This is a genomic window from Crateriforma conspicua (assembly GCF_007752935.1).
GTDB lineage: Bacteria > Planctomycetota > Planctomycetia > Pirellulales > Pirellulaceae > Crateriforma > Crateriforma conspicua.
Genome location: NZ_CP036319.1, coordinates 3,459,026 through 3,516,696, shown reverse-complemented (window position 1 = coordinate 3,516,696; position 57,671 = coordinate 3,459,026). Strand labels below are relative to the sequence as shown.

Annotated in this window: 42 protein-coding genes and 1 tRNA gene (2 of these 43 running past the window's edge); 20 read left to right on the top strand and 23 right to left on the bottom strand. The window is 57.5% G+C overall.

Annotation, left to right across the window (positions count from 1 at the left end; genetic code table 11):
• Positions 1–1,997, bottom strand: the 5' portion of a protein-coding gene (locus Mal65_RS13135; protein WP_145298275.1) for a right-handed parallel beta-helix repeat-containing protein. Its footprint begins 256 nt before the window's first position; only the first 1,997 of its 2,253 coding nucleotides appear in the window; it begins with the start codon at positions 1,995–1,997; its stop codon lies off the left edge, out of view.
• Positions 1,998–2,178: 181 nt separating this feature from the next.
• Between Mal65_RS13135 and queG the strand changes: the two genes are divergently transcribed.
• From queG to Mal65_RS13105, 6 genes are all read left to right on the top strand, one after another.
• Positions 2,179–3,366 (top strand): tRNA epoxyqueuosine(34) reductase QueG, encoded by a 1,188-nt coding sequence (queG, locus tag Mal65_RS13130; RefSeq protein ID WP_145298272.1) that lies wholly within the window; start codon positions 2,179–2,181, stop codon positions 3,364–3,366.
• 172 nt (positions 3,367–3,538) lie between these two features.
• Positions 3,539–4,306 carry a TIM barrel protein gene (locus Mal65_RS13125; protein WP_145298269.1) on the top strand — a complete coding sequence of 256 codons (768 nt, stop codon included), beginning with the start codon at positions 3,539–3,541 and terminating at the stop codon, positions 4,304–4,306.
• Positions 4,307–4,510: 204 nt separating this feature from the next.
• Positions 4,511–5,005 carry a hypothetical protein gene (locus tag Mal65_RS13120; RefSeq protein ID WP_165701245.1) on the top strand — a complete coding sequence of 165 codons (495 nt, stop codon included), beginning with the start codon at positions 4,511–4,513 and terminating at the stop codon, positions 5,003–5,005.
• 132 nt (positions 5,006–5,137) lie between these two features.
• Positions 5,138–7,012, top strand: coding sequence for an arylsulfatase (locus Mal65_RS13115; protein ID WP_196784811.1), 1,875 nt, complete (start codon positions 5,138–5,140; stop codon positions 7,010–7,012).
• A gap of 176 nt (positions 7,013–7,188) precedes the next feature.
• Positions 7,189–8,682 carry a sulfatase family protein gene (locus Mal65_RS13110; protein ID WP_231131359.1) on the top strand — a complete coding sequence of 498 codons (1,494 nt, stop codon included), beginning with the start codon at positions 7,189–7,191 and terminating at the stop codon, positions 8,680–8,682.
• Between the two features lie 254 nt (positions 8,683–8,936).
• The gene (locus Mal65_RS13105; protein WP_145298264.1) at positions 8,937–9,929 is read left to right on the top strand and encodes a methyl-accepting chemotaxis protein; all 993 of its coding nucleotides are present in this window, start codon (positions 8,937–8,939) and stop codon (positions 9,927–9,929) included.
• Between the two features lie 31 nt (positions 9,930–9,960).
• Here the strand turns inward: Mal65_RS13105 and pdeM are convergent, their stop codons facing one another.
• From pdeM to Mal65_RS13080, 5 genes are all read right to left on the bottom strand, one after another.
• The gene (gene pdeM, locus Mal65_RS13100) at positions 9,961–10,617 is read right to left on the bottom strand and encodes a ligase-associated DNA damage response endonuclease PdeM (protein WP_145298261.1); all 657 of its coding nucleotides are present in this window, start codon (positions 10,615–10,617) and stop codon (positions 9,961–9,963) included.
• Positions 10,618–10,724: 107 nt separating this feature from the next.
• Entirely contained in the window at positions 10,725–13,163 is a 2,439-nt protein-coding gene (locus Mal65_RS13095) for a ligase-associated DNA damage response DEXH box helicase (protein WP_145304885.1), read from the bottom strand.
• Positions 13,164–13,269: 106 nt separating this feature from the next.
• Entirely contained in the window at positions 13,270–14,871 is a 1,602-nt protein-coding gene (locus Mal65_RS13090; RefSeq protein ID WP_145298259.1) for an ATP-dependent DNA ligase, read from the bottom strand.
• Positions 14,868–15,941 (bottom strand): ligase-associated DNA damage response exonuclease, encoded by a 1,074-nt coding sequence (locus Mal65_RS13085; RefSeq protein ID WP_145298256.1) that lies wholly within the window; start codon positions 15,939–15,941, stop codon positions 14,868–14,870. Before Mal65_RS13085 ends, Mal65_RS13090 begins: the two co-directional genes overlap by 4 nt.
• 43 nt (positions 15,942–15,984) lie before the next feature.
• A complete protein-coding gene (locus Mal65_RS13080; protein ID WP_145298254.1) occupies positions 15,985–16,647 on the bottom strand; it encodes a PNPOx family protein in 663 nt (220 codons plus the stop codon).
• A gap of 211 nt (positions 16,648–16,858) precedes the next feature.
• Between Mal65_RS13080 and Mal65_RS13075 the strand changes: the two genes are divergently transcribed.
• The gene (locus tag Mal65_RS13075) at positions 16,859–18,025 is read left to right on the top strand and encodes a Gfo/Idh/MocA family protein (protein ID WP_145298251.1); all 1,167 of its coding nucleotides are present in this window, start codon (positions 16,859–16,861) and stop codon (positions 18,023–18,025) included.
• Between the two features lie 9 nt (positions 18,026–18,034).
• Here the strand turns inward: Mal65_RS13075 and Mal65_RS13070 are convergent, their stop codons facing one another.
• A complete protein-coding gene (locus Mal65_RS13070; protein ID WP_196784809.1) occupies positions 18,035–18,826 on the bottom strand; it encodes a class I SAM-dependent methyltransferase in 792 nt (263 codons plus the stop codon).
• Positions 18,823–19,047, bottom strand: a complete 225-nt coding sequence (locus tag Mal65_RS13065; protein ID WP_145298248.1) for a hypothetical protein — start codon at positions 19,045–19,047, stop codon at positions 18,823–18,825. Before Mal65_RS13065 ends, Mal65_RS13070 begins: the two co-directional genes overlap by 4 nt.
• A 446-nt stretch (positions 19,048–19,493) precedes the next feature.
• Here Mal65_RS13065 and Mal65_RS13060 point away from each other — a divergent pair, with 446 nt between their 5' ends.
• The 3 genes from Mal65_RS13060 to Mal65_RS13050 all read left to right on the top strand — a co-directional run bounded on the left by Mal65_RS13060 (position 19,494) and on the right by Mal65_RS13050 (position 21,639).
• On the top strand, positions 19,494–19,682 hold the full coding sequence (locus tag Mal65_RS13060; protein ID WP_145298245.1) for a hypothetical protein: 189 nt from the start codon (positions 19,494–19,496) through the stop codon (positions 19,680–19,682).
• Entirely contained in the window at positions 19,679–21,412 is a 1,734-nt protein-coding gene (locus Mal65_RS13055; protein ID WP_145298242.1) for a proteasome accessory factor PafA2 family protein, read from the top strand. Before Mal65_RS13060 ends, Mal65_RS13055 begins: the two co-directional genes overlap by 4 nt.
• 141 nt (positions 21,413–21,553) lie before the next feature.
• A tRNA-Leu gene (locus tag Mal65_RS13050) sits at positions 21,554–21,639 on the top strand.
• Positions 21,640–21,753: 114 nt separating this feature from the next.
• Here Mal65_RS13050 and Mal65_RS13045 read toward each other — a convergent pair.
• From Mal65_RS13045 to Mal65_RS13025, 6 genes are all read right to left on the bottom strand, one after another.
• Positions 21,754–22,155 (bottom strand): transposase, encoded by a 402-nt coding sequence (locus tag Mal65_RS13045; protein WP_196784808.1) that lies wholly within the window; start codon positions 22,153–22,155, stop codon positions 21,754–21,756.
• A 168-nt stretch (positions 22,156–22,323) separates the two neighbouring features.
• Positions 22,324–24,354, bottom strand: coding sequence for an alpha/beta hydrolase (locus tag Mal65_RS13040; RefSeq protein WP_196784807.1), 2,031 nt, complete (start codon positions 24,352–24,354; stop codon positions 22,324–22,326).
• A 136-nt stretch (positions 24,355–24,490) separates the two neighbouring features.
• A complete protein-coding gene (locus Mal65_RS26490) occupies positions 24,491–24,712 on the bottom strand; it encodes a hypothetical protein (protein WP_165700969.1) in 222 nt (73 codons plus the stop codon).
• The gene (locus Mal65_RS13035) at positions 24,709–25,011 is read right to left on the bottom strand and encodes a transposase (protein WP_196784806.1); all 303 of its coding nucleotides are present in this window, start codon (positions 25,009–25,011) and stop codon (positions 24,709–24,711) included. The genes Mal65_RS26490 and Mal65_RS13035 overlap by 4 nt, the downstream gene beginning before the upstream one ends.
• 172 nt (positions 25,012–25,183) lie before the next feature.
• The gene (locus tag Mal65_RS13030; protein ID WP_390621849.1) at positions 25,184–25,579 is read right to left on the bottom strand and encodes a TM2 domain-containing protein; all 396 of its coding nucleotides are present in this window, start codon (positions 25,577–25,579) and stop codon (positions 25,184–25,186) included.
• Positions 25,580–25,808: 229 nt separating this feature from the next.
• Entirely contained in the window at positions 25,809–27,368 is a 1,560-nt protein-coding gene (locus tag Mal65_RS13025) for a glycoside hydrolase family protein (protein WP_145298236.1), read from the bottom strand.
• 629 nt (positions 27,369–27,997) lie between these two features.
• Between Mal65_RS13025 and Mal65_RS13020 the strand changes: the two genes are divergently transcribed.
• A complete protein-coding gene (locus Mal65_RS13020; RefSeq protein WP_145298233.1) occupies positions 27,998–33,793 on the top strand; it encodes a CheR family methyltransferase in 5,796 nt (1,931 codons plus the stop codon).
• Positions 33,794–33,872: 79 nt separating this feature from the next.
• Here the strand turns inward: Mal65_RS13020 and scpB are convergent, their stop codons facing one another.
• Entirely contained in the window at positions 33,873–34,973 is a 1,101-nt protein-coding gene (gene scpB / locus Mal65_RS13015) for an SMC-Scp complex subunit ScpB (protein WP_145298230.1), read from the bottom strand.
• Positions 34,974–35,318: 345 nt separating this feature from the next.
• Here scpB and queD point away from each other — a divergent pair, with 345 nt between their 5' ends.
• Positions 35,319–35,750, top strand: a complete 432-nt coding sequence (gene queD / locus Mal65_RS13010) for a 6-carboxytetrahydropterin synthase QueD (RefSeq protein ID WP_145298227.1) — start codon at positions 35,319–35,321, stop codon at positions 35,748–35,750.
• A 40-nt stretch (positions 35,751–35,790) separates the two neighbouring features.
• On the opposite strand, the gene Mal65_RS13005 is transcribed toward queD, so the two are convergent.
• Positions 35,791–36,273: a MarR family winged helix-turn-helix transcriptional regulator gene (locus Mal65_RS13005; RefSeq protein ID WP_145298224.1), complete on the bottom strand. Its 483-nt coding sequence runs from the start codon at positions 36,271–36,273 to the stop codon at positions 35,791–35,793.
• A gap of 260 nt (positions 36,274–36,533) precedes the next feature.
• On the opposite strand from Mal65_RS13005, the gene Mal65_RS13000 reads away from it, so the two are divergent.
• Positions 36,534–37,934 (top strand): efflux RND transporter periplasmic adaptor subunit, encoded by a 1,401-nt coding sequence (locus Mal65_RS13000; RefSeq protein WP_196784805.1) that lies wholly within the window; start codon positions 36,534–36,536, stop codon positions 37,932–37,934.
• On the top strand, positions 37,931–41,113 hold the full coding sequence (locus Mal65_RS12995; protein WP_145298221.1) for an efflux RND transporter permease subunit: 3,183 nt from the start codon (positions 37,931–37,933) through the stop codon (positions 41,111–41,113). Before Mal65_RS13000 ends, Mal65_RS12995 begins: the two co-directional genes overlap by 4 nt.
• A gap of 21 nt (positions 41,114–41,134) precedes the next feature.
• On the opposite strand, the gene Mal65_RS12990 is transcribed toward Mal65_RS12995, so the two are convergent.
• The 7 genes from Mal65_RS12990 to Mal65_RS12960 form a co-directional block, all read right to left on the bottom strand.
• Positions 41,135–42,466 (bottom strand): BatD family protein, encoded by a 1,332-nt coding sequence (locus tag Mal65_RS12990; protein ID WP_165701244.1) that lies wholly within the window; start codon positions 42,464–42,466, stop codon positions 41,135–41,137.
• Positions 42,463–42,969: a tetratricopeptide repeat protein gene (locus Mal65_RS12985; RefSeq protein ID WP_196784804.1), complete on the bottom strand. Its 507-nt coding sequence runs from the start codon at positions 42,967–42,969 to the stop codon at positions 42,463–42,465. Before Mal65_RS12985 ends, Mal65_RS12990 begins: the two co-directional genes overlap by 4 nt.
• 87 nt (positions 42,970–43,056) lie before the next feature.
• Positions 43,057–43,983, bottom strand: a complete 927-nt coding sequence (locus Mal65_RS12980; protein ID WP_145298213.1) for a VWA domain-containing protein — start codon at positions 43,981–43,983, stop codon at positions 43,057–43,059.
• On the bottom strand, positions 43,980–45,017 hold the full coding sequence (locus Mal65_RS12975) for a VWA domain-containing protein (protein WP_145298210.1): 1,038 nt from the start codon (positions 45,015–45,017) through the stop codon (positions 43,980–43,982). The genes Mal65_RS12980 and Mal65_RS12975 overlap by 4 nt, the downstream gene beginning before the upstream one ends.
• A 1-nt stretch (position 45,018) precedes the next feature.
• Entirely contained in the window at positions 45,019–45,525 is a 507-nt protein-coding gene (locus Mal65_RS12970) for a DUF4381 domain-containing protein (protein ID WP_145298207.1), read from the bottom strand.
• A complete protein-coding gene (locus tag Mal65_RS12965; protein WP_196784803.1) occupies positions 45,525–46,454 on the bottom strand; it encodes a DUF58 domain-containing protein in 930 nt (309 codons plus the stop codon). Before Mal65_RS12965 ends, Mal65_RS12970 begins: the two co-directional genes overlap by 1 nt.
• Before the next feature lie 29 nt (positions 46,455–46,483).
• On the bottom strand, positions 46,484–47,443 hold the full coding sequence (locus tag Mal65_RS12960) for an AAA family ATPase (RefSeq protein WP_145304881.1): 960 nt from the start codon (positions 47,441–47,443) through the stop codon (positions 46,484–46,486).
• A 428-nt stretch (positions 47,444–47,871) separates the two neighbouring features.
• Between Mal65_RS12960 and Mal65_RS12955 the strand changes: the two genes are divergently transcribed.
• From Mal65_RS12955 to Mal65_RS12930, 6 genes are all read left to right on the top strand, one after another.
• Positions 47,872–48,480: an RNA polymerase sigma factor gene (locus tag Mal65_RS12955; protein WP_145298201.1), complete on the top strand. Its 609-nt coding sequence runs from the start codon at positions 47,872–47,874 to the stop codon at positions 48,478–48,480.
• Positions 48,461–50,497: a serine/threonine-protein kinase gene (locus tag Mal65_RS12950; RefSeq protein WP_145298198.1), complete on the top strand. Its 2,037-nt coding sequence runs from the start codon at positions 48,461–48,463 to the stop codon at positions 50,495–50,497. Before Mal65_RS12955 ends, Mal65_RS12950 begins: the two co-directional genes overlap by 20 nt.
• Positions 50,498–50,601: 104 nt before the next feature.
• Positions 50,602–52,968, top strand: coding sequence for a right-handed parallel beta-helix repeat-containing protein (locus tag Mal65_RS12945; RefSeq protein ID WP_145298195.1), 2,367 nt, complete (start codon positions 50,602–50,604; stop codon positions 52,966–52,968).
• Between the two features lie 72 nt (positions 52,969–53,040).
• Positions 53,041–54,420 carry a sulfatase gene (locus tag Mal65_RS12940; protein ID WP_165701243.1) on the top strand — a complete coding sequence of 460 codons (1,380 nt, stop codon included), beginning with the start codon at positions 53,041–53,043 and terminating at the stop codon, positions 54,418–54,420.
• Between the two features lie 213 nt (positions 54,421–54,633).
• A complete protein-coding gene (locus Mal65_RS12935; protein ID WP_145298189.1) occupies positions 54,634–56,088 on the top strand; it encodes a right-handed parallel beta-helix repeat-containing protein in 1,455 nt (484 codons plus the stop codon).
• Positions 56,089–56,739: 651 nt separating this feature from the next.
• Positions 56,740–57,671, top strand: the start of a protein-coding gene (locus tag Mal65_RS12930; RefSeq protein ID WP_145298185.1) for a polyketide synthase. The gene runs 3,991 nt beyond the window's last position; only the first 932 of its 4,923 coding nucleotides appear in the window; the start codon lies at positions 56,740–56,742; the stop codon falls past the right edge of the window.

Sequence of the window (57,671 nt, the reverse complement as noted above, 5' to 3'; positions counted from 1 at the left end):
TTCATCACGTTGCTATCGAATTGGCAAACACGTCGGTCGCAATCGACAAACACATTGCGTGCGAACCGGTTGTGCAGCGGTTCCTTGGGTGAATCCGCCATGATCTTGGCAAGGCTGGGATAGCGCTGGGCCCAGATTGGTGACTGATAGCCCAAAGCCAATGCTTTGTCCTCCAGCATCCAACTCGGGTGTTCCGGATTGTTCCACTGCGACCACGTCATCCCACGTGAATCCAGATGGATACCGATCGGGCAATCGATCACCAAGTTGTTGACGACTTTGTTGTCACGGCCGCCGCCAATCATCACCGCGCGACCGGCACGGACCATGATGTTGCCTTCCAACGTGTCGCCGCTGTCACAATCATCCAAATAGATCGCCATGGTGTTGACGTGATCGGTGTTCCCAACGCCAAGGTCGTGAATGTAGTTGTGCCGCAACACATTTCCCTGACTGGTCCAATCACGTCCGGTGTAGAACGCGCCCGCGTCGCCCGTTTCCAACACGACATGATGAATCTCGTTGCGTTCAATGCGATGTTCGTTGCCGCCGTATCGAATCGCGTTGTGCGGCGCGTCATGAATCAGGTTGTTCGTGATGGTTTGCCCGCATCCGCCCGCTGAAATCCCGGCCGCATACGTCCGCTGAAACAATCCGTAGTGGTGAACATGATTATTGTCCGCCACGTTGCCAGCCATGGTCAGTTGCTTGCGATCGCCACCACTTAGCGAAATACCAAACGTCCCCAGCTGATACAAGTCACACGAACGCACTTGGTTTTCCGATCCGGTCACGCGGACACCACCGGCACCCATGTTTCGAATCGTACATCCGGCGATCCGAACATCGCGTCCGTCACGAACATCGATGGCATCGCCGTGTCCGAATTCGATCGTGAAGCCTTCGAAACGCAGGTGCTTCGCTTGTTCGATCTTCAGGATCGGTTCGGTCAGTGTGGCCAGCGTGATGGACGAATCTGCGAAACCAGTCGGTGGATCCAAGAACAAACGTTGTTGCTGACGATCCAGATACCATTCGCCCGGTGCATCCAGTTCGCTCAAGACATTGACGGCAAAGAAACGACGCTGGCTGTTGCCCCAAGTCTTTCCTTTGATGCCATAGTGATGCGGCGCAGCCAACTGGATCGCCTTTTCGGCGGGATCGTATTGAGCGATCTGAATGACTTCATCGCTCCAGTCGTGTGTCCAATAGCCGCACAACCAAACGCCACGCTGAATGTCCCAGCGTGCGGGACGCGGATCGTCGAAACGAAAGGATCCCGGACGCAACTGACGCTTGGCGGGGTCTTCGCTATCGGGATTCCCCAGCCCCGTGTCGATCGCTTCGTGGAATCTTGCCCATCCATCACCGTCATCGTGATTCGGCCACCGAGCCAACTCCATCGGCCGTCCATCCACGTACAACCAAGGTGCCGGCGGAACCGCACGATAGGATTTCGGAACCTTCGGAAACTCCATCCCTCGATCGCCCAAGTCGCAGACAAGGACTCGATCCCAGACGCCGGGATCCATTCTCGTCGTTGCGGGATCATCCAACGCTTGGCGAACCGGCCGAAAGTCCGACGCCTTCAGCGTGACGCCGCCCTGAATTGTGGCGCCACCAGGCTGGGTGCTGCGATAGATCACGGGTGCAGATTCGCTTCCACCATCGGCCGCCCCGAACCCCAGCGACGATTCGGCCGGGTAAACCCCCGGCGCGACGTTCACCACGACCGCACCGCCGACCGCCCAGGCCCCCGAACCGCGTCGTTGCCGAATCGTCTGCTTGGCGGCTTCCAAGTTCGGCAAGGGATGGTCCGCCGTTCCGGTACCCCCGTCATCCGCATGAATGTCGACAAACAATTGATACGCAGACGTTTCGTCCGCCGCGCTAAGGAATCGTGATTCAGCGTTACCGCAAACAATCATCGCGGCGATCATGCCAAACGCGACAGCGCGTTGAACCGGAGACGGATTCAGGAAACGAAAGATGCCCATGGGGTTTCCTAAGGTGGGAAGGGAGGGGGGATGAAACTAGGCGGGAAGATCGCCTAAGGCGGGGCGTCGACGAAGATTTTCCGGTCGAACGCGGTTTCCCAATATGTCGAATCGGTCCACAATAGTCATCGTCCCGCACGTTCGATCCCCACCATCCCCGCCACGTGCGTCCATTGGCCACATGCAATCCGATCCCGTTCACGACGAATTGAAAGCGGAAATTCGCGCCCTCGCCGGCCAGTTGGGCTTCCACCTGTGCGGATTCGCGCCAGCGGTTTCGTCACAGGGCCACAGCGAATTGCTGCGCTGGATCGACGAAGGCTATGCCGCTGAAATGGATTACTTTTCCCAGCGGATCGACGCCTACAAACATCCCAGTGGGGTGTTGCCAGGCGTCCGTTCCATCATCGCCTTGGCATATCCCTATCCCAGTGGATCCGAACAGATCGATGCTCCGAGAAACCCTGTGCCCAGCCACGGTCAATCCACCGGTGGTCGCGGAAAGGTCGCCCGTTACGCGTGGACCGGCGACGATTATCACGATTGGATCCATCCCAAGCTGAAGACGCTTTGCCGTCAGTTACAGTCGGTTGCACCTGAGTCGCGGTCGCGTGGTGTGGTCGACACCGCACCGATCATGGAACGTGAAGTTGCACAGTTGGCCGGCCTGGGTTGGCGAGGCAAAAACACACTGCTGCTGCGACCCCAGGTCGGCAGCTATTTCTTTCTAGCGTGCATACTGACCACCGTGCAACTGCAGCCGGATCCACCGTTCGATCGTTTTCATTGCGGCACCTGCACCGCTTGCCTGGATGCCTGTCCGACCGACGCGTTTCCACAGCCCGGCGTCATGGATGCGTCCCGATGCATCAGCTATCTGACAATCGAACATCGCGGCAGCATTCCCCGGCCCCTACGCCCGCAAATCGGTGACTGGGTTTTTGGTTGCGACGTTTGCCAAGAAGTTTGCCCCTGGAATCGGCAATCGTCACGCGGGGACACGCAAACGGGCGTCGAATCGATGGCATCGCCGGAACCGACGATGACGGAACTGGACCTGCACGATCTGTTCACGTTGGATGATGAACAGTTCCGAAAACGCTATCGCAAAACCGCGTTGTGGCGAACCCGACGCCGGGGCATCCTGCGAAACGCCGCGATCGTCTTGGGCAATCAAGGCAGCACGGAAAGCCTCGGACCGCTGACCACCGGTTTGTCCGATCACGAACCGTTGGTCCGATCCGCATCCGCATGGGCATTGGGCCGGATCGGTGGCGAAGCACGGTCGATCTTGTTGCAGCGTCTGGGGACCGAAAACGATCCTGAGGTGATCGCAGAAATCCAGTCTGCGATCGACCACTTGGCTTGATCGCCGGCGATCGCTTGACGCCAAAATCACGCGACCGCGGCACGCTGCCGTCTGGTCATCGTTTGGATCGCGGATTATCAATTCTTGCTTGCGTCTTCGGCATCGAAGCCGTGCCGTCAACCTTTGCCCCGCCCTCGATCAAACGAATCACCACCGCAGGAGTCCCACCGGCATGACAGGAAAGTTGAAACCATCCGTATGTATCGACGCGGTGTTCGGCGATCTATCGGTGACCGACGCCGTCAAGCGAGTTCATGATGCCGGTATCAACGCGTTTGAGTTTTGGGGGTGGTGGGACAAGGACTTGGCGGAGATCAAACGTGCCCGCGACAACCACAACATGGCGATTTCTGCGTGTTGCACCAAGTTCATCAGCCTGGTGGATCCCGCCGTGCGATCGGACTATCTGAATGGTCTGGAAGAATCCATTGTCGCCGCGAAAGATCTGGATTGTCGCACGCTGATTTCGCAAGTCGGCGACTTTCGCAAGGGCGTTCCTCGAGCCGAACAACACGATGCTTTGGTTGACGGTTTGACGGCGGCGGCCGCGCTTTTGGCGGGGACCGATATCACGCTGGTCATCGAACCGCTGAACGAGTTGGTCGACCACGCGGGGTACTATCTGATCCGCAGCGACGAGGCCTTTCAAATCGTCGACAAGGTCAACAGCCCCAACGTGCGCGTGGTCTTTGACATCTACCACCAGCAAATCAGCGAAGGTCATCTGATCGAACGTATCACTTCGGGCATCGACCGGATCGGTCACTTTCACGCCGCCGGCAACCCGGGTCGGCACGAGTTGGATCGAGGCGAAATCCACTACCCCAGCGTTTTTGCAGCGATCGGCGAAATCAATTATCAAGGCTATGTCGGTCTGGAGTACTGGCCGGTTGAGCCCGCGGAGGTGGGGCTGAAACGAATCAGAAAATGGTTCGAATGATCGTTCATTGCCGGCCCGATTTCGCACCGCAGATGTTTTGCTGAATTGTGTCATCTCGGTGCGCGTTTGATGAATTCGCCACGCGTGTATCTAGCAACCGATATCATTGAGCGTCCCGCGGGCTGGCTTCGTTATTTCTCTCCCCGAGCCCGCGGGACGCTTTTTTCGTTTTTGGATCTGCCTTTCCCTAAAAAGGTCGCCGCGATGCGCAAGATGATTTGGTCCGCAATGGTTGTCGGTTGGATTCCTGTCATCGGTTTGATGGCCGCAATGACCGGATGCGATTCACAAGAGGCGTCAAAGGCTCTGGAGTCCGCGGAGCAGAATGTCGCCGAGGCCGGCGAAAAGATCTCCGAAGGTACCGCGGAGATGGTGGAAAAAGGAAAGGAGGCGGCGGCAAATCTTTCAGACGAAGCGATGGCGATGATGACGCCGTTGAAAGAGAAGTTCGGCGATCTGGATCAATTGAAAGACAAGCCGGAAGAGCTGAAAGCGAGAGTCAGCGAATTGATCGAATGGATTGAAACCAAAGCGGAATCGATCGAATTGCCCGAAAGCGTTTCCACCGCGCTCGCATCGACCAAGGAGAAGTTGGTCCAGTTGAAGGAGTACCTGCAGGGCGAATACGAAGACGCGGAGGTGGACAAGTACATCCAGGAGATCAAAGAGTCGGCTGGATCGATGTTCGATTTCTCCTAGCGGCATTTTCGCCCAGCGGCGGCGACCACTACCGGCGGATGCGTTGTGGTCGAATTGAGCGGCAGGTGTCAACAATCTACAATTGGTGGCGTCCCTTCTCCTGCCCGGCCCCCACATCCCGCCCCGCCCGCCATGCTATCGCCGCATCGTCTCATTGGACGCCGTTTATCGGTCGTCGCAGCCGCTGTTTTGTTCGCCGCGTGCGTGCCGCCGGTCACCACTGCGGCCGACGATGCCGGGGCGTCTTCGCGATCAAAATCGTCGCCAAACGTTCTGCTGATCGTCACCGACGATCAAGGCTACGGCGACATGGGATGTCACGGAAATCCGTGGCTGAAAACACCCAACTTGGACACGTTGGCGGCCCAAAGCGTGCGGCTGACCGACTATCACGTCGATCCGATCTGTACGCCCACGCGATCGGCACTAATGACGGGCCGGTACTGCACACGCGTCGGAGCTTGGGATGTTGTGATCGGTCGGCAAATGCTGCGACACGATGAAACCACGATGGCCCAGGTGTTCCGAGATTCTGGCTATCGCACCGCGATGTTTGGCAAATGGCACCTGGGCGACACTTACCCCTATGCGCCGCGTTTCCGCGGATTCGATGATGTCTTTTGCCATCGCGCCGGCGGAGTGGACGAGATCGGCAACCCGCCCGAAAACGACTATTTCGACGACACGTATTTTCGCAACGGTGTGGCCGAATCCACGACGGGATACTGCACCGACGTTTGGTTCGACAACCTGCTTAGCTATCTGGACGACCATCAAGCATCCGTCTCCGGTGCAACGTCGCGTCCCCCATTCTTTGTCTACCTGCCACTTAACGCCATGCACTCTCCGTTTCGTGCTCCGGAGGAAGCTTGGCGTCCCTACGCAGAGATGGGAATTGAAGCGGAGCGGGCCAAGTTCTATGGCATGATCGCGAACTTTGATGCCAACCTTGGTCGTCTGATGACGGCATTGGAAAAGCATGACTTGGCCGAGGAAACGATCGTCATCTTCATGTCGGACAACGGCACGGCAATGGGATCGACCGGCACCGAAGACGACGACGGTTACAACGCGGGGATGCGTGGCAAGAAAGGATCGGTCTATGACGGCGGTCACCACGTCGCCTGCTTCGTCCGCTGGCCCGATGGATTGCCGGCCGATGTGGACGTCGATCATTTGACGTGCCACCGCGACTGGATGCCCACGTTGATCGATCTGTGCGACCTGTCACCGCCGAAGGACGTCACCTTTGACGGCCACAGCATGGCCGCCATTTTGAAAGACCCCAACGCCGCTTGGCATGATCGGAAACTATTCGTTCAGCGGCAAGGCGATCAACCGGTTTGCATGCTGCAGCCGGGTGCCAAACGCAGAAAGCCAAACTATGCCGTGATGACGCAACAGTTCCGTCTGGTTAACGGACAGTTGTTTGATATCGAATCGGACCCCGGCCAACGCGTCGACGTTGCCGATCGCTACCCCGACATCGTGGACGAACTTTCCGCGGCGTATCGCGAACATTTCGAAGACGTTTACGGCATTGATGCGACCGAGGGCGATGAACGTCGCACCACCGATCCCACCGGCGACGGCGGCGTTCCATTTACAAGATTCATGGTCGGTCCCGGCCCCTATGCGTCGACATTGATGACCGTTCGCGACTGGCATCCGACCAAGGGGGGTGTGATTTGGCAGCAGCCTCAACTGGCCGACGACGACCTGTGGATTCAAGGCTTTTGGGCCTTGGACGTGAAACAAGCGGGGCGTTATCGGGTCAAGCTGTCTCGGTATCCGGACCAACGAAATCGTTCCATGCAATACGATCGGGTGGAGCTGACCATCGGCCAGCGAACTTGGTCACAGTCGCTGGATCGCGACGACACCGCAGCCGAATTCTCGGTGACGCTTCCTGCAGGCGAGTCTTTGGTCAAAACACGCTGCATTGACTCACAGGCCGGCAAGGAACGTGGGGCCTACTACGTTCGGTTCGAACATCTGGCCGAATAGTCCATCGTTCCCGCAAACTTTCGGCTTCCCAAACGCGTGACGCCGACTTTTGCCACGGCGGCCACATCGACGATCGCGTCTGGGCTACCTTAGGCTCTGCATCGCACGGCATCGGTGGATGCCGAATCGCCCGTGCGCCCACCCCATCCTGTCCCGCCGCTTTTTCGTCGAAATCCATGAACCATCGCGCCGCCGTATCGCCGTTTCCATCGGCATCCAATCATTTCCGACAGATGTGCATCGGTCTGGGGTGCATGCTGGGTTTCGTTTGTCTGAGCCCCTTCAGCGGCGGCCGCCAAAGTGCGAACGCCGACGAAGCGTCCGCGGCGCGTCCCAACGTCATCTTGTGCATGGCCGACGACATGGGCTGGGGTGACGTCGCGTACAACGGTCACCCGGATCTGCGCACGCCGCACCTGGACGCGATGTCCCGCGAAGGCATTCGTTTCGATCGCTTTTACTCCGGTTCATCAGTGTGTTCGCCCACCCGAGGCAGCTGTTACACCGGTCGTAATTCGATCCGTTTTGGCATCAACACGGCCAATCATGGTCGCTTGCTGGATCGTGAATTGGTCTTGCCCGAAATCATGAAGCAACATGGTTATCGCACCGGCCATTTTGGCAAATGGCATTTGGGAACCTTGACGACCAAAGTCAAAGACGCGAATCGCGGCCGACCGGGCAACACCAACGATTACAGCCCACCGTGGGAACACTCCGTCGACGTCTCCTTCGTCACCGAATCGAAAGTCCCCACTTGGAATCCGCTGCAAGTTCCCACCGAAGGCTATGGACATTCCGCCGGCGCTGCGGGGAAGGAGCCGGGTGAGTTCTATGGGACGCACTACTGGACCGGGCCCGACCAAAGTGTCACCGAAAATGTCAGCGGCGATGACAGTCGCGTCGTGATGGACCGGGCCTTGAAGTTCATTTCCGACAGCGTGGAAAACAACCAGCCGTTCTTGGCCGTTATTTGGTTCCACACACCGCATAAGCCGACGATTGCGGGCGGTAAGTACCTGCAGATGTACAAGGATTTTCCGATCGATCGCAGGCACTACTATGGGTCGATCACTGCGTTGGATGATCAGGTGGGCCGACTGCGTCAAACGCTGGCCGACCTGGGCGTCGATCGCGATACCATGCTGTGGTACTGCAGCGATAACGGCCCGGAAGGCAAAAAGGGCAAAGATCCGGGAACGGCCGGTCACTTGCGTGGGCGTAAACGCGACCTTTTGGAAGGCGGCATTCGCGTTCCCGGAATCCTGGTCTGGCCACAACGTATCGGTGAAGCTCGCACGCTTTCGATGCCCTGCTTCACCAGTGACTATGTGCCGACGATCGCCGATGTGCTGGGCTTTGAACTGCCGGGCGACCGGCCTTATGACGGCATCAGTTTGCTGCCGTGGATTGACGGCGGCAATGCCAAGCGACCGAGCCCGCTGATGTTCGAATACGGCCAATCGGTGGCCTTGATTGATCAGCGTTACAAGCTGTACCGCCCGAAAGGAAAGAAGACGCAGTTCCAGCTGTTCGATTTGATCGACGACCCGGGCGAAGATCAGGACATTGCATCGGAGCATCCCGAGTTGGTGCGTCGTTACGCCCAGCAACTTCAAGACTGGCGCGAATCCTGTCAGCAAAGCCGGGAAAAATCCGGACTTCGTTGACGTCATCCCGCCGGTATCACGCCGCCAAACGCCAGCCTAATGATTGATCGACCGGTGGTAGCAATCGCACCGGCCATCACGGCTGTGGCGAATGCGCCCGTCTGTCCGCCTGCTGGCTTTTTCCGGGCAGCCGATTTGGCCAGACGCTGGCCGTGCCGGCATGTCGGACACCAAGCGTATTGTAGGATTCTTTCGGAGGGGACCAGCAGATCCTCCATCTCGGAAGCAAACTACAAAGCGGGGGACACGGGGCCATGGCCGATTTGATGGACGCACCAACTGAAACGGAAACCATCTCACACGAAGCAGTGATTGACGCCTTGCGTCAAGAAAACGACATGCTGCGTCATGATCTGAAGCGAGTCCAAGAAAACTTGCTGGAATCGGTGCGTGCCAACGAGCGGAATTCACGGTCGCTGGACCAGATTCGCCGCGACTGTCAGGGGCTGGCGGAAGAATCATCGTCGATCCGGGACGACACGTCCGACTTTTCCAACGCAATGTCCGAAATGCGTCGGTTGGCCGAAGAAACCGACCGGCAACTGGAATCGATGCATCAGTTCGTGGACGTGGTCAGCCGAATTTCGGAGCAAACGAATCTGTTGGCTCTCAACGCCACCATCGAAGCGGCCCGTGCGGGTGAAGCAGGCCGCGGTTTCAGTGTCGTGGCGACCGAGGTCAAAAACCTGTCTCAGCAGTCCAAGGAAGCCGTGGAAAACATCGGCGAATCCATTGCCGGGGCGCTGAAGAAGTCGTCGGAAGTCGCCGAGACCATCCGCCGCATGGATGAACGCAGCGAACAAATCCAACAAACGGTTTCCGCGTTCACCACGCAAATCGGTGTCACATCCGATGAAATCGCAGCCGCCGAATCCGAGATCCAGAAATCCAACGCCGGCGTTTTCATGAGCCTGGCGAAGATGGATCACGTGATCTGGAAAGTGAACGCGTACTCCAGCTTCTTTGAATCGCGGCCGATGATGGACGCGGTCGATCATCACCATTGCCGACTGGGCCTTTGGTACGACGAAGGCGACGGCAAGAAGGCGTTCGGACACACCAGCGCGTTCACCCGATTGCCCGGACCACACGCCGCCGTTCATGACAACGTCAACGAACTGTTGAACTGTCTGCGAACCGGACATCTGAGCGAATCGGTAGCCAAGGACTGCTTGTCCAAGATGGAAAGCGCCAGCCAACGCGTGTTCGATTGCCTGGATCAAATGCTGCACGAAGCACTCGACTGATCCGCGGCCACCGGACCGGTGCATCGGCCGGTCACAACGCCACCACCGATTCGTCGGTGACCGCCCAGACTTGGTCGCCCGCGTGTCTGCGGATGCGATGGCCACCGGTGAAGTCGCCGACCGCGGGCAAGACCAAACGATTTCCGTCGCGCCAAAAACACCTCAGACGGATCCGATCGTTCTGGTCACCCACCGAGATGCATGGATGCAAATGGCCGCAAAGCGCCATGTTGATCTCAGGGGGAACTTCGTCGGGTTGATGAGCACAAAACAGCCCCGATTCATCCGTCGTGGGACCGATGACCTTCACACACAGGTCACCCGGCAAGATTCCGACCGCACGATCATGGTTTCCTAGTACCAGCGTGGGATTCAGCGACCGATGCCGCGCAAAAAAAGGCACGGCGACGCTTAACGAATCGCGTGACAACGACGACCGACTGTGGAACAGGTCGCCCAACAGGACCAGCCGCCGTGCGTCGGTGGTGCGGATCATTTTTTCAACTCGGCACAGAGTTCCCTCGGTGCTGCCCGTCGGCACCGGCACGCCGTGTCGACGGAAGGTCGAATCTTTGCCCAAATGCAAGTCGGCGACGAACAGCGTCGACGTGGCGACGTGGTACAACCCGCGATCGGCCAGCAAGATCACGTCGTGACCACCCACACGGGTCGCTATTCCCCCTTCCATGAAACCAGCCTGCCCTTCAATATCAATTACTCCTAATCCTCGCCTCTCATTCCGGCCTATCGTCGCCTTTCGCTCCGCGAAAGTAGCGTCCTCCTAACAGCACCCTTTCACTCCGCCCCCGCAGCCTTTTCCAACTGCTGTTGCATCCGCTGAATCCTCTGCGCCAACGTCTCGCTACTGACACGTTCCCGAAGCTTATCGACCAACAGCGGAAACGAAAGCGGCGTCACCCGATCCGGGGCTGTGACCACCACGGTACTATTTTCGATCCGATCCAATGCGGACGCCATGCGGTCGGTTTCCAGCTGCAAATCCAAGACCTCTTGTTCCGCTTGGCTTAACAACATGTTGTCCGGATCGTATTGCCGAAAGACATCAAAGAACAGATTGCTGCTGGCCTGCAGATGGCCCGCGGACTTTTGTCGTCCCGGATAGCCTTGTTGGATCAGCCCCGCGACCCGGGCGATTTGGCGAAATTGTCGCTTCGCCATTTCGGTGGAATTCATGCTTTCCAGAATGTCCGCAACCAACTGCTCCGAGGCGAACAGGCCGTGATCGATCGCTGCGGCCACATCGACACGGTGTGGTGACTGCAACACGATCCCATAGTCGTTGCACGCCATCGTGAACGTCGTCTTCATGCGGCGTGTCATCCGATACGCCAATAGCGCGGCCATACCTTCGTGGACCAAACGACCTTCGAACGGAAAGACAAACAGCTGATAACCGCCTCGGGTCTTGATCGATTCGATCAGCAATTCGTCGACCCGTGGCAACCGGCTCCAACGCTGTTGCAGTTCCAACAGACCTTTCAGCGATTTCATTTCGCGGCCGACCAAGACACCGTCCGCCGCCTGGTGCAGTTTTTCACGCAACTGTCGACTCAGTTCACTGGACAGCGGCATTCGACCGCCCATCCAACGCGGCACCGAATCGGGTTCGCCTTTGGCCCGGCGGACATAAGCGACGTTGTCTTTGACACGAACCAAAGCGACCAAGCGACCGGCAAACAGGAACTTATCGCCCGGATTCAGTTTTGACAGGAATGATTCCTCCGCGGTACCCAACGTGTTTCCCTTCAAAAACTTCACCTTCATCGCCGCGTCGCTGACGATCGTGCCGATGTTCATCCGATGCATCGTTGCGATCCGACGCTCGGTGACCTGATAGCGATCACCTTGACGCTGGACACGATGGAATTCGGGATAAGCGTGAAGCGACGCGCCGCCTTGGACGACGAAGTCCAGGATCCAACGCCACTCACCATTCGTCAAGTTTTGATAGCTGGCCGTCGATCGAACTTCATTCAACAACGTCTTGTCATCGAAACCGCCGCCGATCGCAACAGTGACGACATGCTGGGCCAACACGTCCAGCGGTTTGGACAACAACGGACGCGACTCCAACGCCCCGTCGGCGATCGCTTGCTGTGCCGCAGCCAATTCGATCAACTCGATCGCGTTGGTCGGAACGAACACCAACCGGCTGGCGGCATCGGGTTGATGGCCGCTGCGACCGGCACGCTGAAGCAATCGAGCCGCACCCTTAGGGCTGCCGATCTGTACGACCAGATCCACGGCGGTGAAATCAACGCCCAAGTCCAGGCTGCTGGTACACACGACGGCTTTCAAACTGCCATCGCGCAAGCCATCTTCGACCCAACGCCGGACGCTGCCGTCCAGCGAACCATGGTGCAGCGCGATCCGTCCCGCCCAGTCCGGACGATGCTTCAACAGACTCTGGTACCAGATCTCCGTTTGCGACCGCGTGTTGGCAAACACCAGCGCGCTGTTGACTTCGTCCAAGCACTCGGCCACCTGGGGCACCATCCGAGTCCCGATGTGGCCGGACCAGGGAAAACGATCAATCCGTTTGGGGATGATCGATTCCAATTGGATCTTCTTTTTGGTGTAGCCTTGGATCAAACGCCCCTGATCGGCGGACGCGGGCCCCAACAGCGACTCCATCGCGTCATCCAGATTGCCCAGCGTCGCCGACACACCCCAGACCCGTAGCCCCGGTTGCAGACGACGCAGTCGTGCCAGTGCCAAATCCGTCTGAACGCCACGTTTGGTGCCCAACAGCTCGTGCCATTCATCGACCACCACGGCCTGCAATCCGGCAAACGCCGAATGCAACTTTTCATGGGTCAACATCAGACACAGGCTTTCGGGCGTTGTGACGAGCGCCGTCGGCAAACGCCGCAGTTGCCGTGACTTTTGACTGGTCGAACTGTCGCCGGTGCGTGATTGCAATGACCACGGCAACCCGAGTGCATCGATCGGTTGCCGCAGCGCGTTTTCAGTGTCTTGCGCAAGCGCCCGCAGCGGAGTGATCCACAACACGCGTGCCTCCGGTGGACGTTTCGCGTCCCATTTCTCGCGGTTCGGGTTTTGATCCAGCCACTGCAAGATCGGGCCCATCCAAACGGCCAACGTCTTTCCGGTCCCGGTCGCGGAATGGACCAGACCGCTTTCGCCGTTTCGGTAAGCGCGCCACGCCGAGCGCTGGAAACGAAACGGTTTCCATCCCTGTGACGCAAACATCGCGTCGACCGTTGCGGTGGCGGTGGCCGCAGACGACTTTGCTGGAGCTTGATTGCAAGCCGGCTCCGGTGCATTTCCTCGTTTGTCGTTTGATGTCTTCACCGGTTCACGAACCATCGGGCATCATCGCTTTCAGTTCGTCCAGCGAATTGGCGTCCTGGGGACCTTTGTCGTGACGCCAGCGAACGATTCGAGGAAACCGAGTCGCGATGCCGCTCTTGTGCCGTGTGCTGACCTGCAAACCCTCGAAAGCCAATTCCATCACCAACGTCGGGGTCACCCGTCGCACCGGCCCGAACGCTTCGTCGGTATGATCGCGCACGAAACGATCGACCTTGCGAATCTCCGCGTCGTCCAACCCGCTGTACGCCTTGGCAAACGGGACCAATTCGCCATCGTTCCACAAAGCGAACGTGTAATCGGTGAACAGACTGGCTCGCTTTCCATGACCCTTTTGGGCATAGATCAACACGGCATCGATCGTGAACGGGTCGACTTTCCATTTCCACCAAGTGCCACGGACACGCCCAACGTCGTATTTCGAATCGATCCGCTTCAGCATCAATCCTTCGCTACGTCGCTGGCGACTGGTTTGTCGTATCGTTGTCAGATCATCCCAGCTGGGTTCGGTCAAAATCTCCGTCGGCTTCAAATGCGGGTGGTCAATCTGAGCCAACGTCTGGTCCAACCGCTGCCGGCGAATCTGCAGCGGCTGGTCACGCAAATCGACACCATCGATCTCCAGCAAATCAAAGACGTGAAAGACCACCGGGACCTCGACCAGTAATTTCTTGCCGACCGTTTTTCGATTGATGCGTCGTTGCAGTTGTGCAAACGGCATCACCGTTCCGTCGGCCGCAGTCGCCAAGATTTCACCGTCCAGCACGGTGCCGTCGGGCAACCACTGCGCAGCCGATTCGATTTCGGGCCAACGGTTTTCCATCAGCTCTTCGCCCCGCGACCACAGAAACGACTTGCCGTCACGACGAATCAGTTGTCCGCGAATGCCATCCCATTTCCACTCGGCCAAGTAGTCTTCTCGCGGCCCCAGGGTCGACACATCGGTCTCCGTATCGATCGGATGAGCCAAGCAGAACGGATACGGCTGGCTGCTGATTCGGTCCGGCGAGGTGGGATCGGTCCAACGCCGATAGACTTCATCACTCGGCTGCCACTGGCCCATCAAACGATCGGCCACCACGTCGACCGGAACGCCGGAATGCTTCGCCAAGGCTCGTGTGACCAAACGCTTGCTAACCCCCACGCGAAACGCGCCGGTGATCAACTTCATTGCCACCAACCGAGTCGGCATTCGGGTTTCGTCCCAGATACGTAGCACCGCCTGACGCTGGGCCGTTTCGTCCATCGACGCCAAGGGATCCAAACGCTGGCTGACCCACTGGGCCAACGTCAGTTCGCTGAGGTCCTCACCGGGCGGGACGATCAACGAAATGGTTTCGGCAAGATCGCCGACGGCATGGTACGACTCATCGACCAACCAGTCGGACAAATCCGCGACTTCGCCCGCCCATTGACGCAGCAATTTCGTCGGCACGCTGCGTCGACGACGTTGGCCGGACAGGAAATACACGGCCCATGCCGCATCCGCCGGGTTCGCGGTATCCAAGTAGCCGGCGATGGCGTCGATCTTTTCGTTCGTCTTGGTGGTTTCGTCCAGCCGGGCGAACAACTGTGCGAATCGGATCACGACGGGGCCTCCTGGTCATCGCCGTCCCCATCGTCGGCCGAGTCCACGTCGTCATCGGATCCCACCGATCGGCCGCCTTCCAGCGGGATCGCGTGCACCCCTGTTTCGTTCAAGTACCTGGCCACCACGGCGCTGTATCCGTGTGTCACCCAAACCGATTCCGGACGACACTGCTGGACGGCAAGTTGAAGCGAAGGCCAATCGACGTGATCGCTGATGACGAAGCCTCGGTCCACCGAACGTCGCCGCCGCGCGCCGCGAACGGCCATCCATCCGCTGGCCATCGCCGTGCTGATCCGGCCGAACCGGCGCAGCCAAGGCGTGCCGTGAGCTGACGGAACCGCAACGACCATCGCGCCCCGATAATCGGGTTTCTGTGACAGTGAAGCGACCGCTTGAGTGTCCTGCAGCGACACACCACTGGCTCGGTACGCTTCGTTGCCTTTCTCGACGGCACCGTGGGTGTAAATCGGTCCGATGCTGTCATCCAATCCGGCGATCAGCCGCTGGCTCTTCCCAACCGCATAGCCGTACAGGACCGCACACTTACCCGCATCACGGCATTGCCGCCACCACGCGTTGATCGATGCAAATTCGGCGGTCGAATCAGGCCATCGATAGACGGGCAATCCAAACGTCGACTCGGTCACCAAGACATGACACTGCACCGGAGCCCAAGGTTGGCACGTCGGGTCATCGTCGATTTTGTAATCACCGGTGACCACCACCACTTGCCCACGGTATTCCATCCGGACCTGAGCGGCCCCCAGCATGTGGCCCGACGGATGAAAGCTGACCGTCACCCCGCCCACCGTGATCGTTTGGCCATAGGGCAACCATTGCAGATCCGCGTCCCCAGCCATCCGGCCGCTGAGCACATGACGCGACGGTTCGGCGGCCAAGTAGTGCCGGCTGCCCACGCGAGCGTGATCGCTGTGCGCGTGTGTGACCACCGCGCGATCGACCGGTCGCATCGGATCGACGTAAAACCCGCCCGGGTCACAATACAGGCCCGCGGGCGTTTGGCGGACAAAACAGTCCGTCGGTCGGCTGGTGGAATCGTCGATCATCGGTGCATTGTTGCCGCGAGCCAACCGCGCGGCCTTACCATCGTCAAGGCATGACCCAGCGGCCGGTCGATCGGCCGGTTGTGGAATAGTTCACCGACGCACGAACGTGCCCGCCCCGGCGCAAATACAACCAGTCCGCTGTGGTGATGGTGGTCCGCACGATGCAAAACCAGCGCCGCCCCGCATCCGAATCTTCCGACCACTGGACCAATCGCTGGTCGTCCGACGGTGGATCGTCGCCGGCATGGAACGTCCCCGGCGCGGCGGCCGACCGATAATTGTCTCGTGCCGGTTCGCGAACCGATTCCCATGCCGCCTGGGCCGCTGCGCCGCTGACCACCGTGGCCGTGCCGCTTAAACGCAACTGGATTTTGGAACTCGAGTCGTAAAACAGCCAACTGATCGGCGAAGGGTCGCCGGCGTGTCGAATTTGATCCACCTTGGGCGATCGCAGGTCGGTGTGAAAATCGATCGTCCGTGCGTCTTCATCGACACGACGCAAAATGATCGTGCGAATCTCGGGGCACGGGGTTTGCGAAGCCTGCGTCGGCGTTTGCAACGTTGCCACAGCGGCTTCTTTCCAAGGATGCCCCGCTTGATCCGCTGCGGACGCCAACGTTTTCCAAATCAGTGAATCCAATGATTCCAGCGGTCGCGGAGCCGAGAGCAAATCATCAAAGTCAGCCTGCAAATCAATTTCGTTCATGCGATCCGTCTCGGACGCATCCGAACGATGCGCCGCGGTGTGTTAGGTTCATTGCTTGCGTGTTATCCCGTCGCCCGGAATCGACGACATCGTAGCGGAATGTCATCCTAGGAAAGCGACCGCCGGTCGTTGACGGCGCAGCCTGCCCCAACATCGTCGCCCAATAACAACTTCGCCCCCAAAGAATTGAAAGGTTTTGGTTTTGAATCGAATGCGTGCCGTCGTCGTCGGATCGGGTTTTATCGGCCCGGTCCACGTGGAAGCTCTACTTCGTGCCGGACAAGACGTTTTGGGCATCGTCGCGTCCAGCCCCCAGAAAACCGCTGAAGCCTGCGAAGCGCTGGGGCTGCGGCAAGTCTACGACAGCTACGAAGCCGTCCTGGCGGACCCACAAGTCGACGTGGTTCACATCACCACGCCCAACCGGCTGCATTATGACATGGCCAAATCCGCGATCGCCGCGGGCAAGCACGTGATGTGTGAAAAACCATTGGCCATGGACTCGCGGCAATCGGCCGAACTGGTTCACTTGGCTGAACAGTCCGATGTCGTGACGGGAGTGAATTACAACATCCGCTACTACCCACTTTGTCGCGAAGCGGAGCGGCGAAATGCCGACGGCGAACTAGGCAACGTCCACCACGTCACCGGCGGTTACGTCCAAGATTGGTTGTTTCATCCGACCGATTTCAATTGGCGCGTTTTGTCATCCGAAGGCGGCCCCTTGCGTGCGGTCGCCGACATCGGCACCCATTGGCTGGATTTGATTCACTTCATCACGAAAACGCCCGTGCGTTCGGTATGTGCGGACCTGCAAACCGTCTATCCGGTTCGCAGACGCCCCACCGGAAACGTGGAAACTTACAGCGGTTCGTCGTCCCAGCCTCAATCCACGCAACCGATCGATATCGATACCGAGGACGCCGGCAGCATTCTGGTCCGATTCGAAGGCGGCGCACACGGTTGCATGACCGTGTCCCAGGTTACCGCGGGCCGCAAAAACTGCTGTCGATTTGAAATGGCCGGATCCAGACAAACGTTGGCTTGGAACAGCGAATCGCCCAACGAGATGTTCGTCGGGCACCGTGACCGCCCCAACGAAACGCTGTTGCGTGACCCGGCGTTGGTCGGCGGATCGGTTGCCGAAGGCATCAGCTATCCCGGCGGTCACAACGAAGGGTTCCCCGACACGTTCAAGCACTGCTTTATCGATTTCTATCGGGCGATCGAAGCGAAACTGAATGGCGAAGCCGCCCCGACGCCGGGCCACCCCAGCTTTGCCGACGGCCACCGTGAAGTCGTGCTGTGCGAAGCGATCTTGAAAAGCCATCACGAACGCCGATGGATCGACATCGACGAATCGGGCATCCCAAGCTAGACCAGCAAGTCAATCGCCGGTGCGCTGAAGCACAAACAGTGCGTCGGTCAAATCGTCGTCGAACTTTCGCGGCGAATCGATGTCGTAATCGAAGTCAAAGATTTTGCGAATCGTCCACACGTCGGCGACCTTTGCCAACAAGCGTTTCGTCTGTGACGCGGTGTACAACCGCAGCGGAAATTCGCTGCGGACTCGATGCACCGCGCCGCTTCGACGTGTCGCCTTGATCGACACCCGCAGCGTTTCGCGGCGTTGTTTCCGATCGAAATCGATCACCTTCAACGTCACGTGGACTTTGGTGCCGCCCGCGGACGCTTGCCAACGTTCGGTACATTCCGGATCGGCGTCCATCGGGATGATATGAAACCCCAACAAATACAGACCGCCCGTGCGGACATGGTCGGCAACACGCCGCAGGTGCTTCACCGCATCGTCGTCGTTGGACAAATGGCGGAACGTATTGAACGTGCAAAAAGCGGCGTCAAAGATCTGGTCGCCCACCGGCATGTCGATCATGTCGCCTTGGATGACCTCGGCGGCCAAACCGCGACGACGCAGCCGGCTGCGCAAATAACGCAGCATCGGTTCGCTCAGGTCCAGCCCACAGCACTGGTAACCTTCGCCAGCCAATGCCGCGACCAAACGACCGCTGCCACAACCGGGTTCGATAAGCCGTTGCACCGGAGCGTCGCAATAGCGATCGAATGCTTCTTTGAAAAAGGCCACTTCCGCAGGCGTTTCATCGCGAAACACCATGTCAAAATACTGTGGATGGTCGTACCAGTCGTCCAACTTGGTCACTGAAAGATGTATCCCGTCGCTTCATCCGGCCGGTGGCATGTCTCGTCCCACGCAGCGTGGGCCCACAATGTGTCGTATTCCCGTCGCATCGCCAAGTTGACGGGCCGAGTCGACGGGGCCAGCCCGGCCGGGCCGACGCGTCCGTTTCCCCATCGCGTCGACACGCCGGTGCCAACCGCCCATCCCCCGCCCGTAAACCAAGCAGCGTCTGCGAGATTCATCGGCAGATTCCGGCGACGCTAGATGGGCGAAGCCATTGCATCCGTCGTTCAATGGGAAGATCGCGTTGATTGTGAAGATCTGGGGCGGCCCGACGGTCGGTCTGGCAGGAAATCAGGAACATCCGCGGGAACTGGGGGAAACCAGGTAAATTGCCGTGCGAAGATCGGGCGGTCGCAAAAAAATACCGGCGGGATTGGCGGAAATCCGGCGCGTCCTTTGCATTGATAGATTGGCCAAGGCACGGGGATCGCATCGCCGGCACTTTTGGGGGTGTCGGATGAGACAAGTTCTTCGCCTCGGTGTACATTGTTCGGGCGGTTGGCCGGCCGCATAGAATCAATAGTCCGCCGCGTCGATCTGAGCCTTCGTCGCTGCATCGTCGAATCCCAATCCAATCGTCACCTTTACCACCACGCACGTCTCACGGGGAACAAGCGAGACCGTCATGGAAAATGCCACGGATAGTCAGACGATTGCGGACACCGATGCCGCATCGAAAGGTGAAAACGTCGCATCTGCGACCACCACATCGGCCGAACGTCGGGTCGAGATTTTGACCCGCATCCGTATCGACGCGACGGTGGAGCCGCGGCAGTACGTGCTGCGAAGCGACGTCGCGCAGGCGGGTGAATGAACACTTCGGCCACCAAGCTTCGTCGCCGGTCGCAGAATACCGATACCTTTCAAAGCGACATGTTGGCGTCGCGTTTGATGGGCATGGAGACGGAATATGCGTCGTTGGTGCACGACCAATTGACCGATTTGGACCGCATGCTGCCGTCGGCCAAGTCCGTCTATCGGTCGATCGTCTCGGCAATGCGTCAATCGCGTCCCTCGGCGATCGGTCTGCACGACGGTGACCAGGTGTTCTTCAGCAACGGCAGCTCGGTCACCTTCGAAGCTCATCCGTTGTTGCAGGACGTCCCCGGCGGGCTGGTCGAAATGGCGACGCCGGAAGTCCGTTCGCCCAGCGATCTGTTGGCCAGCCAGCGTGTCGTCGATGACATGGTTCGCGACGCGGCTTCGAAGTGCGATGTTGCAGCCGACTTACGCATCTTGAAGAACAACGCGGACGGGCTCGGACACGTCTATGGCTGTCAAGAAAACTACGAAGCCGACGTTGCCGAAGGCGCATGGTTGTGGGTCTACCGGCTGTGCATCGCTGCACTGTGGATGACACAGATCGCCGCCGCGATCGCCGCATCACCACTGATCGCTCTGTTGTTGTTTGCAACCGTCATTCAAATCTGGACGCTACGCCGCCGCGGAAACGATGATCCCAGTACCACCCAGGCATATTTGGCGATCCCACGTTTGATCCGGTCCCCTTGTATGGGGCTAATCCAAGCGACGCACTATCCGATCGCATGGGGGCTGCGTTTTGTCGGTCGACACGTCGCGTTTCGACGCCAACGGCAATACCTGACGACATTGCTGATCACCCGAATCACCTATGGCGGGGCGGGTGAATTGGACGCTAAAGGACGTTTTTATCTGTCCGCTAAGGCGTCGGTGATCAATCGGTTGGCCGACATCGGCGGGTTCAGCGGCGAACGCCCCGTGTTCGTTTATGGCCACTGGTTCAGCCAATTGTGTGGCAAGTCGATTGATTCGTGGAGGCGAACGCTGCGGCTGTTCCGTAAACGCCAGCGGCTGCAAATTGGGCTGTCCGATTCGAACATGTCGGAAATGGCCGAATACGTCAAAGTCGGATCCGTTTCCCTGCTCATGGACATGATCGAACAAGGCGAAACCGATTCGCTGCCCCGTTTGCGTCGCCCGATTGCCGCGTTGCGCCAGATCAGCCGTGATTGGCATTTGGTACAGCGGGTTGCGACGGACCGTGGCGAAATGTCGGCACTGGAGATCCAGCAAGCCTATCTGTCGGCGGTCCAGAAGTTCGTTGATCAAACGCCGGCCAATGTCCGCGGCGAAGCGTTGCGGATCACGTCATCCTGGCAATCATTGCTGGACGCCTTGGTGAATTACCGACACGACGCCGACGATTTCGCGGCGGCCATTTGCAAGATCGATTGGCTGACCAAACGCTGGCTGATCGAACGACAAGGTGCGGGTGCCAGCTGGTCTCAAAAGAAAAAGATCGATCTCAGGTATCACGAACTGTCCGACGACGGCTATTTCCGCCAGTTGACCGAAGGTGCGATTGACGAATCGCTGGCGAATCGAGAAAAGCGAATCCAGCGTGCCGCCGCACCGCCGTCGAACACGCCGGCCGCTCGACGTGGCTGGACGATCCGCGAATTTTCCGGCGGCGATGTCCGGCTGAACGTCGGCTGGGACCATGCGGAAGTCGCCGTGGGCCGTCGCGTGCGGCGGATCGATTTCGGCAACCACGTTTATTGACGCCAAATCCCTGCGATTGTCACCAACGGAACGCGGCCACGGATTTCCCGCGACTTCGGCGATCCACCAACACCGCTGGCGTTGACGCACCGGCGGAATCTGCCAAACTCTTGATCGATTTGCTGCCCCCACGAATCATTTGCGGCCGTGGCGGAACTGGCAGACGCGCCAGACTAAGGATCTGGTGCCCGTTTCAGGGCGTGGAGGTTCGAGTCCTCTCGGCCGCATTGATTTCTCTAACCTTTGGGTTCGGGGTGTGACATGGCACTCGCCCTGAAAGACCCGGAGGGCCGGCAGCAGGCTGCCGGTGGCGAAAGCCACCGGATCCGAAAGCCCCGCCATCAATCCAGACCCGAAGGGTCGATAGCATTCTTTCCGGTCAATCCCAAAGGTAACGAGGATCGTACTCGATCCCATGCCTCTGCAAGAATCGCACATACTCGTCCTCGAACGACTCCTTTGAAGTCGGCGATGCAGTGTTTGGTGGTTAGCTTGACCAGCAGGTGCACGTGATCAACATGTCCGCCGACTCGAATCGGAACTCCACCGAGTCCTCGTGCGGTTCCACCGAGATATTCAAAAATCTTATCCTTCATTTCTGGTTGCAGGTACGGTCGCCGATTCTTGGTGCTGAAGACGAAGTGATACAGCAGCTGATGGTGGGTGCCCGGCAAGCTGATCTCCTGGTTGAGGAGGACATGCCAGAATTCTAACGCTGCCGTCCCTTCGGGACTGGTACTCATGGGCTTCCATACCGGCGGCTGGCGCCGCCGGCAGGAATCTGTCGCCGCTTCGCGGCTTGGGACCCGACAAAGCCCTCAACTGACACTCGCCCTGAAAGGCCTGGAAGGCCGGCATCCTCCTGCCGGTGGCGAAAGCCGCCGGATCCGCGACCAAGGGTGTGGCTTAATTCATTGTCCGCTGATACGCACGTCTCCGACTCGCTGTTGCACCATCTCGATGACTTGGGGCAATCGCACGACCCGGCTGACGTTCAACAGATCGGGTGCTTGGCGATTGGATGAAGGCAAATCGCGGAGACGAAGTTCGTCGATGTCATCGACAAACAGAGACGCCCACAGCACCCAGAAAGCGGCATCGCCTTGGCCGTGAACGACGATGGGCCCTTTCTCCGCCGAAAGACTGTCCATGTTTTGCACGGACCGGAGTGCACGAATCACATCATAGATTTGCATTCCCGCGGCGGTCTGACCCAGCAGCATGAAACGTCGGCGGATGTGCGTCCGCGGACGTTCGTCGCGTGTCCACTGCGTCGGCCCCACGCCACGCGGTGCAACAAACAGAGTTGGCTGCTTCAGTATTGATCGCTTTGAATCAGCCAGAGCACCCGGAAGTGCTTTGACCAGTTCGGCGGCGGTGGACTCATGGATCCGATTCCAGCTGAAATCGACAAACGTGCTCTGCCAGCCCTCATCATTCAAAACATGCACATCGACCGACGATTGGGTTCCGCGACTCGGATCCGTGGGACGCACCAAGATCATCGGCAAGCGATACGGCGACTGGCTGTGATATTCGAGAAAGTCCACTTCGACCCCAGAATGCTGAACCGTTCGCAGTAATGTCAGCGGCGCGGGATCGTCACCACCATCCGGCCATCCCGCGAAGGTCATCTCACGAAGCTTTCGCACTTTGTTCGATAAATCATCCAGACCATCGATGGTCTGGTTCGCGGACGCCTGTGGGACAAAGATCTCATGGATCGTCGTCACTCGTTGATCACCTGGAAGACGATCGAAGACTTTCAATTCCTGGGGCGTGAACAATGGACGGGCAACCGATTCGATCAACGATTCATCATCGCGCAAATACTTGTTGAACCAGCGAAACGCGTGAACGCGTAACTCTTGAGTGTCCTGGTGAGGCCCCGATGTGATCTGCAATCCCAGATTCGGTTCGGCGTCATACAACGCGTAGACGTCCCTGACCTGAGAATGCAAATCGACGACGCCGTCGAGCGGAAAGATGCTGTCACGATCGGTGTTGGAGATCAACAATGGCCGAGGAGCCACCAACGCCGCGACCTTGGCAAAATCCCAACGGTGTGTGTTGACCATGTACATGCAGTCACAGTGACCGCTGACGCAACCGTCGACCACGTGATTCTTCATGTTCGTGATACCGGCGACGGGAACGGCGACCTTAATGCGTGGGTCGATTGCCGCGGACCACCACGAATAGACGCCACCGCCGCTGCGTCCGGTCACGCCGATGCGTTCGGAGTCCACGTCGTCGCGTGATTGCAGCAAGTCGACCGCGCGCAGGCAGTTCCACGCTTCGACTCCGGCGGGCGTGTACCCCCGATTGTTCCACCACCACATCTTCTTGCGATAGGTGCCATGGTGGGTGCCTTCGATTTCGCCCAGCTGTATCGTGTCGATAACCAGGCACACATAGCCGTTGCGTGCGAACCATGCACCGTGATGTTGATAGTGGACCTTGTTGCCATAGCTGACGCCGTCTTCGACGACCTTACCGTGGCCACACACGTACAAAATGGCGGGCAGGGGTTGGTCCACTTCGGCGGGGCGGTAAAGGTTTCCCGTGACATACAGGCCAGGCAAAGATTGAAAATGGATCTTTTCAACCACAACGCCTTCGCGCTGAACCTGGCCCGTCACCGTCGTTTGAAGATCGCCACGGGGCGGCAGAGGATTCAGCCCCAGCATGTCCAGCAACTGTGATCGATAGATTTCACGACGCTGAGTCCATTCCTTCAGCGTGTGGACATCGGACAAGCATTGATCACGAATCTGTTTGGTTTGTTCGGCGAAGTATTGGTGGACCAAGTCATCCCCGGGCGATGATTCGGTCTGGCCAGTGGATCCCGCCGGCTCATCCGCGGCCCGGCAAACGCCCGTTGAAAGGAAGCACAACAACAGCACAAAGTGCGCAACAAACAAACGAAGCGTCGACAACATTGGGCGGTGCCAATTGATACAAGGGCAGGACAGACCGGCGGGAATGGGATCCTCAAACGTTCGTCAGGTCCCATCGATCGACCATTGTAAAACAGACACACCGCAAGGTGGCCCATCAACACATTGGCCGCTTCGCTCAGCGGCCCTTCAACAACACCGGCAATCGCTTCAACTGGAATTCGCCCTGGTAATAGGCCCGGAGGGCCGACAGCCTCCTGCCGGTGGCGAAAGCCACCGGATCCGAAAGCCCCGCCATCAACCCAGACCCGAAGGGTCGATAGCATTCTTTCCGGTCAATCCCAAAGGTAACGAGGATCGTACTCGATCCCATGCCTCCGCAAGAATCGCACATACTCATCTTGGAACGACTCCTTTGAAGTCGGCGATGCAGTGTTTGGTGGTTAGCTTGACCAGCAGGTGCACGTGATCAACATGTCCGCCGACTCGAATCGGAACTCCACCGAGTCCTCGTGCGGTTCCACCGAGATATTCAAAAACCTTATCCTTCGTTTCCGGTTGCAGGTACGGTCGCCGATTCTTGGTGCTGAAGACGAAGTGATACAGCAGCTGATGGTGGGTGCCCGGCAAGCTGATCTCCTGGTTGAGGAGGACATGCCAGAATTCTAACGCTGCCGTCCCTTCGGGACTGGTACTCATGGGCTTCCATACCGGCGGCTGGCGCCGCCGGCAGGAATCTATCGCCGCTCCGCGGCTTGGGACCCGACAAAGCCCTCAACTGACACTCGCCCTGAAAGGCCTGGAAGGCCGGCAGGGATCTATCGCCGCTCCGCGGCTTGGGCCCCGACAACACCTTCAACTGGCAATCACTTCAAAAACGTCGGTTTGCCGAATCCACTTGTTCGTTCAGTGTCCAAAGGTCATACAGCCAACCGATTCCCAGCAGGCCACCGGTCAACAGATAGATGGCACCGGTGACCCATTTCCCCATATAGAAACGGTGGACACCGAACACGCCCAAGAAGGTCAGCAGAATCCACGCAACTGTGTAGTCAAACGGTCCGGTCGCGAATCGCATCGTCGCGCGACGGTCCATCCCAGGGATCAACAGCAAGTCAATCAGCCAGCCGATTCCACACAAGCCCAGCGTGAAGAACCAGATCGTGCCGGAGATCTGTTTGCCATAGTAGAATCGGTGGGCACCGAAAAAGCCGAACAGCCAAACGACGTACCCGATCACGATCGAATGCGTTTCAGTGGGCGGCATCAGGCCACCGGTCGGATATTCGTGGTGATACTGGTGTTGCGGGGTGGACGTTGCAGTGCTCATGGCGGATGGCCAGATCTTCGGTGCGGACAAATCGAATGCTTCACGTTGTCATTCGTCAAACGTGTCGCAACCTTGGTGCACGCGGCGCGCCGGTGCCAAATTTGCAGTCGCGGCCGATCCGCCGACCGTGTCGCAAGGCGATTCCCGACGCAAACGCCAGGCGTAACTAACCGTTGGCCAAATGTTCATCGGTCTGCAGCGGCGGCGTCAGTTTGTCCACGCGCAGGTGGTCGACCAACAATTGCCCGCTTTCGATATAGAAGCCGACCGCGCCTTTGGAAAAAGCTTTGTCGGCCAAAGACAGAACAACTTTGTCGCCGATGCTGAATTCCAAGTAACTGCCAAAGGCCAACAGACGCACCTTTGCTTTGCCCGGCGTTTCGTTTTGCCAATATCCGCTTTGCAACGAATCAAAACGCATCATTTCTTCGCCGCTGCCTTCGCCGTTGCTGCCCCAAGATCGAAACTGCGCGACGCCTTTGAACAGATCCAGCGACAAGTAATATCCGTCACGAGTGTCTCGATCGATTCGAAACAGGATCCCGCACTTTCCACTGTCCAACATCTCCAATTCCGCGTCCAAACGGAAGCAGCCGACGTTTTGCGGCAAGACAAAGCCTTGAAAGCCTGACAAGCATTCGCACATCAGCCCGCCGGACTGCCGACATTCGACGTTCGATTCACGCCCCGCATCCAGCACCTGCACTTGTGATGTGTCAATCTTGCCGTCAACGAATTCGTCAAAGCGTTCGAAGGACCGAACTTCCAGGTGCCCGGTCGGACGCCGCACCAAACGCTTCGGCGGTGGCATCAAGTTGAATGTGACCCGGTCCACGCCGCCGGGTGTAAAGAAGCTGAACAACAAATAGCCTTCGTCGTCGGCACAAACACGTCCGGCATAGTTTCCGGAGGCCAACAAGACGTTATCGGCATAGCTGCGCCATGGTGCGTCGACGTCACGCGTGTGCCAGTATCGAATTTTCGCGTCTTCGCGAAGGCTGCCGATCAAGTAGTATTCGCCGTCGATCTTGATCAAATTGGGAACTTCGACGTCGTCGTACAGTCCCGGGTGGTACAGCGGCGGTCGAGCTTCGAAGTGATTCGGCGCGACCTCTTCCATTCGCGCCACGCAACCGCGACGGACCACCGGCCCGTCTTTGATTCGGCCGGCGGCCAACAACCATCGGTGTTCTTCGTCTTGATAAAAGAACGGATCTCGCCATGAAATCCAATGACGGCCTTCGCAAACATCGCTTTCGTAATACTGCGGGTCGGGGTCCAGCGGAAAACAACTGTCCGGATCGTAAGAGAACGGTGGTTGGGGTGGACGGCCTGGCAAGTCATACGGCAAAGGGCTGCGACGGTCTTTCCAATTCACCGGGGCCTTGGTCCAGTCGTACAAATCATCACTGACGGCCATCCCAATGCGTTGCTTGGACCCCTGATCACGTCGTGACAGACCTGTGTAAAACATCCGCCACGAACCCGGTTTGTGCGGATCGGGTGTGACGTGAATCGTCCACAACATCGAATCGTCCCAGCCACCCGGGTCGCCCAGGAACAACGCGTTTTCGACCCGTCGCCATTGCAGACAATTGTCGCTGACCGCGTGGGCAATAAAGTCGTGGTTGGGAAGCACCAGATGGAACAGGTGGTAAATGCCGTCGTGGTAAAGAACGTCGACATCACCAAGTGTTTTGCGGGTTCCAGCAGATTCCGAGTACATCGATCAGTGGGCAATTCGTATCAGGCAGTGAAGGCTGTGTTTTTTCGATCATCGCGGATAACGCGTTGGCCCCCAACCAGACTAGTTTCCGGACAAGCCGGATCGGATCGCTTGCCAAAGCAGATAGCCAAGCACCGTGGGGCGATGCGGACTGGCCGCTGATCGACCAAGTTGGCTGCAAATATGGCGATCGCGTTTGATCGCTTTTCACCCTTCGATTCCCGACTGCGACCGATACACTGGGCGGTCCGCAAAACGACGAACCATTGGGCGGTGCCGGCCGACGAATCCGCACCAGAAATGTGCGTGGGTTTGCAGCCATTTTGGCATCCGTTTCGCGATCGTGGTCACCGCCGACTTGGATGGCAACGCGCAAGGTGTACCAGTTAAACAGGTGTACCAATTGAATCTGTGCAGATCATTCGGGTCGCCCAAATTCCTTCGGGTTACGTAACGATGGAGTGCACAAATCCAGCGACGGTTTTGAATTACAGCCCGGATTTTTGAATACGCTACGGCGGCATCGCAAGAGTTAACTTGAAAAGCCATCTCCCAACATCGCTGATTGTCCGACACGCCTGCACATCGACTCTCCACCACCTTTCCTCGATCGGATCGATCGTCCTTCCATGACCAAAGCCGACGAAACCGCAAACCTGCTTCGCCGATCGGTCGACGGAACTCTGGTCGCCATCGGCGCGGCGGAAGGTTCGGTTGATTCGCTGAAGGAGATGTTGGCGGCGGTGGATGTACAGTGCCACGAAACGTTTTTGGTGGTGATCAGTGGGGGGGACACCACGGTGCCCTGGGACGTCGCCGGGATGCAAGCCGTCTGTCCGATTCCGGTGGCGTTGATCGACGGTGAAACCTTGGTCCGTCCTGGCACGGTCTATTTGTCGCCGCCGGGCTGTCCTTTGCGTCTGCAGTCGTTGCGATCGGTCGATCCGGTGACATTGGGCGACCGCGGTGATGACGATTGCGTCGCCTTCGTTCCAGGCGATCCATGTGACGACCCGATCAACCAATCCTTTGATGCCGTGCAATGCATGTGGAAAGGACCACTGGTTGGCGTGTTGCTGTCCGGACGTGGCAACGACGGTGTCGATGCTTTGGCACATTGGTCCGATGCCGGGCACACGACGATGGTCGAATCGCCCAAGTCAGCGGCGATCGCCGACAAAGTCGAGCGTATCTTGGACCGGTTCCGACCTGACGAAGTAATCGCGGCAAAAGAAGTCCCATCAGCGGTCTGTCGTCCGGCCACCCATTCGTTGCCCGACACAGATGCCGAGGACGGGGAGTCAACCGATGGGTTAAGTGCGGTCGTGGCTCGTGACATTCGCCAGGTCATCGATGACTTGTGCGAAGTCTTGCGAAAGCAGACCGATCACGACTTTCGTCACTACAAACAATCCACCGTGATGCGACGGATTGCGCGTCGCATGCAAGTCCGCAAAGTCGCCAACGCCGAAGCCTATTTGGACTTGGTCCAGTCCGATCGAGACGAAACGGACCACTTGTTTCGCGAATTGTTGGTCAACGTGACATCGTTCTTTCGCGATCCTGACGCGTTCGATGTGCTACGCGACGAAGTCAGTCCGGCTCTGGTCGAATCATTGAACGACAACACGTTGCGAGTTTGGGTGCCGGGTTGCGCCAGCGGCCAAGAAGCTTATTCGATCGCCATCGTCTTGGCCGAACACCGTCGACTTCACCAGCTGGATTTTGAAATTCAGATTTTTGCAACGGATATCGACCGCAAATCGCTGGCGCTGGCACGTCAAGGACACTATCCCCTGTCGATCGCTTCGGAAGTCCCCGGCCCGTTGCTGCAACGATACTTCACGAAAAAGTCCGACCATTACGAAGTCAACAAACTGCTACGTGACCTGTGCGTCTTCACCTATCACGACTTGATTGCGGACCCACCGTTTTCGCGAATTGATTTGATTTCGTGCCGCAACGTGCTGATCTATTTCGGTCCGCATCTGCAGCAAAAGGTCATCCCGCTGTTCCATTTCGCTTTGCGTCCCAAAGGATTCTTGCTGCTGGGCACCAGCGAAAGTCTGGGCAATCATCAAGACCTGTTCCGCGTCGTGGATCAACGCCAGCGAATCTCCCAACGACGCCCGGCTTCGGCTGATCCGATGCCTCGATTCATATCCCATAGTCCATCGTCCAACGCCATTTCCGACAACAATCATCAACCGGCATCCGACTCGGATATCGATCGATTCGCCCAACGCATCATCATCGACGAATTTTCGCCTCGCTGGATCGTCATCAACGGCGACGGCCAAATGGTCGCCGGTTCATCGAAACTGGATCCCTATTTGGAAATCCCCAGTGGCCCATTTCGCAATGACGCGATCAAGCTGGTGCGGACGGGATTACGCAATGGATTGCGGACCGCGTTTCGCGAAGCGTCCGAGCGTAAGGACAAGGTCGTGCGCCAGGATCTGCGGATCCGTCAAACCGACGGGATTCGTGCAGTTCGGCTGACGGTCCAGCCCATGCCATCGCCCGGTGACGACGATCATCTGTACATGGTGGTCTTTGAAGACATGGGGCCGTTAATCAGCGGACATCCATCGCACAAAGATGATTCGCATGCCTTGGTCGAACAGCTGGAACAGGAAGTCGACCGCACGCGTTCGGAACTGGAACTGACCGTCCAACAACTGGAATCTTCCAACGAAGACCTGACGGCATCCAATGAAGAACTGCGCTCGTTGAACGAGGAAATGCAGGCAGCGAACGAAGAATTGGAAGCTTCGAAGGAAGAAGTTGAAACCACGCTGCAACAACTGGCCACTGCAAAGAACGACCTGCAGGCTCTGTTGGCCAGTTCACAAATCGCCGCGATCTTCCTGGACGGTGACTTTGTCATCCGCAGTTATACCGAAGCGGCCAGGATGATTTATGACCTGCTGCCCAGCGACGTCGGTCGGTCGCTGCTGGGATTCCGGGCCAAAGTCCAACAGATGCCGGACATTCCGGATGTGGGATCTTTGGTCGGAAAGCCACCCACCGATGATTTAATCGAAGCAGACAACGGCCGGTGGTTTGTGCGTCGGGTGTTGTTGCACGAATCCGCGGCTGCCGGAAAACCCGGCATTGTGGTCACGTTCCATGACGTTTCGGAATTGCACGAGCGTCAACGTGAACTGCGTGAACGTGAAAACCAATTGCGGACGATCACCGACGCGATCCCACCGATGATCATTCTGGTCGACACCGATGAACGTTATCGCTTTGTCAACAAAGCCTATGCGAACCAGTTCGGCCGAGACCGCCAGGCCATCATCGGTCAAAAAGTCATCGACGTGGTGGGACCGGAAAACTACGAAACGGTCCGCCCCCATTTGCTTCGTGGCTTGGCGGGTGAAACCCATACCGTCGACCTGCAATTTTCCGGCCATCGGTTTACCAGCGACAATTACTATCAAGTCAACTACGTCCCGCAACGGGACAGCTCCGGCGTCGTCGACGGGTGCCACGTCATCGTTACCGACATCACCGAACGCAAACGCAATGAAACGGCGCTTGCCGAAGGTCAACGGAAACTGGACCTGGCACTCCAGGCCGGTCATCTAGGTGCTTGGGAATGGGACATCGCAAGCGATCGTGTGACTTGGTCTCGATCGCTGTATGACACGTTGCGTTATCGCGATAACGAGTTCGATGAAACGCTGAACGGTTTCATCGACTTGATTCATCCAAGCGATCGTGCAATGGCGCGCGAGCAGATCGAAGCCGCATTGTCGGGCGCCGCGGAACAGTACGAGGTGGAAATTCGTATGCTGCGCGGTGACGGACGATACGTCTGGGTGTTCGGCCAAGCGGTCGTGATGCGTGACGGCGAAGGCAACCCCCGCGCGATGATGGGCGTGGCGGCGGACATTAGCAGCCGGAAACAGCGCGAACTGGATTTGGCGTTTCAAGCTTCCCTGCAATTGGAATTCACTCGGCTACAGGATCCCGCCGAATTGATGCGGGCGACCACCGCCCGCTTGGCGGATTACCTGGGGCTGTCGCGATGCTTGTTGACCGAGGTGGATCCGGACGCATTGGTCAGTACGGTGATCCACGACCACCAGACGCATCCGGCGGAGTTCGATGAATCTGCCGTGGGCCAATACCGCATCTCTGACTTTCACACGCCGGATGAATGCGATCGACTGCGTCATGGCGAACAAGTGGTCCTGAACGACGTCCGCGACGGCGATCGTGATCCCCGCTTGGTCGAACACTTTGAATCGCTGGACATCCGATCGCTGGTGGATTCGTCCTATGTCGATAGCAACGGTTTGAAGTTCGTCATTGCCGCGATCAAACAGACGCCCCATCAATGGACCGCTAACGAAACGTCCTTGTTGCAGGAAACCTGCAACCGGTTGTGTTTGCGACTGGAACGTGCGCATGCCGAAGCCCAACTGATCGATCGCGAAGCTCATTTGCGTCGCGTCATCAACAACCAGTTGGGACTGGTCGGCGTGATCGATTCACAGGGCGTTTTATTGGAGGTCGACGACCGTTCGCTGGCCATTGCCGGGCTGCAACGTGATGATGTGATCGGCAAAGCGTTCGCATCGTCGCCGTGGTGGAACTACGACCCCAACGTCGCCGAAAAGATTGAATTTGCGGTCCAACAGGCGTTGTCCGGGCAAACGGTTCGCTTCGACATCGGGCTGTTTCATCACAGCGGCGAACCACTGATGATCGACTTCATGTTGGCCCCGGTCCGCAACGCCGCCGGAGACGTCGAATTTGTCATCCCATCCGGCGTGGACATTAGTGCTCGCTACCGCGCCGAACAGGTGTTAAGGGAAGCCAATGCAAAATTGCGAGTGCTGTTCGATCAATCGTACTTCTTCACCGGGATCGTCAGCACCGACGGCATGCTGACCGACATCAACGATGCGACGCTGACACGTTACGGATTTGGGAAAGACGAAATCGTCGGCAAACGATTATGGAATCTGCCGTGGTGGTCGCAACAAGTCGAAGTCCACCGGCTGCTGCGCCAAGAATTCCACAGCGTGCTGGGCGGACAAACGTTCCACCAAGAATTCCGGCTGTTCGATCGAAGCGGCCGACCGCACTACATCGACCTGGTTTTGACGCCGGCGTTGGACGAGGAAGGCGAAGTCTTGTTTGTCGTGCTGAACGGCAGCGACGTGACCGAACGCCACGAATACGAAACGTCACTGCATGACGCACGTCGCATGGCCGAACAAGCCAACGCGGCCAAGAGCGAATTCATTGCCAACATGAGCCATGAAATTCGCACTCCCATGACGGCGATCTTGGGTTACGCAGACCTGGCACGCCAGCAATCCGATAGCGACGAATTGGATGAATTGCTGGGCACGATTGTTCGCAACGGCAACTTCCTGTTGGACATCATCAACGACATTCTTGACTTGTCGAAGATCGAAGCCGGCAAAATGGAAGTCAGCCGGGAGAAATTCTCCGTCGTGCATCTGATCGAAGACGTGCGTTCCATCATGAACGTCCGCGCCAAGGAAAAGGGGCTGTCTCTGGACGTCCGCTATGACGGCAAAGTTCCCGAGAAGATCGAATCGGATCCGCGGCGACTGAAACAAGTGCTGATCAATCTGGTCGGCAATGCGATCAAGTTCACCCAGGAGGGCGGCGTCGAAATCGCCGTCAGCCACGACGAATCCGGTGAAGACTTGCTGCAGATCGAAATCGAGGACTCCGGCATCGGGATGTCCGATGAACAGCTACAGAAACTGTTTCGCCCGTTCACTCAAGGCGACGCGTCGGTCAATCGTCAATTCGGCGGGACCGGCCTGGGTCTGACCATCAGTCGCCGTTTGGCCGGGATCTTGGGCGGCACGATCAAAGTCGATTCGGAGATTGAAAAAGGCAGCACCTTTGTGTGCACCGTTGCGATCGGCGACGTTGACGATGTCCCTTGGATCGATGGCCGTGACGTCGCCCAGCAAGCGGTGTTGGAAGAAAAGGACGACGCGCCACCGGAACTGGATTGCTATGTCTTGGTCGTGGATGATCGTCGCGACATTCGATACCTCAGCCGGCGTTTGCTGACCCGGTGTGGCGCGACCGTTCGCGAAGCCGAAGACGGCCAGGAAGCCGTGGAATTGGTCGAATCATTGATGGAACAGGGGCCGCTGCCCGACCTAATCTTGTTGGACATGCAGATGCCGCGTCTGGACGGATACCAAACCGCGCGACGTTTGCGAGAAATGGGATTCGATCGGCCCATCATCGCACTGACCGCCGACGCGATGCAGGGTGACATGCGAAAGTCGCTGCAGTTTGGTTGCGATGACTATCTAAGCAAACCGATCGACGCGCAAGCGCTGCTGCGTACCGTGGCGAAGTTCACCGGACCGCGGTCCCAGGACGATGACGCCGAATGCGAAAGCGACTGAAAGCCTCTGGTCCTACCGGACACGCTCATGGTTAGTTGGCAAAGCTGTTAGCTGGCAAAGCTGTTAGCTGGCAAAGCTGTTAGCTGGCAAAGCCTTCTTCAACATGCGGCAAGTCTTCCAGGCTTTCCAAGCCGAACAGCACCATCATCCGCTCGGTCGGCTGGTAGAAATTGGTCATCTTTCCTGTTTCCTCGTCGCGGGCTCGGGTCAATTCCAGCAACCGTCGTCGGACCAATTGGTTCAGAAGCGCGCCCGAATCTTTGCCCCTTTGGTCGTTGACCTTGTGGACGGAAATTCCCGGTTGATAGGCGACCAACGCCAATACTTCGATCATCGCTTGATTCAATCGCGCTTCGCGAACTTTTCCCAGGAATGATCGGCGAACCGTTTCCACCTCCGGTGCAATCGTCAGCTTGAATCCGTGCTGATCGGGAACAACCCGCAAAGCCTGGCCCGCATCACGATAGGACTGATTCAGCCGGTCGATCACCTCGCGAACTTCGTCGGGGGTAAAGTCGCGCATCAGGGACGCGATCCGCTCCAACGTGACCGGTTCGTTCTTGGGGTGCCCGACAAACAAGACGGCTTCGACGATGGATTCCGGGGTGACCGGATCCGCAAAGTCCTGGGAATCGCCAGCGGAATCCGCGGGTCCGGATTCTTCATCGGTGGTTTCGACTTCACCGCCATCGATCGCGTCATCGTCGGGATCGGATTCCAGAGTTTCAGGATCGACAAAGGCGTCGGGGTCGTGTGCCGCCGCCGCTTTGGCGTAGGCGGCACCCAAGTCTTCCAGCGAAAACTCCTCCTCCATCTCGTCATCGGCTTCGTGCCCGTCGTCGGCAGTCACTTCATCGTCAGCAGTCACTTCATCGTCAGCAGTCACTTCATCGTCAGCAGTCACTTCATCGTCAGCAGTCACTTCATCGTCAGCAGTCACTTCATCGTCGGACGTCAGTTCGAATCCGGCAACGCTCTGGTCGCCAGCCGCTTCCTCTGTTGGCAGGTCTTCGGTTTGCCCGCCGGACACATCAGCGACCAATTGGTCGCCATCTTCGAGGTCGCCCTGCGAAGCCATGTCTTTGGCCGGAACCGGGGAATCCTGATCCTGCTCGGGCAACGGCGAAGCCGACGATTCGGGGTCCAGCTCGTCGTCGTGACCGTCCTTGGGGTCCGTCATGCGTCTTGCTTCGCAAAAGGTTTGAAACGTGCCGTGGACAACACGTGGGACTCATCGGTCAAATTTTTGGGAGCGACAATCACCGTTACCAAAACACCCGACGCGGCGACCAAAGTCAATGATTCGGGGCAATGATCGCGGACGTTTTTGACCGCCGGCTATGGTATCAACGTCGCCCCCACCCGGCCCACAGCATTGCTTGAACTTTGATCAAGGTGCATCGTTCGACGTCCACCCCACTCGACGGACCGGCCACCGAGGTGACATGATTTTCTACAGTTTTCCGCGTTCCGCAATTCGCGTCGGAACGATTCCCGATTCCACTTTTACCCCCGATTCAAGCCCGTGGCGATCCGCATCAGCCGACGATTCACCTTTTGTGCCGGACACCGATTGCTGGGGCACGAAGGGAAATGCCAAAACCTGCACGGCCACAATTACGTCGTCGAATTTCATTTGACGGGCGAAGAACAAGATTCGATCGGCCGGATCATGGATTTCAAGGCGCTCAAGAATGTCTGCAAGGGTTGGTTGGACGACAACTGGGATCACGCGTTCGTGTTGTGGGACCAAGACGAGAACGCATTGCAGGCGATTCGATCGTCCAAGCCGCACCGGATCTACGAATTGCCGTACAACCCGACCGCGGAAAACATGGCCAAGTACTTGTTGGAACAGGTTTGCCCCAAGATCCTGGACGGTACCGGAGCGTCGGCCTACATGGTGCGACTTTGGGAAAGCGAAGAAACCTGTGCCGAGGTCACTTTGGACGACTGAACAAAGGCTTCTCAATCACGTAACGCCGTTTTTTCACCGATCACTGGTCAGATGCTTCCAGGGCGGCGCGAACCTTTTCCATCAAACGGCTGACTTGCTTGAGTTCGGCCTTCGTCAGAGTGCCGCTGATTTGGTGATGCAAGTCGATCAGCGGCGCATCGATCTTTCGTAGCAACCGCTTACCGGCCGCGGTGATCTGGACATAGACCACCCGACGGTCCTGATCACAGCGACGCCGAACGACCAAATCTTGTTTTTCCAGCCGATCGATCAACCCCGTGATCGCCGGAACGGTTTGGACCATCCGCTGCCCGATCTCCAGCGAGGGAAGTGCGGCACCCTCGTTCCGCAAAATCCGAAGCACGTTGTACTGCGAAGTGGTCAAACCGTAATCGCGAAAGAATTTGCCACAACGATTGATCATCTGGTCGGCCGTCCGAATGACATTCAGATTGGCCTCTTGTTGTGCAGAATCAAACGGAGTCTTCCGCTTCAATTCACGCTGTAGTCCGCCAGCTTTCATCTTGTCGTCTCCCTTGAGTAAAAATACAGTACCGGCAAATAGTTGATGCGACAACTATTTTCCGGTCATCTTTACGGGGACGCCTGCCGCCACAAGTGGGGTGGACCCTTGTCTGACCGCCCATTTTGGCGGATTCACGTCCGGCAACTCTATTACACCGAACCTAGCCTGCGACATTTTGGTCGCCTGTGAATGTTCCTGGGATTCGGTCCCACGTTATTCAAGTTCAACGCGAGAATCGTGTTTTGAATTCAACCATCATGAAACCTACCTACACCGGAACGCTGGCCCTATCGCTGGGCATCACGATATTGGCGTCACTCGGGTGCAAGCCCGAGCAACAGACGGCGGGTGAGATGCCCCCACCGACGGTGACCGTGGCAAAGCCGGTCGTACGACCGATTGTCGAATGGGACGCATACACCGGCCGGCTGGAAGCCACCAATTTTGTTGAGATCCGCGCCCGTGTCGGCGGCTACTTGGAATCAATTCACTTCGACGAGGGGCAAATCGTCAACGAAGGCGACCTGCTGTTCGTCATCGATCCTCGCCCTTTCAAGGCCGAACTGAGTCGCGCCAGGGCGGCATTGCAGGAATCCGAATCGCAACTGCAGCAAGCAAAAGCGGGACTGAAAGAAGCCCAAGCACTGAAACGCCAATCGGATGCACAACTGTCATTGGCATCCGCACGAGTCGATCGCGCCCGCAGTCTGAAGAGACAGAATGCGGTTTCACAGGAAGAGGTCGACCAACGTGAAGCCGAGTTTCTGCAGGCCGAAGCCGATGTCCAGGGCAGCGAAGCGGGAATCAGTTCGGCCGAGGCCGCGATCGCCACTGCCACGGCGTCGGTGGAATCCGCCAAAGCGGGTGTGGAAACGGCTCGGTTGAATCTCGGGTACACCCAGATCTATGCACCGGTCACCGGGCGGATCAGTAGCGAATTGGTGACCAAAGGCAACTTGGTCAGTGGCGGAACTTCGACATCCACGTTGCTGACCACGATCACGTCGGTGGACCCGATCTACTGCACCTTTGATGTGCACGAGCAAGATGTGTTGAAGTATGTCCGCTTGGCCCAACAAGGTCGACGTGAAAGTTCACGTGTCGCGAAGAACCCCGCCTACCTTAGCTTGATCGATGAAACGGGGTTTCCGCACCGAGGCCATATGGACTTCGTCGACAACCGCTTTGATGCCAACACGGCAACACTTCGTGCCCGCAGTATCTTTCGCAACGAATCGGGGACGCTGGTTCCCGGCATGTTCGCACGTGTGCGTATTCCCGGCAGTGCATCGTACAAGGCGATCCTGATCCCCGATTCCGCAATCGGTACGGACCAGTCCAGCCAATTCGTGTACGTCGTGGTCGATGGCAAGATCGAGCGGCGACCAATCGACACAGGTCCGATCGCCGATGGCTTGCGTGTCGTTCGCGAAGGCTTGCAAGGCGACGAAGCTTTGGTCATCCAAGGACTTTTGATGGTTCGGCCCAAAATGAAGGTCGCCGTCGAGGAAGTTGAAATCATGGTGGTCGAAGACGGGCTGCCAGATAAGAGCGACCCGCTTACGCCCGATCAGTGGATTTCACCCGAACCGACTCCTTTGCCGGAAGATGCCCAAACGGGTGAAGGCTTGGCGATGTACGGGGGTGTTTCCAAATGAAGTTTCCCCACTTCTTCATCGATCGGCCGATCTTTGCATCGGTGCTTTCGTTTCTGATTCTGTTGGTCGGCGGCATCACGTATTTCTCGTTGCCGGTTTCGCAGTATCCCGATGTTGCACCGCCGACGATCGTTGTTCGTGCAAGCTATCCCGGTGCCACCCCGGAAGTCATCGCCAACACGGTGGCCACGCCGATCGAACAGGAAATGAACGGCGTCGACGACATGCTGTACATGGAATCGTCGTCCAGCGCCGACGGTACCATGCAACTGACGGTCACGTTCAAGTTGGGGACCGACTTGGACGACGCGCAGGTGCTGGTCCAAAACCGCGTGGCGATCGCCGAAGCACGTTTGCCGGAAACCGTGCGCCAAATCGGCGTGACGACGCGAAAACAGATCCCCGACATGCTGATGGTGGTCCACCTGACGTCGCCTGACGAAAGTCGCGACAACCTGTACATCAGCAACTTTGCATTCTTGCGTGTTCGCGACGCGTTGATGCGTTTGGACGGTGTCGGCGACATTCGAATTGCCGGCGGCAATGAATATTCGATGCGGGTGTGGCTGGACATCGAAAAGATGACTCACGTCGACCTGACCGCAGGCGATGTGTTGGATGCGATTCGACAACAGAACGTCCAAGTCGCCGCGGGCGTGATCGGCCAACCGCCGACCGACGGCACGGGCGCGTTTCAGTTGAATGTGACGACCCAGGGTCGTTTGAAAGACACCGATGAATTCGGCAAGATCATCGTCAAGCGGGGCGAGGACGGTCGTGTGACTCGGCTGAGCGACGTCGCCAGGATCGAATTGGGGGCCCAAGACTATTCGCGACTGAGCTACTTGGACGGAAAGCCGGCGATCGCGGTGTTGGTCTATCAGCGACCGGGCACCAACGCGGTCGACACCGCGGCGGAAGTCCTGAAAACGATGGATGGCCTAAGCCAGGACTTTCCCGAGGGCGTGGAATACCGTATCGCGTACAACCCGACCCAATACGTCGAAGATTCGATCAGCGAAGTCTTTCAAACACTATTCATCACCACGATTTTGGTGGTGCTGACGGTATTCGTTTTCCTGCATCATTTCCGTCCGACGATCATCCCAGTCGTCGCGATCCCGATTTCATTGGTCGGTACGTTTGCCGCGATGCAGTTATTGGGCGTCACGCTGAACACGCTGTCATTGTTTGGCTTGGTGCTGGCCATTGGAATCGTCGTCGACGACGCGATCGTGGTGGTGGAAAACGTCGAACGACTGATCCGCGAAGGCATGTCGCCTCGTGAAGCGGCGCACCGTGCGATGGACGAGGTGGGTTCCGCTCTGATCGCGACAACGTTAGTGTTGATCGCGGTGTTCGTGCCGACCATCTTCATCCCCAGCATCAGCGGTCAGTTCTATCAGCAGTTCGCGTTGACGATTTCCATTAGCACGGCCATTTCCACGTTCGTTTCGCTGACATTGACGCCGGCGTTATGTGCGTTGCTGTTGAAGCCCAACGAAGATTCCCCGCGTGTGCGAAAGACTCGAATCGGCCGCTGGTTTTCGGCGGTGGTTTCGGCTCCGGCTCGCTGGTTCAACGCGACCTTTGATGTGGCCAGCAATGCGTATGCAGCCATCGTTTCGCGTTTGGTCCGTACCGCCTTCGTTTCGCTGGTCTTGTACGGCGGCCTTTTGGTTGCAACCGGATACAGTTTTTCGCTGGTGCCATCCGGCTTCATCCCGCAACAGGATCAAGGCTATCTGATCGTCAGCATCAACTTGCCCGACGGTGCATCGCTGGCGCGGACGGACAAGATCACACAGCAGGTCGCGGAAATCGGTAAAGGTATTGATGGCGTGGCGCACGCGGTCGGCATCGTCGGGCTGAACGGGTCAACATTCACGATCAGCCCCAATGCCGCGGTGACTTTCCTGCCGCTGGAGGATTCGAAAGATCGCGCAGCGCGTGGGCGCACCGCCGAAGCCATCGCTACAGACATGCGGAAGAAGGTTTCGGCGATCAACGAGGCAATGATCTACATCATTCCTCCGCCCCCGGTGCGTGGTATCGGTCGTGGCGGCGGATTCAAGATGTACATACAAGACCAAAGCGGCGCGGGTCTGGAAGCCCTGGAGCAGGTGAATCAATCAATGGTGGCCGACGCCAATGGGCATCCGGGTTTGCTGCAGGTCTTTTCGAACTATCGCTTGGGCGTTCCGCAAATCCGCGCCGAAGTCGATCGTACCAAAGCGCAGATGTTGGACATCCCGATCGACAACGTTTTCGAAGCGTTGCAGGTCTACTTGGGGTCGTCGTACATCAACGATTTCAACATCCTGGGACGCACCTATCGTGTGACGGCACAGGCCGAACCTGAATTCCGCGATGATCCGGCGGATATTTTGCGGCTTCGTACCCGAAGCGCACGGGGCGCGACGGTGTCGTTGGGCTCGGTCGTGGAAGTCGAACGTGTGGTGGGTCCCGATCGTTTGGTCCGATTCAATCTGTTCCCCGCAGCCGACATCAACGGCGTGACCGTTCCCGGATTCAGCACCGGACAAGCTTTGACCGCGATGGAGGATATCGCCGCAGCCAAACTGCCACCCGGATTTGGTTATGCGTGGACGGAAATCGCGTACCAGGAAAAGCAGGCCGGCAACACGATCGTCTATCTGTTCCCGCTGGCCGTGCTGTTCGTCTTCTTGACACTGGCCGCCCAATACGAAAGCTGGCTATTGCCCCTGGCCATCATCTTGATCGTGCCGTTGTGCTTGCTGTTCGCGGTGGTCGGCATCTGGATGCGAGGAATGGACAACAACATCTTGACCCAGATTGGCTTCATCGTTCTGGTCGGCCTGGCCTGTAAGAATGCCATTCTGATCGTGGAGTTTGCCAAGGCGGAAGAAGACGCCGGCAAGGACCGTTTCCAAGCCGCGGTGGATGCCTGTCGAATGCGGCTGCGTCCCATCCTGATGACCGCATTTTCATTCATCTTGGGCGTGATACCGCTGTTGATCGCCACCGGTGCCGGATTCGAAATGCGGCGTGTGCTGGGCACGGCCGTCTTCAGCGGCATGTTGGGCGTGACAATCTTTGGATTGTTCCTGACGCCGGTGTTCTATGTGGTGCTGCGGCGGTTCGCACGCAAACCCGTTGCCGCTGAAGAAGAGATCCCGCTTTCAAAAGCAGCCTAGTCGGCCCCACGAACACCGCACCTAGACCGGATTCAGCGGTGGCAACGCATCAACCGAGCCTTCGGCGTCGTCTTTGGTTGCAGCCAAGTATTCGGCCACCGCGCGGCTAAGTTGGGTACCATCCCAGGTCGCATCGTCAACGTTTCCATAACGGCGACGATGCAGTTCGGTCACCGCCGATCGCAATGCGGGTGTGACAGTCGGCGAGCCAGGTAAGGTGTTTTGCCATTGCTGCCAAGCGGCTTCGGCGGCCACCGGGTCGTTGTTGCGGCAGGCACGCCGCAGGCGTCCGACCGCCACGCGATCCGGCGGAAATAGCCGTGACCAAAACTGTTGCAGGCGGATTTTCAGTGTCCGTCGCTTCAATACGGCGATGCAGCCAAGCAAGACCACCGCGATCATCAGGCCCAAAGCCCACCAACGTGGGAACGCACCGCCGGACGATTCATCGCTGACGGCGTCGCCACCGGTCGTGGCATTCGCGACGGCTGCAACGGTGTAGGTGGCCGCCGGCAATGTCGTCGAACCGAATTGTTTCTGCGCCGGGTCCCACCAAACGTATTTGGCCGCCGGCAAAGTGACCGTGACGCTTTGGCGAGGCACATAAGTGATCACATCGGTGCGACGTCCGGTGAAGTTGCCGCGCTGCATGTCATCGTCCACTGCGGGATCGTCCGGGTACACGCGGACGTTTTCCGGGGCGGTCAACACCGGCGGTGCCAAGGCCATCGCAGCGACGTCATCGGCACTCTGTTGAATCGTTCGACGAATCAGATCGCCTTGCCGAATGTCGCCCGGCGGCGGATCCCAAGACTGGCTGACTTCCAAGCGACGGGTGGAAACGATAAAGACATCGGGGTCGTAATCGTCCGGCGTTTGAATCTGGACATCGATCCCGCGCGATGTTTCGACGTGGTCGCTGACCGGTCCGGTGTATCCGTTTCGGCAACTGAATCGTACCTGAATATCGGGAATCGATACGGTCCCCGTCGCTTGGGAAAACAACGCGAACTCATGCGTCTGGACCGTCCAGTCCTGGTCGTCATCACCGGTTTCCGATGACACCACGGGACTGCCTACTTTAACGATGAACGCACGTGCAACGCTGGGGACGGAAAACCCGGCCGCACCAACGAACGGCCCCGGTGCCTTCAGCTTCACAAAGAACGGCAACCGTTGGCCGACCCACGCTTTCGGCTCGGGTGCATCGGTCTGTACGTGGACGACGACCGATTCAGATTCACTTTTCGCCTGCGAGTCTTGTGAAGCGCACGACTGGCCCGTCACGGCGAGTGCGGCGAAAGCAGTGAACCCGAGCCAATCGCGACCAAGAATGACGCTGTTGGGGATCACGGTGATGGCTCCTCCGATCGTAACGCCTGTTGATAAGCGAACTTGGATTTCAAGAAATCCGCGGGCTGTGTCTGCACCTGTCGCAACCAGATGGCTTGCACATTCGCATCGGTGGTCGCACGGCTTCCGGCCACTTCGGTGTCTTGGCCATCGTTGGACTTCTTTTTGTCAAAGACAATCTTATCCGCCCCCAAACGCTGGTCGCCCATGTCACCGCCGGGCGCATCGGTCATCTTCAGGCGTGCTTCGGCGATGTTCAGGTTGTCGTTGGCTTCTTTCCAATCCGGGCGTTGTTCGATCGCTTCCTGATAAGACGCGATTGCCTTGTCGTACTTGCCCAACAGCATCCAAGCATTGCCGCGGTTGTAGGCGGATTCAGGCGACCGGACACGCGCGAACGCTTGAACCGCTTTCTCGAATTCGCCGGCACGGTACCAAGCGACGCCCGAACGCATGGGATCGTCAAAGGTTTCCGCAGCCACCGAATACTTCTTGTCTTTCATCAAACGTTGGCCCTGCTGATCCCGGGTCAAAAACCAAGACGACCCAAGGAACCCCGCAAAAACCATCAATGTCCATCGCACCATGATTCAACGCCCCGCCGCTTGTTGACGCCGAAAACCCAAAGCCACCATCAACGTGATCACTGGCGTCAACCAGTATCCGAATTCTTCCCAACGTTCGGTCTGGCCATCGGTGGTCGCGGCCGATCGTCGGTTGGATTGCGCGATGACCGCGTCGATGTCCGAATCGTCGACAGAATCGACCTGCACCGTCGCCCTCAATGCTTTGGCGACGTCCTTGATCGACGGATCGGCAGCGGTTCCCGGCGGTGACATCGCCAGAAACTGGATCAGCGGCCGGCCCGCTTTCTGGTGCGATTCGGCAACGGCTTGAGGGTCGACGTCGATTCGATCGGCAACCACAAGCAGCGATCCCGCACCGTCAAAAGCGTTCAGCAATTCCACGGCGGCTGGAATCGCCAGATCCAAGCGATTCCCCGGGACCGGCATGATGTCCGGCGACACCTCTGCGGCCATATCGGAAACCACCGCGGTGTCTTCGGTCGGGGGCAAGACGACATGGGCCGATCCGGCGTAAGCAATCAGCCCCAGCGGATCACCGGCGCGGCGATTGGCCAAATCGTCGATCTTGATCTTCGCACGGTCCAGCGGATTGGGCGACACATCGATCGCCGCCATGCTGTCGCTGGCTGACAACAGAATCACCAGCGGCGGTGCGTCCTTGGCAAATGGGTTCGCCATCCGTTGCCAAGTGGGTCCGGCAACTGCCAGCGATGCGACGATTGCGATAACAAGCCATCCATATCGTCGCCACGATGCAACGTCATGTTGGTTCTGGGTCAACGCATCCAACAACCCACGGTCCATTTGTTGCCGCCAGCCCCGCAGCGGATCGGCCGACCGCTGGAAATACCAACCGATGGCCAGTGCCAAAGGGATGGCCATCAATGCCCAGGGTCGAATGAAATGAAAATCGGTCCAAGCCGCAATCATTGGGACACCTCCAACTTGCCGGTCATCGCATCGACACGAATCGTCGGTGCATCCTGTTGCAGCGTTGTTTGTCGCGCCGCCGCCATCGCCCGAACCAATCGATCGATCAACAAGATCAGCAAGGCGACCGCCACCGCAGCGAAATAGACATCGACACGCGGTTTGTGGCTGACCGTGCGGACCTTTCGGACTTCGATCTGATCCAGCTTTTCATAGATCGATTCCAGATTCGTTCGATCAGCAGCGAAGAAGTAATCGCCACCGGTTGCCGATGCGACGTCACGCAGTGCCTGCTCGTCCAGCTTGTCTTCACCCACCGTCGTCGGATCGCCGATCGCAACGGTGTAGATTTTGATGTCGCGCTGCTTCGCCACTCGCGCCGCTTCGACCGGCGGCACCCGGCTTTTCGTATCGTTCCCGTCGGTCAAAGCGATCATGGTCTTTGCCGCTGCATCGCTATCATCAAACAAATGAACGCCCAACCCGATCGCATCACCCAGCGCCGTGCGTGGCCCCGCCATCCCGACTTGGCACTCGTCAAGCAACTGTCGCGATAGTTCCAAGTCGATGCTGAACGGTGCCTGCAGATAAGCTGCGTCACCAAAGACCACTAACCCAACACGGTCACCTTTGCGTCGCATCAAGAAGTCGCCCAAGACTTCTTTGACCGCTGTCAAACGATCGACCTTCTTGCCGGTCGCATTGACAAAGTCTTCCTGCTGCATCGATCCCGACAAATCGACCAACAGCAAGAGATCACGCACCGGAAGATCTTTTTCGATCGGCGGTAAAATCCATTGCGGACGTGCCGTGGCCGCCAGCACCAGCGTCCAAACCGAAACCGCCACCAACCAACGCGGCCACCCCCATGTGTCCACCGAACCAGCGGATGTCGAAGCGTTGGCTTCCTGCAACCGCCGGCCGAACGGAACATTCACTGTGGTTACCACCGTCTTCACCGGAGGAAACAGCCGGCGAACCAGCCACGGAAGCGGCCACAGCAAGAACACCCACGGATACATCCATGACAACATGTCAGCGCCCTCCATCGAATGGAGTCGCCCGGGCACGCTTCGACATGGAAGCGGACGACACCGCGGTATGCTGACGGACCCAATCTTCCGCGTAGTGCACCGACGCCGTCAATGCATCGTCTGATCCGGATTCCCGGCCGTAGATCCCCTGAGTCAACGCGACTCGGACCACCTGCGGCATCGCAACCGGGGCCGAATCGGCCAGCCACTGTGCCCAGTTGGTCCCCGACAGCCCCGCGATCAATGTTCGATCATTCACCGCCAACGCGGCACGACGCAGCACGGCGGAAACATCCGCAACCGTTGACGCATGATTCAGTTCCGCCAATGCGGATCGTCGATACGCGTCGGCTTGATACCGTTGCCACCAACGGAACATCGCCCAAACGATGATCGCCGACATCAAGGCCATGACGACGTACCATCCCGGTGCCGGTGGCCACCAAGGCACATCAGCCGGCTGCAGGATGTCGTGCATGCGATCCAGACTGGTGGACGTTTCGTTCATCAGTACCCTCGGCTGCCGAACATCGCCCGCACTTGGCCGGCAACATCATCGGCGGTGCAAATCGGAACGATCGGGATCCGCAGCGATCGGAAAACGTCACGCCAATGATCCAACAAACGTTGAAACGCTTCGCGGAAATCGTCGTGAAACCGTTGGCCTTCGGGAATCTGCCAAACCGTACCACGATCACTGGCCAACATCCCAGGTGCACCCGTCAGCCGAATTCCCAGTGGATCATAGACGGCGATGACAATGACATCGTTGTGCGAAGCCAATTCGGTCGCCAGCCTGCGCGTCTGGTCGTCCGCACCGTCTAAATCACTGATCAAAAACACCAGGTGATCATGCTTGGCCAACTGACACGCCTTTCGCAGCACATCATTGATGGAAACCTGATCCGCAGCACTCGGCATTTCATCGCCATCGTCGGCAAGCCTCTGGTTCATCGAAACGACTTGCCCGAACAGCTGGAACAAACGCGATTCGCTGCGGTGCGGACGCACTTCGACGATCTGGTCTTCGTTGAACACCAAACCACCGACGCGATCGCCACTGTCAAGCGTCTTCCACGACGCCAACGCGGCCATCTCCGCGGCCACAACGGATTTTACCGTTCGCCGGCTTCCAAAGAACATCGGTCGCCGCTGGTCCACCAACACCAACGTCGGTCGTTCGCGTTCCTCGGTGTACACACGGACCTGGGCCGAACGCATCCGAGCGGTCGCTTTCCAATCGATCAGCCGAATGTCGTCGCCTTGTTGATAGTGCCGCAGTTCTTCGAACGCCAAACCGCGTCCACGAATCCGTGACGAATGACGCCCCGCCAACAAGGAACCGGCCGGCTGGGTTTGAGAAAACGTAAACCCTCGGGCGTCGGCCTTCAGCTGCATCAGTTCGTCCAAACTGACGGTGGTTCGCGCATCGTTCACCATGGTTGCCTTTGCTTGCCCCCGAACGATTAAACCGCGACGACTTGTTTCAACAGCGCCTCGATCACCTGAGGACGCGTCACGCCGGCGGCTTCCGCTTCGTAGGTCAAATGGACTCGGTGTGCAAGGCATGCCGGTGCCACGGCGCGAACGTCGTCGGGCGACACGAAATCTTGTCCTGCCAGCCAAGCGTGCGCCCTGGCGGCCGCATCCAACGCGATGGTTCCACGCGGGCTGGAACCCAGCCGAATCCAGCGTGGCAAGTCCCCTTCAAACCGATCGGGTTGGCGTGTCGCCATGACAAGATCGACGATGTACTTTTCCGCCGGTTCCGCGACCGTCACCGCGTTGACCTCTTTGCGAGCGGCGAACACGACATCTTGCGAAATCGGCGGCGGCGGCGCTTTGCCATCGCCCGACTTTTCGCCACGAACCAATCGCAGGATCGCCGTTTCGTCTTCGCTTTGCGGATAGTCCACTCGCACATAAAGCAAGAATCGGTCCATCTGGGCTTCGGGCAATGGGTACGTGCCTTCTTGTTCAATCGGGTTCTGCGTCGCCAAAACCATGAACAGCCCAGGCAAGGGATGGGTTTGCGAAGCCACCGTGACCTGCCGTTCTTCCATCGCTTCCAACAATGCCGCTTGGACCTTTGCCGGCGCCCGATTGATCTCGTCCGCCAGAATCAGGTTGCCAAAGATCGGACCGTTCTGAAAAACAAATTCACCGGTCTGTTCACGATAGATTTCCGCGCCCGTGACGTCCGAAGGCAACAGGTCAGGCGTGAATTGAATTCGCCCGAATTCGCTGTCGACCAACTTGGACAACGTTTTGACCGATCGCGTTTTCGCGGTCCCGGGAAACCCTTCCATCAAGACGTGACCATCGGCCAAGATGGCGATCAAAATGCGCCGAACCACTTCTTCTTGGCCGATCACGGCCGCATTCATGGCGTCAAAAATGTCGGCAAAAGCCTGACGAGGCGTCATCAATCCACATTCCTTAAGCTGCAAGCCGTACGGCCAGAACGACAATCGTTTGAATAGCACGATAATCCTAACACGCCGTTGCTATGACGGGCGAGGACGAGGCGTCGCAGATCTGCTCAAATCCTCGGAAACACATCGGATATTTCGCGCGACTCTGTTGCCGACACCAAACGCCCCGTGCAACCTGCACACAACGAGGTGGCTGATGAAACCGAGCGTACCAGCGGGATTGCAAACGATCGCGTTCGATGCGGAAATGACTCTCGCGGCGCTGGCATGGGATCTGCCCAACGGAAAATCGGTGTGTCTTATCTTGCGATGCGCGTGTTTCAGATACGGTGCCACTATGATGCAACCATTCGTCCGTGACCGTTTGGCATCGAACATCCCCAATCCGATTTTCGCATCAACAACGACATCGCAAGTCAATGAATCTTCCTGGTGAAACAAGCCACTCGCTGCTGCGACACGCCTGCGATGCTGGAGACGCGCAAGCTTGGGAGCAACTGTTTGATCACTACCGTCGATTCATCCTCTATATCCTCAACGAATTGGGCGTCGATGACAATGACATCGATGATGTTGCCCAACAGATTTGGCTGTCGCTCACGCGCGATCTCCGTTCCTACGATTCTGGCCAATCGCGTTTTCGCACGTGGTTGAGTACGGTCATTCGAAACGCCGCCATGGCGCATTTTCGTAAACGCAAGAATCGTGAATCACGCATCTGTCTTTTTGGTGAACCCACCCCTATCGACGCGTTCGCCCAACCGGCGGAGATTGATCAACGCATTGAAATGGAATGGGAAGCCTACGTTGCCAACATGGCGATGGAACGAGTTCAAGAGGTCTTCCAGGGACAAGCGGTCGAGGTGTTCCAACGGGGGCTTGATGGCCAAAGTGCCGATGAAATTGCCGCAGCAACGGGACTCTCCGTCGCTTCGGTTTACACGCTTCGCAAACGAGTCAAGAAACGCCTGTACGTTGAAATCCGTGCACTCGAGACGGAAATGAAACTTGACGAAGCTCCCACCTGACAGCGATCCACCTTACCGCCCCGACTATCGATTGCATTCGGCTTTTCGCGAGGCAGTGAATCTCTCCGGCGACGGTTTGGAAACCTTGTGCCCGTCGTACACCGAACTATCGGCGATGGAAGATCACTACGACGATGCCGTGTTGCTAGGCAGCGGAGCGGTGAAGGATGTCTACAAAACGTTCAATCGACGAACCAAGTCGTGGGTTGCGATGGCCCGATTGCGATCCGACCGCGGTCCGGAATTCTATGACTGGTTCATTCACGAAGCATGGCTGACCGCGTCGTTGAATCATCCCAACATCATCAAGGTGCATGATGTCGGCGTTGACGAAGACGGACGTCCCTATTTCGTGATGGACTTGAAAGGAAATTCCACGCTCGCTGATCGATCCACCGGCGTCGAACCCTCCCCGCAACGCGAATTGCTAGACGTATTCGTCAAGGTGTGCGACGCCGTTGCCTACGCTCACTCCAAAGGCGTGGTGCACTTGGACCTGAAGCCGGAAAACATCCAAGCCGATGAGTTTGGCGAGGTCTTGGTTTGCGATTGGGCCCTGGCAAAAGTCATGGGTGAAACCGAAGAAGGCGAAAACGGTTTTCCACCCTCCCTTTCACCGCTGGGCAACACAACGCTGGTCGGACAAATCAAGGGCAGCCTGGGCTACATGGCACCTGAGCAATTGATCCCGGGTGCAACGAAAGATTTTCGCAGCGATCTATTCGCACTCGGGTGTGTGCTGCATCAAAATTTGACTGGCCAAGCTCCCTTCTGCGGTACGGTGGACGAAAGAATCGATGCCACGAAACGGGCGGAAATCGGATCACTGCGAAAGAAGTATCCGGAACGCAATATCCCCGAGGCGTTGGAAGCGGTGGTCTTGAAATCGACATCACCCGATCCGGACGACCGCTACGCAAGCGTCGTCGAACTGCGGCAAGAAATCGCAAAGTTCCTGGGTGGCTATTCCACACTGGCCGAGAAGCCAAGCTTTATTCGAGAAGCTCGGCTGTTCGTCGCACGCAACCAAGTCCCCGTTTTGGTCAGCATGGTCGCCATCGTGGCGATTTCGGTGCTGGGTGTTCTGTCCGTTCAACGCGTCCGACAACAGCGTGCTCGGGCATCGCACTTCGCAAGCCAAGCCGACGCCGCCAAGTTAATCTATCAGGACGAAAGAGAGCGTTCCGAGCAACAGCTTGAAGCCCTCGCCAAGGACCTCGCCACGTCGGCAAGCGAAGTCAAAAAGCTTGGTATCTATCTCAACCCCGTGGAAACCGTCCGCGAAGCTCGCAAGTTGGTGGCGTCCGCCTTGAAGCTGAACCCCGACAGCCACAATGCGAAGCTGCAACCGTTCAGCTTGGATTGCATCACATTGAATTTCAACAGTGCATTGCAATCACCGGTGCGTCCCCAATCGCGTTTGCACGATTACTTGTTGTTTGCCGAAGCGTTTCCGGAATTTGATTTTTCCAAGCATGATCGTCCTACGATTTCCCAACTCACACATTGCTTTCAACAAGCCTATCAACTGAATCCGAATCGACGTGCCCTGCTCGAACGCATTGCTGCCTACGATCATACAACCCGTTACGGGGCGGACGACTACACACCCGTCGTGAAGGCATTGTTGAGCTATATCAACGAATTTCCAGACGATAGCGGCTTTCAATTGAATTTTGACGCGGAGCGTTCGTCATTGCACTTTCGCTGCGACGCCGCGATCCGATTGGTCGTCTGGAATGACTGGGGATCGAATGACTGCGTGTTGCGATTTCTTCCGTTCAGGTCGCTTTCCATCGACTCAGCGGGCCCTCTCTTTCTTCACGACCTGTCCGGTCTGCAGGTGGAGCGGCTGGATCTGAGCGACTGTCAGACTCTGGTCGCCAATCAACAGGTCCAGCTTCCGCAGCTGCGCCAAATCATCGTGCCAGACGGATTCGTTGACAGCGATTCGTTGGTCAAGCAGATCCGATCGAACCAACGCATCGACGTCATCGATTCGCCCGAGGAAGGCTGACCGAAGAATATTTTGGGCGACATGTCCCAATTCTCTCGCGTCGGGATCATAGGTGTTTGCGAAGGAACAACGTCGTAGCGACAAGTGACTGGAAACCTGTGAGAATGAGAGAAACCAACGTCCAATTCAGCCAGCTTTGGACCATTTCCGGTGCCGCAACACAGCGACAGGCGGACGAAACCCAAGGATTTTTCTTCCCCGTGATCGCCGTCCTGCTTTCGCTAGCGATGATGCACTCGACGGTATTCGCTGCGAAGACGGTTCTTTACGTTGCGGTCAACGGTAACGATCAATGGTCGGGCCGTTATGCCGACCCGCAGGGCAACGATGGACCTTTGGCGACACTTGATGGGGCCCGTCGAAAAGTGCGGGAATTGATCAAAGCCCAGCAAACGCCCGCGAGTGAAGTCACCGATGGCGTGGACGTCCTGATACGCGGAGGAGCGTACGAGCTTCGCGAAACGGTGGTCTTCGGTCCAGACGATTCCGGCCGCCCCGGTGCACCGGTCTCGTACAAGGCGTTCCCGGGCGAAAACCCTGTGTTTTCGGCCGGAGTCGCGATCTCTCAGTGGACGAAATGTGACCGTGACCCAGAGGGCACTGCCGTCGCGGCACAAGGCAAGTTGTGGTTCGCCGATGTTCCTTCGATGCCAAACGGAAAATGGGTCATCAAATCCCTCTATGACCGTGACCGACTTCTTCAGCGGTCCACGTCGGGCGAACTGTTCTACGCCGATCGCAAGCGTGACAACGACTACAACATGCAAGGCAAGAAGATCTACCGTGCACTCGACTATGAAGGTGAACCGGTTGCGCCGTTCGATCGTGACATCACCTATCGCGGCGATGATATGCGAAGCTGGAAAAACACGGGGGACATCGAGATCGTTCTGCGCGAACGACGTTGGATCTACAACCTGATTCCGCTGGACAGGATCGACGAGAAAACGAAAACCGCGTGGATGGCGGTGGATCCGACCTACCAGCCAACGAAACCCACCAAGCCCTACTGGATCGAAAACGCCATCGACTATCTGGATGAACCCGGCGAATGGGTGTTCGACAGCAGCGAAGGGCGGCTGAATCTATGGCCCGATCGCGATGTTAAAGAAATGGAGATCATCGCGCCGTACCTGCAGGAGTTGATTCGCGTCGAAGGGCAAGAAGATGGGCCGTTCACCAAGAACCTTCGTTTCGAGGGGCTGACGTTTCGACACGGATTGCGTGATACCTTGGTCGAAGGCGACCGCGGACTGCAGCACGACTGGGAGATGTACGACAAAGGCAACGCGGCGATCCGTTTTCGGCACGCGGAGGATTGCGTGGTCAGCCGATGCGAAATCAGCCACAGCAGCGGAACCGGTATCCGGTTGGACTTGCATTGCCAAAAGATCACGTTGTCAAGCAGCCGCCTTTCGCACTTGGGCGGAAACGGCATCGTGCTCAGCGGGTATGGCCCGGGCACGAAGGACGTGAATCACCACAATGTCGTGACGGACAACTTCATTCATGACATTGGCCAGTTGTATTGGCATTCGGCAGGCATCTTTATCACGCAAAGCGGTCACAACCAGATCACGCACAATACGATACGCGATGTGCCGTACAACGGACTCGTGATCAGCGGTTGCCGGCCGCATGAGTTCTACCTGGTCAATCGAACTCCGTTCCGTCGTGCGTGGGTCAGCAGCATTCGAACCCAGGAGTGCGAGCCGTACACGCTTGCCGGTCTCCGGTCCGAACGGAAGACCGCAATCGAGCATTTCCTGCCGCTGCTTCATGCCAGAGAAAACCTCGTGGAGCAAAATGACATCTCACGCATGCTACTGAAACTCGGCGATGGAAACGCGATCTACCTATCCGCGATGGGGAAGAACAACCGACTGGTGCGGAACTTCTTGCACCACAACTACCACGTCGCTGGAACGATCCGTTTGGATGACAACCCAAGCTACACCATCATCAAAGAAAACGTGATCACGCACTCCGAACGCGGCATTGGCGTGAAAGGAGCCTGCGAAATCGTCAACAACTTTGTCTTCACGCCCATGTTCATGCGTGGCGAAGTACGGATGATCGGCGGTTCCAGTGTGAAGGAGGCGATCAAGAACGAAAGGAATATCTTCTTTCCGCCAACGGACACCAGCGAAAAGATGGGATATTTCCTCAGCGGTGATGGAAAGAAGAACTACCCGTATCACAGCAATCTGCCACGCATTCGAGACTCGCTCTGTTTCACACAAAATCAGAAGAAGGCTTTCAAGCCTGCTTCACCGCTCGGAACCGACTTGGTCAGTGGCGAGAAGGTCGTTGCAGGCAAAGACGCCGTGAAGTTGCTGTACGCGGACCCGATGTTTGACCGGGATGCAATGCAAGATCGCGTCTATCGCTTTCAAGGAGGTTCTCCGGCGCTCCGACTCGAAATCGAGCCGATTGATCTGAGCCAAGTTGGCTCCAGCTTGGCCCGATAGATTGTTGCACCAAGAATGGACTGCCTGAATCGTTCAACAGATTCCTCTTTGAGCCCCATCCACATGAGACACATGAATCGACTGTCCCAATTGCTTTTGCTGGCTGTGTTTTTGACATGCCTTGGCAAGCCCAGCCACGCGGAGCAAAACGCAGGTACCGATCATCCGAACGTGCTGTTCATCGCGGTCGATGATTTGAACAACTGGCTCGGTTGTGCTGGTCACGAGCAAGCCATCACGCCCAACATCGACCGGTTGGCCAGTCGCGGGACATATTTCTCGCGAGCGTATTGTGCGTACCCGCTGTGCGGTCCGTCGCGGGCTAGCTTGATGAGCGGCATTCACTTTGCCGATTTGAATACAACAAAGTTGCAACCGAAGGATAGCGAGGTCCAGCAGCGTGTGGAGGCGATGGGATCCTCATTGCTGCACACCTACTTGGGTGACCGAGGTTATGAGACGATGGCGGTCGGAAAGATCCTGCATCGTCATGTGCCTACCCGCAGCGTTGATCTGAGCGGCGGACGTGGAAACTGGGATTTCATCCACGGCGAAGATGGCAAACGGACAAAGATCAACTTCCCCAGCAACAAGACGCTGACGGATTGGGCGGAATACCCTTACGACGAAGCGGAGATGAGCGATTCGTTGGCCGCGCGGTGGGCCGTCGATCGGCTGGACGAGACACATGAAAAGCCGTTCATGCTGATGGTCGGATTCTTGCGACCGCATGTTCCGTGGTACGTCCCGAAAAAGTACTTCGACATGTACGACGCCGCGAAGCTAACACTGCCCGAATACAGGCCCGACGATTTCGACGACCTGCCACAGGCCGCATTGGAACAGCTTAACGAAGGATACCCGCGGACGCAGTGGGCGATCGAAAATAATCAGTGGCGCAACATGGTCCATGCCTACCTGGCCAGCATCACTTTCGCGGACACCAAAGTCGGCGAAGTCTTAGACGCGCTGGATGCGAGCCCCTACAAGGACAACACGATCGTCGTTTTGTGGAGTGATCACGGCTATCACATGGGCGAAAAGAACACCTTCCAAAAGCACACGCCATGGAACAGATCCGGTGTCGCGCCGCTGTTTATCAGCGCGCCGGGAATGGGTGCGGGGCAGACGTGCGACCGCGTCGTCAGCCTACTTGATATCTACCCGACGTTGGTCGACCTGTGTGGTTTGCCGCCGAATGAAAAGGTGATCGGACGTAGCTTGAAACCATTGTTGAAAAACCCGAAACACCCATGGAATCATCCCGCATTGACATTCAAGCGAAATTTCGCGGCCGTTCAAGACGGCAGTCTTCGATTGATCCGTTACGAAGATGGATCATTGGAACTGTACGACCACGCCAGCGATCCGCACGAATGGAACAACTTGGCGAACAATCCCGAGCATGCGCTGACCATCAACAAACTTCAAAAGCTGCTGGCTACCAACTGATCGCGAATAATCGCCGATACGATCGTTTCCCCTGGACTCAATGAGGCCATTCTCAGGTTGCGTCTGTGTGATGGAGGATTCGCTCTGGCCAATGTGCTCAATTGACCGGCGCAGATCCCCGGTCAGCTTGCGATTCAGCCTCGACTCGAAGGACTTGAGAGATCCACCCCATTGAATCATCCACCCCGTATCTCTGCAACAGAATTCAGACCAATGATTCATCGGAGCACCTACATTTCCCTTTTCGTATTAACGCTATCGAGCATCGGCCAAGCCGCCGAATACCGAGTCGATACTCAGCGGAAATTCGATGAAGTAAGCTCGATTGAACTGAGTCCCGGTGACAGTATCCTGCTCAAACGCGGACAAACATTTGTTGGAATGTTGGCACCGACTGGCCAGGGAGTCGACGGGAATCCGATTGGTGTGACGGCCTATGGCAAGGGCAGGCGTCCGGTCATTCATGCTCAGGGGCGACACATCGCCGGGCTCTTGCTGAAAAACCCTTCCTATTGGGAAGTCGACGGATTGGAAATCACCAACACCGACGGCACAACCGAAGAACAGGGCGATCTGTTCGGCATCTATGTGCTCGCCGATGAAACAGAAGGCGTGCATCAACACGTTTACATCGACGATTGCCACGTTCACGACGTCAACGGAATGGTCGCAGGAAAACGACGTGGGGGAATCCATGTCCATATTCGCAAACTCCGATCCGCGACCTTCGATGATCTGCGTATTACGAACAATGTCGTCGAAAACGTGGGGGGTGTTGGGATCGGCAATGACTCGTCATGTGGAAAAGTCCGCTTGTTCCCGGGGCGTCATGAAAGCCGGAATCTATGGACACGTGTTTACGTCGCGGGCAACCGTGTCGATTCGACCGGACGGAACAATGTCATCGCTCGGGTCAGCAAGGATGCGGTCTATGAAAACAACACGCTGGCCAACAGCAGCCGTCAAAGCACGGGGCACAGCATTTTTTGCTTCAACACTGACGGCATGAAGATCCAGTACAACGAAGCCTACGGGAACCGAGGCGAAGGCGGGATCGATCGCGGTGGTTTTGACGCCGACTACAACTGCATCAACACCTTCATTCAGTACAACTACAGTCACGACAACAACTGGTTCTGCGGAATCATGAAACGCCCCACCCGCAATGTCGTGATTCGGTACAACATCAGCCAGAATGACCGTGAAGGCATCTACTTCTACGGATTCGAGAAAGAGAAGAAGGCGGAGAACGTCCACGTTTACAACAACACGCACTTTATTCGTGCTGGTTTAGATGTCGAAGTCTTTGTCAACGGACGCACCCCAGTCAACTCGCGATTCGAAAACAACATTTTCTACTTCGAAGGCGTTGGGCAGTGGGGGAGAAACGCCGTCGGAATCAACACAGTGTTCCGCAACAACCTGTACTTCAACATTGATCCTCACCCTTCCGACACTCGGCCAATCGTAGGCGATCCGCGGTTTACACAACCGGGACAAACCGAGACGGGGATCGGCCTAACGACCATGAAAGATCTGGTGGGGTATCGTCTTCAGGAGGGATCACCCGGCATGGACACCGGGATTACGATTATGAACAGCGGAGCAAAGGATCTGGTCGGATCATCGGTCAGGGCTGGCCAAACCAATTTGGGCGCGATTGAATGAATGGATCTGGTTGCAACTGGCTTGCACTTCTGGGCCTGGAAGGCAATTGATATCCGAATCTTACAGGACTCGTTGGGACCGAGGGTGTCGCTCCGTTCTCCGTGGACACCAACGCGTTTGACAGCGATTACTGAATGCTGTTCCTCGTTCACTTGATTCCGCAATTCTCTTTTCGGACTCATCAAACTGTCAGTTTGGGCTGTCAAAGCTGGCCAGAGATTCCCGGATGAACCTCCCCCGCCCCAAACCTCCGTGTCTTGGTGCCTCCGTGCGAAACCCCAGATCCGTCCCAGACAGATGTCTCTCACAGAGGCACGAAGGCACAGAGAAGAAGGTCAGGAAGGATCGCCGCGAAGAACTTCTGGTTGAAGAACGACGGAAACCGATCAGAAGGGACCAGTCGCGTCATCTGGTAGCCCCGCTCTAACGCGCGAGACAGTCAGGGTGCATCCGACCGTTTGAACCCGCGTCATCTGTGCAACTGAAACATCGCGAATAATCGGTCGCGCAATCGTCGCTTCAAACGACTTTCCTTCTCGGCAGCAGCGCGTTGGTCACCGCTAGGTGATTCCGACGTAGCTTTCAAACGGAGCATTCCCGGACCCCGCTCCGGCGAGAGCTTTCGCCGAATTCTGCCGACGATGATGACGCATGAATGGCGCCGCTGAATACTATCAACGCATCAACGCAGCCACGGTTCGTGACGTTCCACAGTTTCCCGTTCACGCGCTGATCGATCAAGTATGTGAACGCCGACCCGACGCGATCGCTGTTCTGTCCGGTGATGACACGCAAACGTATCGCCAACTGAAGACCAAGAGCGATCAACTGGCGGTTCATCTTCGGCGACGCGGCGTCGGCGTCGGTGACTTGGTCGGACTTTGCAGCAATCGTGACGTCGACACCCCTGCGCTGTTGCTAGGCATTTTGAAGTCCGGTGCGGGCTACGTCCCGCTTGATCCCGAGTATCCGTCGGATCGTCTGCGGCTGATGGTCGAAGACAGCGGTCTGGGCCACATCGTTTCGCATCGCCAACAAGCGACTTTGATCGGATCGTTCGACGTGGAAACCACCATCGTCGACGACTGGTCGGCAGTGACCACCGGTGCAGACAATCACACGGTGCCGAAGCTTGCCGCGGCTGGCGAGATCGATTTGAAATCCGATGTGGCCTACGTCATCTACACATCGGGTTCGACCGGGAAACCCAAGGGCGTGATGGTTCAACATCATGCAATGCTGAACCTGTTATCCAGCATGCTGGAGACGCCAGGGTTCGGTGAACAAGACCGCCTGCTGGCGACGACGACTCTGTCTTTCGATATCAGCGTCGTTGAGATGTTTCTGCCGCTGTTGGCCGGTGGCAGCTTGGTCGTTGTGGATCGACAGACCGCCAAGGATGCGACTGCCCTGACCGCGGCGATCGATCGGTACGCCGTCAACTTCATGCAGGCGACGCCGGCCATGTGGCGGATCTTGCTGTCCGGCGGTCTGCCGAATCGTGCCGATATGCGGTTCGTCTCCGCCGGCGAACCGTTGACACATGACCTGGCGATGAAGCTGTTGGACCATGGCACAGAGCT

What these genes read in the sequence shown, in the direction of transcription:
- Mal65_RS13065 (WP_145298248.1), bottom strand. Translation starts at nt 19,047, where the DNA reads ATGAATCTCGCAGACGCTGCTTGGTTTACGGGCGGGGGATGGGCGGTT.
- Mal65_RS12995 (WP_145298221.1), top strand. Translation starts at nt 37,931, where the DNA reads ATGAAGTTTCCCCACTTCTTCATCGATCGGCCGATCTTTGCATCGGTG.
- Mal65_RS13115 (WP_196784811.1), top strand. Translation starts at nt 5,138, where the DNA reads ATGCTATCGCCGCATCGTCTCATTGGACGCCGTTTATCGGTCGTCGCA.
- Mal65_RS12955 (WP_145298201.1), top strand. Translation starts at nt 47,872, where the DNA reads ATGAATCTTCCTGGTGAAACAAGCCACTCGCTGCTGCGACACGCCTGC.
- Mal65_RS13080 (WP_145298254.1), bottom strand. Translation starts at nt 16,647, where the DNA reads ATGAACGAAATTGATTTGCAGGCTGACTTTGATGATTTGCTCTCGGCT.
- Mal65_RS13025 (WP_145298236.1), bottom strand. Translation starts at nt 27,368, where the DNA reads ATGTACTCGGAATCTGCTGGAACCCGCAAAACACTTGGTGATGTCGAC.
- Mal65_RS13105 (WP_145298264.1), top strand. Translation starts at nt 8,937, where the DNA reads ATGGCCGATTTGATGGACGCACCAACTGAAACGGAAACCATCTCACAC.
- Mal65_RS12975 (WP_145298210.1), bottom strand. Translation starts at nt 45,017, where the DNA reads ATGTTGTCATGGATGTATCCGTGGGTGTTCTTGCTGTGGCCGCTTCCG.
- pdeM (WP_145298261.1), bottom strand. Translation starts at nt 10,617, where the DNA reads ATGGAAGGGGGAATAGCGACCCGTGTGGGTGGTCACGACGTGATCTTG.
- Mal65_RS13035 (WP_196784806.1), bottom strand. Translation starts at nt 25,011, where the DNA reads ATGAGTACCAGTCCCGAAGGGACGGCAGCGTTAGAATTCTGGCATGTC.
- Mal65_RS13055 (WP_145298242.1), top strand. Translation starts at nt 19,679, where the DNA reads ATGAACACTTCGGCCACCAAGCTTCGTCGCCGGTCGCAGAATACCGAT.
- Mal65_RS13085 (WP_145298256.1), bottom strand. Translation starts at nt 15,941, where the DNA reads ATGATCGACGATTCCACCAGCCGACCGACGGACTGTTTTGTCCGCCAA.
- Mal65_RS12985 (WP_196784804.1), bottom strand. Translation starts at nt 42,969, where the DNA reads ATGAAAGACAAGAAGTATTCGGTGGCTGCGGAAACCTTTGACGATCCC.
- Mal65_RS12935 (WP_145298189.1), top strand. Translation starts at nt 54,634, where the DNA reads ATGATTCATCGGAGCACCTACATTTCCCTTTTCGTATTAACGCTATCG.
- Mal65_RS13030 (WP_390621849.1), bottom strand. Translation starts at nt 25,579, where the DNA reads ATGCCGCCCACTGAAACGCATTCGATCGTGATCGGGTACGTCGTTTGG.
- Mal65_RS13000 (WP_196784805.1), top strand. Translation starts at nt 36,534, where the DNA reads ATGAAACCTACCTACACCGGAACGCTGGCCCTATCGCTGGGCATCACG.
- Mal65_RS12945 (WP_145298195.1), top strand. Translation starts at nt 50,602, where the DNA reads ATGAGAGAAACCAACGTCCAATTCAGCCAGCTTTGGACCATTTCCGGT.
- Mal65_RS13125 (WP_145298269.1), top strand. Translation starts at nt 3,539, where the DNA reads ATGACAGGAAAGTTGAAACCATCCGTATGTATCGACGCGGTGTTCGGC.
- Mal65_RS13060 (WP_145298245.1), top strand. Translation starts at nt 19,494, where the DNA reads ATGGAAAATGCCACGGATAGTCAGACGATTGCGGACACCGATGCCGCA.
- Mal65_RS13045 (WP_196784808.1), bottom strand. Translation starts at nt 22,155, where the DNA reads ATGAGTACCAGTCCCGAAGGGACGGCAGCGTTAGAATTCTGGCATGTC.
- Mal65_RS12980 (WP_145298213.1), bottom strand. Translation starts at nt 43,983, where the DNA reads ATGATTGCGGCTTGGACCGATTTTCATTTCATTCGACCCTGGGCATTG.
- Mal65_RS13020 (WP_145298233.1), top strand. Translation starts at nt 27,998, where the DNA reads ATGACCAAAGCCGACGAAACCGCAAACCTGCTTCGCCGATCGGTCGAC.
- Mal65_RS13110 (WP_231131359.1), top strand. Translation starts at nt 7,189, where the DNA reads ATGAACCATCGCGCCGCCGTATCGCCGTTTCCATCGGCATCCAATCAT.
- Mal65_RS12940 (WP_165701243.1), top strand. Translation starts at nt 53,041, where the DNA reads ATGAATCGACTGTCCCAATTGCTTTTGCTGGCTGTGTTTTTGACATGC.
- Mal65_RS13120 (WP_165701245.1), top strand. Translation starts at nt 4,511, where the DNA reads ATGCGCAAGATGATTTGGTCCGCAATGGTTGTCGGTTGGATTCCTGTC.
- Mal65_RS13005 (WP_145298224.1), bottom strand. Translation starts at nt 36,273, where the DNA reads ATGAAAGCTGGCGGACTACAGCGTGAATTGAAGCGGAAGACTCCGTTT.
- Mal65_RS13095 (WP_145304885.1), bottom strand. Translation starts at nt 13,163, where the DNA reads ATGTTTGCGTCACAGGGATGGAAACCGTTTCGTTTCCAGCGCTCGGCG.
- Mal65_RS26490 (WP_165700969.1), bottom strand. Translation starts at nt 24,712, where the DNA reads ATGAGTATGTGCGATTCTTGCGGAGGCATGGGATCGAGTACGATCCTC.
- Mal65_RS12960 (WP_145304881.1), bottom strand. Translation starts at nt 47,443, where the DNA reads ATGACGCCTCGTCAGGCTTTTGCCGACATTTTTGACGCCATGAATGCG.
- Mal65_RS13075 (WP_145298251.1), top strand. Translation starts at nt 16,859, where the DNA reads ATGCGTGCCGTCGTCGTCGGATCGGGTTTTATCGGCCCGGTCCACGTG.
- Mal65_RS12970 (WP_145298207.1), bottom strand. Translation starts at nt 45,525, where the DNA reads ATGAACGAAACGTCCACCAGTCTGGATCGCATGCACGACATCCTGCAG.
- Mal65_RS13040 (WP_196784807.1), bottom strand. Translation starts at nt 24,354, where the DNA reads ATGTTGTCGACGCTTCGTTTGTTTGTTGCGCACTTTGTGCTGTTGTTG.
- scpB (WP_145298230.1), bottom strand. Translation starts at nt 34,973, where the DNA reads ATGACGGACCCCAAGGACGGTCACGACGACGAGCTGGACCCCGAATCG.
- queG (WP_145298272.1), top strand. Translation starts at nt 2,179, where the DNA reads ATGCAATCCGATCCCGTTCACGACGAATTGAAAGCGGAAATTCGCGCC.